A 55,548-nucleotide genomic window follows, 5' to 3' on the forward strand; every position below is an offset into this window, starting at 1 on the left:
CGTTCGCCTGACGAAGCTCCCGGTTCTCCCGCTCCAGTGCCTTCATCTTCTCGGCCACGTCGCTCGGCAGGCCAGCCCGCTTGCCGCTGTCGACCTCGGCCTTCTTCACCCATTCATGGAGGGTATGCGCCGAGCAGCCGATCTTGGCCGCTATCGATGATACCGCTGCCCAGCGGGAGCGATGTTCGGCTTCATGCTCCGTCACCATACGCACGGCACGGGCGCGGACTTCAGGGGAGAATTTGTTCGTCGTCTTGCTTGTCATAGACCCTACTTCTCACGAGTTGGGGTCTCCGGTAAATCCGGTGCGGTTCACCCTCTGTTGTCGCGACATGGGCAATGGCTTCGCGATCACAGCAATCGAGCGCGAACGCAACGCGGACCTTCTCCTTGTTGTCGCAGCCGATCTCGAAGCCGTCTGAACACCAGCGCAGATTAGATTGCTCGACGGCAACGCGTCCATCGTGGCGACGGGTATCGAGAGCACCCGTGTGGCGCTGAAGAAGTATGCCGTGAACCTTCATCACCCGGTAGACGCGTTTGGCATTTGGCCATGGACGGTTTTCGCTGCGGGCTTTACGGCGCAGGATCGCGTGGACCCGGCGATATCCGTAGGTGGGCATATCGTCGATGATGGTCTTGATCTCATCCACCAGCTCCCGATCAGCAAGCGGCGGACGCGCTCTGGCTTTGGAGGGACGTCGCTTCACAGATTCCGCGATGTTGGATCGGGCGACACCCAAAGTCTCACACACCGTCGTCATCGCGAACCCTCCTTCGGCAACGAGAGCGAGCGCAACAGGTGTTTTTTTGACCCTGATGCGATCTCAAGCGCTTCCTTGAGGATTTCGCCTTCCATCGTCTTCTTGCCGAGGAGGCGCTGAAGTTCTTTCACTTGGTTCTGAAGCGCTCTGTACTCGGATGCAGGGACGACCTCTTCCTGCGATGCCGTCGCCGTCAGCGCACCTTGCGCCGCCAATTTACGCCAGGCGAACAACTGGTTCGGCTGAATGCCATGCCGTCGAGCAACGATGCTGACCGTGACGTCAGGCTCGTAGGTCTCCTGGACTATCGAGAGCTTATCCGCTGTCGACCAGCGACGGCGGCGCTCAGGGCCGGACAGCACTTCTATCTTAGGTATGTGACTGGTCATAATGGGCACATTACTCCTAACACTTAACAAGTGGGAGATCGTGTCCGGGGATTTAGGGGGCCACTACAGCCGGAGCTTGTTGATCAACAAGTAACATAACCGCGATTAAAAACCGTAATGTTACAGGGGGATAGTGCTCACTGACGGATCAACGCTTGAAAAGCGTGCTCTCATACAGCTAGAGGCACCATGAGTAATGCGATATCCGCATTGTAACATCAGTCGCAACGATCTCAGTTCCATTGCAGATGTTATTCGCGGCGGCAGTTTTTTAAAACTTAGCCATCGTTCACGGCCTTTTCCCAGCCGCCGCGTCTGCACTGCAGTGAATGTTTAGAAAGGCGTAGCGATAGTCCTGTTCGGCGGGATATCGGTGAACTTTTTGACGTCCTCGAGAACTGCCGCTGTCGCGCTTGAATTGAATGCATTGTCGAGTGACTGTCTGTCTTTAAACTTGCACACGGCAACGGCAACCACTCCGACCCGGTCGTCACTGGGGAAAAACGCGCTGCAGGCTTTCAACCCATAAGCACCCCACGATTTTTGCACCAAAGGCGAATGTTTTTTCACGTAGTAGTCCCTGTCAAAATGCGACGAGGCGCCGCCTGGGTAACTGACCTTAAGTATTACGTCCGCGAACGCCCCGCCGGCCAAACTCAGCCAGACGGCGCCTGCAATAAAAACAAATTTTCGAGGAGCATAGGTCAAGTTCGGCGCTGCCGCTCGCTGCAATGTACTGATCTGATGTTGGAGCAGTCCAAGCGCAGTTATCTGCTCAAGAGCCTCATCATCAATTGACAATTGCCAAACTCTGCCCATTCACTTTTGTTAGGGGTCCCGCAATTCATGCCTTAACTGATATTGGGATGGACTCGACGGGATTATCGACGTTCTGTATCCGATAACCGGGCATTCCAGCGAGCGGATCACAATTGCAGCGCAGTTATTGCATGGCAAGCAGCACGAGCAATATTCTGCCCGTGCTACAAGGAATTCGGCGGCGCATGGCCCTACTGGTGTGAGTAGTGACCCGATAGTCGACGACGTGTCGTCCGAATGCGCCCTAAACTCTTAGGTTTTTTGAGGAAAAGACCTAGATTCCAAAGGACGTTAGAAAACCGATGCTCGCCATAGCGCGAGATCCGGCCACTCACTGATAAGCCTGGCTACTAGTTGTGATCCAGAGTCTGCGGGGGAAGAGACCGGCGATAACGCCCTAGCCCTCTCTCGAGTTCATCAGGCTCCAAATCCGCCGTCGATTGTATGCATCGCGCCCGTCACAAAGCTAGCCTCAGGCCCAGCTAACCACGCTACCATTCCAGCGACATCCTCGGAGCGACCGTGCCGTTTGATCGCCATGGCAGCGTGCTGCAGATCCGTCGTTGGACCGTCAGCAGGGTTAAGATCCGTATCGGTCGGCCCAGGTTGGACAACATTGACCGTAATCTCACGCGCGCCAAAATCGCGCGCCAAACCACGGGCCATCCCCTGCAAGGCTGATTTACTCATCGAGTAAGCTGCCAGCCCAGGGAACGGCATCCTGTCACCGTTGACTGAGCCAATTAATATGATCCTCCCGCCATCCGGCATTTGGCGTGCAGCCTCGACTGAAGCGTGATACGGGGCAGCGACGTTAATGCGGATCAGGCGGTCGACCTCATCGGGGTCTAGTTCCAACGGATCGCCCCACGCGCCGACACCCGCGTTGACCACAAGAATTTCCACCGGCCCCTGTTCCCGAACAGCCGCGATAACCGCGTCCCGATCTGCACTGTCAGCCATCACTGCTGTGCTGCCGGTTTCGCGCGCCACTCTCTCCGCGGCTTCCCTTGATGCGGCATAAGTGAAAGCAACTTTTGCCCCGTCAGCAGCGAGCCGCCGAACGATTGCAGCACCAATACCTCTACTCCCGCCAAGAACGAGAGCCGATTTTCCTGTGAAAATTGCCATGTCTTCCTCTTTGATTTATTGTATCCGTGACTACATAAATGAAAGCAACACAACGTCAAGAGATTTTATAGCCGTGACTACAAAAATCATGCGTGGAAGAGGAAGGCCTCGCCGCTTTGATCCCGAAGAGGGAGTCGCGATAGCTCAGCGCATGTTTTTGGCGCGAGGATACGATGCTGTGGGAGTAGCAGATCTTACGGAGGCCTTGGGCATAAACCCTCCGAGTTTCTACGCTGCTTATGGAAGCAAATCGGAGCTATTTAAGCGAGCTCTCAACCGCTATTCTGAAACTGACGGCGTGCCTCTGATGGCGATTCTAAAGCCTGGCCGACCTGTGGCAGAGGCTCTTTCGGAAGTTCTGAAAGATGCCGCCAAAAAATATACGGCGAATAGTGGTAGTGGCGGGTGCCTCGCGATTGAGGGGACAAAATGCAACGATATCGACGCGCGGTCAGCGGCTTTAACTTTGACCTCTGCCGCGAGAGATACAATCTGCCGATTTATTGCTGCGACGCATCCAGACGTCGCGGAGTTGACGGCGGACTACATGGTCGCTGTCATGAGCGGTCTCTCAGCTTTGGCTCGTGAAGGATACGGATCTAATCGCGTGATCCAAATCGCAGAGCTTGCATCGACAGCGTTGATAGGAAAATTGAAAGATCAGCATGGAGAAAATTTCTGAGCGACTTGTCGAGATTGAGGTCTCGGTTGCCCTGCCCTAACGCACGCGGCATTCTGAGACGCGGAGCGTCCGGATGCGGGACACCTGCGTCTCATTCCATGAAGGCCGCGAACATGATGCGACCACCACACCTTGATGGTAATCGAACTCTCGACACCATGTTTGTCTTCGTCACTTCGAATCAAATCAACTCCTTGGCTTTCGAAGCGGACGACAGCCTATTCTCCAAACGGAAGTTCAATTTCTTCGCGGTTCTTCTTTGCTCCCTCGATCAGGACCGTCTTGAACCGCTCGGCATCTTGTGCCGGCAGCATTCCCGCCCCGGCTCGTATACCTTCCTGCCACGCAGGTCCGCGCTCCCAAGCTTCGTTGTAGACTAGCGCCAGGTCGGCGGATCGCCTCGTCTGCTGCAGGGCTTCAAAGAGCAGCGCAGCTTGACGAATGTCCTTGTCTCGCTTCGCCGGCCCCTGCCCGTCCGTGTGTCGGCGGCTGGCGACGATGAGCTTGTGGACCGCATACCGGGACGGATCAGGGACGACGACTGGGACACCGCTTCGGTGGAGCAGCATCGTTCTGACTGGATCCCTGATGAGGAAGTCGAGAAAGCGCAGCGGATCCGCGCTGGCACCGCCGAGGGCCGGCATCTTCGCCGGCTGGTCGATGTAGTCGTCCGAACCACGGTTCGACGTCAGGAATTCAACCCGGTAGCCGTCGGCATTCTGGAACGCCGACGAGGCCGCGGATCCTGATCGATGGGGAACTGGCCGGAAGCTGGCGTCGACGCCCTGCAGCAGTTCACTGATCGGAGGCAGGCTGTCTTCAACCTCCCGGCTGATGGCATAGTCCTGGGCGATGTCCGCATCGCCGGTCAGGATCGCAGCCATGGGAAGGCGGACGCCCAGCAGTCCTGAATAGCACTGGAAGGCCACCGTGCCGATGAGAACACCCCGGAGTCGAAAGAGACCGCCGTCGGCGAGAGCCTCGACGATGTCACCCGACATGGCGTCAGGGGCGATCATCCCGCCTTCGCGGGTCAGGGTATTTACCAAGCGCCTGCGAGCGCGTAAATCGTCCTTGTCCCGCTTATGATCAGCGACGCGCTGCGATATATCCGGATCGTCGGCAGGACCGACGTAACGACGTTTCGTACCACCGTGTCCATCCGGGATGTCGAAGTACCAGTACTTGCGCCCCTTGATGTTTGCGGGGGTGAACCTACCCTCCGGAGGGAAATCGGCCGTCCAAGCGGCGTCGAGCGAGCGTTGACCTAGCTCGGCAAGCATCGTCTGGTACATGAGGTCAATAGACTTCATAAGCTCGATTCCATCGTTATACTGTTTTTCAAAAACAGTATAACCGGCAATAGGATAGCGGGCAAGGTGGGATGGTAGCTCGATCGCCTTAAACGGATGTGAACTGCCGGCCACCTCCAAATGCCAATGGAACTCGGCGATGAAGACTATTTTTCCATGATTTAGGAAATCAAAGCACCGACCGCAGGAAATCTGCAGTTTCAGAACGCTGTGGACTATCAAATATCTGCTCGGGCGTTCCGAGCTCATGGATAAGCCCTTCGCGGAAAAATGCCACGCGATCAGAGACCTCGCGGGCAAACCGCATTTCATGTGTCACGACGATCATGGTCATGCCTTCCTGGGACAGCATGCGCAGCGGAGCGAGGCATTGTCGTATCTTACGAAACGATCCGGCGATGGGGCCGTAAATTCGGGGCGGCTTATGCCAAGCAGTTGCGCAGAAAGAAGCCGTCACAACAGGATATCTGGTATTTGGACGAGGTGGCGATTTCCATCGGCGGCCGGAAACATTGGTTTTGGCGTGCCGTTGACCAGGACGGCTACGTTCTCGACGAGATCGTCCAGGCCCGCCGCGATACCAAGGCAGCCAAGCGATTGCTGGTCAGGCTGCTGAAGAAGCAGGGCCTTTCGCCAAAGCGCATCGTCAGCGACAAACTGCGCTCATACGGAGCAGCAAGGCGGGATGTAATGCCCGGCGTCGAACATCGATCACACAAGGGCCTGAACAATCGCGCGGAAAATTCTCACGTGCCGCTTCGAAAACGAGAGCGGATGATGCAGGGCTTCCGTTCCGTCGGCGGCTTGCAACGTTTTATCCCGGTCTTCTCAGCAGTCAGAAATCTCTTCGTGCCGCCACATCAGAAACGCTCAGCCCTGGCCACCCACATTCATCGCATCCGCGCAACTGCGTAAGCTCATCGGCAAACGCCTTGTCGGGGATTAAGCGAACAACGTGACCTCGCCGTCGTGAGTCCTCACCATCAGGTTGTGGGACATCATGAAACTGCTGCGGACGTGGAGACCGGAGAAACCGAAGTCCGTCCGATATCCATCTCGCCTTTGACGTGCGCCACCCAGGCCGCAATCTTTATCGGCAGCGACCGTAATGATCCCGGTATCTGCATCCGTAGTCGCGGCGGTCCCGTTGTTCCCAGCGGTCGCGGCGGTTCCTGTCATTACGTTCGCTGATGTTGCCTACCACTGCCCCTCCCACGCCACCTGCGGCGGCTCCCACTGCAGCGCCTTCCCAGGTACCGCTTGCCAACCCACTGATGATAGCGCCGCTCGCCGCACCAATGCCCGCGCCCTTTTCCGTCTGGCTGCACGCTGTCAGCGTCAAGCAAACGAGTACGCCTGAAATGATCTTTTTCATGTCTGTCCTTTCGAGCCATCGCCGCTACGGTCGCCCGTCGGCCGTTGAGACGCACCAAGGCGGAGACGTATGGACACCGAAAATTACGTGGAAGTTACGCAGAACCGTCGGTATCGATACCGGTAGAGCAGACCCTTGCCGACGTTCAACCGGCGCGACGAAGGACAGCTTCGAGTCCAATCTGGACATCGACGAGCAACTATGCGCACCGTGAATCATGTCCCTGACACAAGACCTCGAGAAAATTCTGGAAACTGTCCTGCCAACCGACCCCAGCTTTCGGCGGATCGAACAGGCGACGATAGACAGCTGCATTTGTGACACTCGACGATACGCTTTGGAGGGCTCCAGGGAGGCCTTTCTGTTTTCCGCGATGCGCCTGCTCGCACTTCCAGACAACGGACACACACGGCTGATCCCGAACGATTCCATCTCGGTGCTCCCGCTGAGGTTTGTGAGCGTTGGTACGGTGGTGCAGTTGACTGACACGGCACTGGAAACAACTGCTCCAAGAGGAGAGCTGATAGCAGTCAACGGCACACTTTTGGGCCAAATTGAAGCCGCCGCAGAGAAATTTCTGGCGGGAACGCGCCAGAGGAAACGGGTCATCGGACCGATTCTTCTCGCATGGCCGTATGCATTGGCCCACCTCGGTTTTTCTTCAAAAGAGAATACGACCGAATATCGCTTGAAAGACGAGAATGGGCAGATAACCGATTTGAAAGTAGAGAACGGGCATACGGTTCCTGCATCGATGCTCTACCCGAGAAACGAGCATGGCAAGGCTGATCCGGCCTGGAAGCCCGAGAGATTTTTGGAGATCAAGGACTGGCAGGGGCTTGGGCTTTCAATATCATTGCCAAGTTTCTTCGATCCAGGCGAAACTGCGTTACCGAAAGCCATCTCTGATGCAGCGGAGCATGTAAGCACCTGCTCAAACCAAAAACTCTTGATTGACGTTCGCGGAAACGCCGGTGGCGACTTCCTTCAAACGATGCCATTGATCGACGCCATCTCTGAAAACGCTAGCAGGCAGGTTGCTGTGCTTGTCGACAAATTCACGTTTTCCGCAGCGATAGTGTTTGTAGCCATCCTCAAACATCGTTTGGGACGCAGGCTCAAACTCATCGGGGAAGAAATGGGCGACGGGTTGAGTTTTTTTGCCGAGGGAGGGTTGCTCGATTTGCCGATCAGCGGAGCGGTCGTTCGATACTCATCAGCCTTTCACGACTGGGAGAACGGAACCAGCGATGAAACCACACCGACTGAAATCGCGCAGCAACTGGTCCCGGCAGGAAAACTGAATTTGGATTGGGAATGGGTCGTAAGGTCCACTGCTGAGAATGCACAAGGCCCGTTCTATCAACAAGTTCTAAAGAGCCTGAACGATTAGACGAATGGCGGCTTAGTCCGCTTGGCGAACCAGCAAGCAACGTCGGAACGTCTAAAGCGGCTCGAAGAGCGCGAGGTCATTAACGGTTACCGGGCTGTTATCGATCCTGCTGCGGCAGGACTTGGAAAGATGGCAATTGTTCGCCTGCGCACCACGCACGAATACATCAAAACTTGCCTCAAGCAGTTTTCAGAGATGCCGCAGGTTATCGAGGTCCTCAGGCTGACAGGAGAAGACTGCTTCCATCTGAAAGTGATTGTGCCGTCGCCGGCCGAGCTGGAAAGCATCGTCGATGCTGTTGCGCGCTACGGCTCGGTCACCACGGCAATTGTGTTGCGCAGCGAGCCCGCCAAACGTATCGGGCGTGAGCTGATGATGAAGGGATAGTCTGGCAATAGCCCGAATTTCTGCTTCGGTTTTGCTCCTGCTTTCCGAAGTTGCAAGGGGTGAAACTGCCGAAGGTGCCACGGCTGCTATTGGCGCATTACAGTCACGGGATTCGTCGCTTTATGACCAAGACACTCAGTTTCCGGACTTGGCTGGAGGTCCTGCTCGATAAGCGGGGGGCGATGAACCTGCGTAGAATGGTTCGGACGCACGGGAACCGAAAAGCTCGCCTCGTTGAACCATAAACAGATCAGCACTATTTAGGAGGGATGCGGAAGATCGAGAAGAGTGACATCGAATTGATCAGGACGTGGACGTTATCGCCCGCAATGACGCTCGGATCGTCCGTGCGAGCGAAAGGCATCATGCAGGAAATGCAGGCCCGACTTCCTGCAACTTCGTAAAAATCGATCAGCCTGGAAGGCAACGAGATCACCCTCGCGATGCCCGCTACCGCGAGGAACTCGTTTGATAAAGCATGTTCACCCACGTCATGATCGGCAGCAACGACCTGGAGCGCGCGAGAGATTTCTATGATGCCACCTTCGTCGCTCTGGGCGGCAAGCCCGGCGAGATGGACGCCAGAGGCCGACTGATCTACGCCCATGAAGGAGGGCGGCTGATGATCACGACACCCATTGACGGCAAACCGGCGACCGCTGCCAACGGTGGAACAATCGGTATCGCGGCGACGACCCCCGACCACGTCCTGGCGTGGCACGCCGCCGGTGTCGCACACGGCGGAACGGCAATCGAGAGCCCGCCCACGGCACGTCCGAACGGGGCGTTCGTTGCATATCTTCGTGACCCCGACGGAAATAAGCTGACTGCAAGGACGCCTCAGACGCAATGAGGCAGACAGCCCCATACACGGTTGGTTTCATGAAATAGAGTTAATCGGTGGTGGGTCCTGATCGGAATTTAATGGGCCAGTTGATCGCGCAAGCGGGGCGTAATCCAATCCAGGAAGCATCTAACCTTCGTTGGCAATGGATCGGCTGGTCCGTAGACGACATTCACGGGTAGCGGTTCCGGCGCAAACTCCACAAGTACTTCCTGCAGGGCGCCAGAACGTAACTGGTCTGCAATCTGGTAGGAGAGTACGCGGATGATGCCGATACCCGATACGGCCGCCTGAATTGCGGCCTCTGTCGTGTTGACCGCAAGCCTTGGGCGGGGTTCGACATTGAAGGTCGCTCCGTCGCCGCGGTAACGCACTTCAGGCGCGGTCGCGAAGCCCTGAAAGCTTATACCGTCGTGCCGGACGAGGTCCTCGGGGTCAAGCGGAACGCCCCGCCGGGTGAGATAGTCAGGGCTGGCGCACACGACCCGGCGGACTGCACCAACACGTGTTGCGATCAGCGCGCTATCGGTCAGATGTCCGATGCGAAGGGCGACATCAACATGGTCGTCCGACAGACTTATCTGGCGGTCCGTCAGCGTCAGCCGCATATCGATTTCGGGTTGCTCCTTGAGGAATTCCAGTGCAATTGGCAAAACGTGATGCTCGCCGAAAATAATTGGCGCGGTTACATGCAGCCCTCCGCGCAGCGCGCCGTAGTCGCCGCTGGCCTGCCGCTCTGCCGCCTCCAGTTCCTCCAAAATACGCCGTGACGCGGCGACGAAATTTCGTCCTTCATCCGTCAACGTCAGGCCGCGGCGCGTACGCAGCACCAGACGGGCGCCAAGGTGCTTTTCTAGGTCGGCGACCTTGCGGCTGACCGTGGCGAGCGGCGCCTGCAAACGCCGTGCCCCCGCCGAGAGGCTGCCGGCGTCGACCACCGCGAGCAGGACTGACATCGCTTCGAACCGATCCATTCTATCCTTCCATAAAATGAGAGGGAATCTCCCAGAATCGCAGGATACCGTATCAGTTTTGGATATCCTAGTTTTCATGATGTCGAGGGACCTTCCCTCATCGCCAGAACAAGGAGAAAGACGTCATGCCCAATCTTTCGCGCCGTGCCTTTGCCAGCGCTCTTCCTTTTGGCCTCCTCGGGGGAGGACTGATCCATGGCGCGCAGGCCCTTGCCGCAACACCGGAACCGGTCACGACGCTGGCCAGCGTAACGCCGCTGGCGCAGATCCGGATCGGCCGCTTCACGGTGACCGCGCTGGCGGACGGCTATGCAGATATGCCCTACACCTTTTTCCCCGGGCGTGATCCGGCCGAGGTGGAACGGCAGGCAGTCGCCCAGTTCACCGCCAGGCCAAGTGGCGTGCGGTTTCTGTTCAACCAGTATCTTGTCGACGATGGCCAACGTCGCATCCTGATTGATGCAGGCGCGGCGGGCTCCATCGGGCAAACCGGCAACCTGCCGCAAGCCCTCGCCAGGCTTGGTCTGCAGCTTGATCAGATCGATGTGGTCATCGTGACGCACATGCATCAGGACCACATGGGCGGCCTGATCGCCGGCGGCAAGAACAATTACCCGAATGCGGAGGTTTATATCGATCGGCGCGACGTCAGGCATTGGACCGACCCCGCCAAGCGCAGCGGCGCACCCGAATTCCTCCAGACGAGCTTTCAGATGGCGGAAGAGGTCGTGCGCCTCTACCCCAGACTTCAAGCGATCGATGGAGAGCGTGAAATTATGCCCGGCGTAACGACTGTCGACCTGACCGGCCACACGCCCGGCCATATCGGCGTTCGGGTGGAAGATGAGGGAAAGAGCCTTATCATGGTCTCAGACATGATCTTCCCTGTCGTACATCCAGCAGCGACCGACGTGTTCTTTCTGTTCGAGCAGGACCAGGCAGCCGCCAAGGCAATGCGTGACCGCTTTTTCCCTCGCGCCGCGTCGGAAGGCGCACTGATTGCCGCCACGCACATGCCGTTTCCGGGGTTGGGCCATGTCGTTGCCGACCGTGGACAAATCCGTTGGCAGGTTGCGGATTGGGCTTTGCAAGACTGAGGCCGGTTTCGGCCGCCTGGAGAGGCAGATGGAAAATGAGCAAATATCTTGATATTGCAACAACGTCCTCCGTGGCGGCCGCACAGGATCACTACGGAAGCGCCGAGCAATGGGCGCGCATTGCCGCGCGCGGTAGCGCCGATGAGACGCCCGCAAGCCAGCGCCTCGGCCCCGCAGAAGCAGCCTTCATTCGGGAACGCGACGGTTTTTATCTCGCCAGTATTTCAGAAACGGGCTGGCCTTACGTCCAGTACCGGGGCGGGCCGGCCGGTTTCCTCACCACACTCGACCCGACACTGCTGGGCTTTGCCGACTTTCGCGGTAACCGGCAATATATCACGACAGGCAATGTGCAGGTGAACGATCGCGTTTCGCTGTTTCTGATGGACTACGCGCATCAGCGCCGCCTGAAGATTTTCGCCCGTATGCGGATCATCGATGCAGCAGATGATCCATTGCTGGCAAAGAGGTTGACCATGCCAGACTATCCCGCTCGTGTGGAACGTCTTGTGCTCATCGCCGTGGAGGCATTCGACTGGAACTGCCCCCAGCATATAACGCCGCGCTTTACACCTGCCGAGCTGAAGCGTTGGCAAATGGAGTGAACAGGGTGCTGCCCCGTTTCAGGGCGTCGGGACTTTGTCGAGCCGAAGGGGCACTGGACAAACCGGCATCGTCCATCCCGCCGTGCGAAGGGGGGATCTGGTCAGGATCGGACTCATTGGGTATCCCGAGTTCGTCCGGTATCTGGCGCGCTCGAATCCCTTGGATGTCTTGAGCAGGATGACAGGATGTTTGATCAAATGAAACCTATCCATAAAACGGCAAAATGAAATCCGGCCGCAGAGGATAGTGCTGCCGGCCGCCATAACCTACCTCTTCTGGCATCAGCACGATGAGAGGGGAGCAGCGATCTACTCTCGCCTTGATGACATCGCGCAGGCCGAGAGACAGGGTTGGAGATAGCCGTGATGAATGATGACAAACCGATAATCGTAATTGTCGGAGCGACGAGCAAGCAGGGCCGGAGCGTTGCGGCGACCCTGCTTCGAAGCAAGCGCTTCCGGGTTCGTGCATTGACCCGGAATGATGGATCTCCTGCAGCCGTTGCGCTCAGGGATATGGGGGCGGAGGTCATCGGGGTTCCTGCCGGCCGGACGAAAGAGCTTGTCGTCGCTTTCGAAGGCGCGGCCGGCGCTTTCCTGATGACGCCTCCCATCACACCACCCGACACAAGCGAAGCACCGCTCGGCCGGCAGCTCGCAGACGCTGCGGTGGCGGCAGGCGTGCAGCATATCGTGTTCAGCACGCTCGAGAACGTCGACAGGATTTCAGGCGGTGCGAAATATGCGCCGCATTTCACGGACAAGGCCGAGGTTGCCGATTACATTCGCGGGCTACCCATTTCCCGTTCCTTCGTCATGCTCGCCTTCTTCTATACGAACCTCCTGGAATATTACGTTCCTCGTTATGAGGGCGATACGCTTCTCCTGCCCATCTACCTTCCGGAAGATTTCCGCGCACCTTTCGTCGACCCGTTGACGGCGACGGGTCCTGTTGTGCTGGAGATTTTCTCCAACCCCGCGCTCTATGACAGCAAGACACTCCCGATCGTCGGTGACCTGATCTCCCCGCGGGAGATCGTGGACACCTTCCAGCGGGTGACGGGGATCAGGGCCGAGTATCGCAATGCCTTCACACGCGATGGCCTGTTGCAAAATTTTCCGGATTTTGGCGACAATGAACTCCTGGTGGACGAGCTCCTGGGTATGGTCGAATACGCTGTCGAATACGGATATTATGCAAAGGAACGCGATCTCGATTGGAGCCGCAAGTTGAATCCGGAGACATTGAACTGGGAACAATTCCTGCGGACGACGGGATGGCGGGGAGACCGGCAATCTTTCGGTATCTAGGTTTGATTGTACCGTGGCCGGTATGGCCTAATTCCCGGAAGCTTCCGGATCTCTTCAACGAGAAAGTCCGTCAGCAGTCGCACGCGGGCAATGCCGGCCCATTCGGGAACAACGAGAAGACTGACAGGGACAGGGTCGAGACCGTAGGCGTCGAGCACGGTTTCGAGCTTGCCGGCATCCAATAGATCCTGGACGAGCCAGAGGTGCGCCGGACCAAGGCCTCGGCCGGCAGCGAGAGCAGCTCGGGCGGCGAGCCCATGGTCGACAACCAGGGTGCCACTCGCCGGCACCATCAGGCGTACTCCATCCGAAGCAGTCAGAAAAAGCTGGTTGCTTCCCGCGACGTTGGACATCATCACGCAGTTGTGCTGTGAGAATTCGGCGGGACGTGCAGGGCGTCCGTGGCGAGTGAAGTAATCAGGTGAGCCCACAAGTCTTCGGTGACTTGCGCCGATCGGGAAAAGCTTCATTGCCCCATCAATGATCGGCCCCAGCTGAAGTGCGATGTCGACACCCTTGCGGGCAAGATCAATTCGTTCATCCGTGAGATTGAGTTCTATGCGGATGTCAGGATGCTTGTCCTGGAACTCGAAGACCATCTGCGTGACATGCATGACGCCTAGTGCTGCGGTGCAGGAGAGGCGAACAGCGCCGGCGGGGACCCGACGAGCGTCTCTCGCTTCGTCCGTCGCCTGCTCTACCAGCCGTAAAATCTGGACGCAGTTCGTATAATAGCGGCTGCCCTCCTCGGTCAGAGTGACCCGACGCGTGGTTCGTCCAAGAAGAGGAACGCCAACAGCCTCTTCGAGCTCGTTGATATGCCGGGTTACCGTCGACTGCCCGATATCAAGATCCCTGGCCGTTGCCGACAGGCTGCCGCGCTCGGCCACACGGACAAAGGTCCGCATTCGCTCCAGGGAAAGGCCTCTGTCATCCATTTTTCGGCAAAATCCAGTTCTTGGCCTTTGTATTCCGCCAATCACTTTTTGGCTATAGGCCGCGTTTGACAAGCGCCGCCAGTCTGCGCCTTGCAAACCACGAAGACGGATGAGCTTCCAACTGTGCTGATCAACAGCAAGGCCCCACGTTCAGTCGTCTGGCCATGAGGATCTCGTCAAATGCGCCGCCGGCGTCCTCGTGGCCTTGAGGGATATTCCCGATTTCGGCGAAACCGGCATTTTTGTAAAACCGAATCGCTTGCTTACGGTCGGCACGCACCCCGAGCTCGATTTGTGCAATTCTTTTGCTCTGCGCATGGTGTACGACCGCATCCAGTAATTCGCCGGCAAGACCGGAACCGCGAAAGCTCTTGTTCACGTAGGCCATCATGAGCGTCGCCCGATGCATCATTTTCGGCAGCTCAAGTCGTTTCAGGGCCATCAGCGCGACTGGCTGGTCCTGCACAAAGGCGACGAAAATAGGAATGTTCATCCGGGCCTCCCATTCCGCGTCCGGGAGTTTCAGCCAGTCTCCGTAAATACTAGCAAAAGCCTGCGGCTCGCATCGCAGCGCCTCAAGACGAATCTGGCGAAACGCGTCCATTTCCGCCACTGAAACCTCTCGGATTTGCCATTTCGCTTGTGTCATGGTGGTGCCTCGGTTTGTGCCTCTGCTAGGCCCATTGCCATTCCGTCGAGGCGGCGGTGATTTTTCCGCTTGTGATATGTCCGCACATCGCCGGCCAGATCGGATCGGTTGTGAAGAAAGAAAGATCGCCTGCCGATGTTTCGAGCGATTGCTCACCGTATGCCGCCGCAACGGCGAGGCCATGTCCTGTCTTTTCTGTTTCCAGCAATGGAAAGGCACTTGCAGGACGCAAAACGCGATGACCCCACATGCCGGCACGCCTGTCATTGCGTATAGCGGCCAGAAGGGCGCGATCATGCTCGACGTCAAGAGCGGTCGCGACGAGATAACGCATGAGCGGATGATACACGGTCTGCCGGCTGCCTCCGAGCAGCCGCACACCCGGAAGGATCGATGTCACGAGCGCCATCATGAGCAGGTTCGGGATCAGCCGGTGTTGGCGCAGCGAAAGAGCAAGATTCTGAGGAGTGAACGGGATACTGATGCCGGAAGTGATTGAACCTGTAAGCACACCCTTGTCCAGCCGAAGGGGAACGATCCGTCCGTCCGCAAGACCCCAGAAAAAGTCAGTCGTTCGCCTTACCCAAGCGGCCCAGAGACCACCGTTCAGATCATCTATTGCGCAAAGGATTTTCTCCGCGACCAGATTATCGCCCGTGAAGCGTCTGGAGAGCCACGAATCCGGATCTTCGAAATGATCGGCAACGAGTTCTCCAATGTCGGTGTCATTGAACTGGAGCAGTTGTAGCGAAAGCGGGAAGAACTGCTTCCAGAGTGTCTGGTTGGCAGCGACGATCGCATCGCTTGCCGTCGGAAACACCGTTTCAGGCAAGTGGGTTTTGAGCCATTGAGCGGTGGGACTTACAGCAGACGGAATGTCGGCGTCGAGCTTGAATTCGTAAGGCCCGTTGCGACCACAAAGACTGGTCGAGCCCATGCGCCTTCTCGACAGACCGAAGACGTTGACGAGATGACCGCCGTCGTCAAACAAGCCGGGCCCCTTGCCAGGCCTTTCGATAAACTTCACGGTCGAACAGCCGAAGTACATGTGCCACCGGCGTCTATGGGAACTTAACCCAAGCGCGCTGAACAGGTGTGTGTAAAAAGCCTCCGGGTCAACCATCAGAAAACAGTGTGGTCCACTTTGCATGACCGGCAACTCGGATATCTGTCTGGCAGCATCAAGCGCCTGGTCCTCGCTTGCTCCCGATCGCAGGGCCACGTTGCTGACGAGCGTCTGCAACCGGCCCATCGCGTCGTTGCGGACGGAGCAGTTTCCTCGATCAACACGATCGTAGACCGCATGGGCGTAGTCGGAGAGTGGACGCGGCCAGAACGTTCCGAGTTCCGGAAACAAATGCGTCAGGGCTTGTCTGATCTGCCCGGGAGAAACACGAGATTTTCCGGGTTCTTCATGGTTATCAGCCATAAGTTCATCCCCCGCAGGACCGTGGCGGCCTCGTCTCGATAGGTGGTGTCGCTTGAGAGGGGCGCCACTGCCAATTGTCGGAAAGTGGTTCTCTGTCATCGTCAACTATGATCTGTGGCAAAGTCTCATGACAGAAGTCGTTAGGTATGGCTGGTTTCACCAGAGATGAGACGAAATCGATCATTGAGTGCCGGCAATTCGATGAAATGATCGTATAGAAATTGCCGCTGTTCCAGGTCACCACGCTATAGCGAAAACACTGCTGAAGGGCTGCCCTGGTCGTTGCCATATCTACCTGGAAATCGACCATGGTATTGAGGACCTCACGTCTTTTCCCCGCGATCTGGGCAGGTGAAAAAAACGCGATTTGAACATCTCGTCCTTCTGGCGCTCACGCTCTGCGTAGACCAACGGATCTGGATGAAGAAGTTTCTGGACCTGTACCAGCACGCCGGTCGACCTTACCGAGCGAGCGACAAATCCCGTCTGCCTGTCACGGTCGGTACCATACATCTGGAACGTGGTATCTTCCAGGAGCACGTCGAACCCGTGTCGAAAGGGCTCAAGATCCTGATCGGTTGAGTAACGCTCCTTGTTAAGCTCGAAGAATGCGCCGTCGAAGAAGTTCGCGTGCTCGCTGCCGCGCTTCTCGTAGAAGCATACGCGGTTTGCGACCGTTGGACTGCAACTGAGAGTCTTGATGCGTCCGTCGCCGAGTTTCGCCAGGGAACGCGAAAGACTGCCCGCGCCAGCGCCCAGGGTGTACAAGGTGGCCGCCCGGTTTTCTCGTGCCCAGGCCCTCAGGCAAAACCGGAACGCCGCAGCCGCGAGACGGCACTCCTCCTCCAGCCGGAAAGGAATGCTCGCAAAGTAATGTTGCTCGAACTTTCCCCAAAGTCGCCGGTGGGTGTCTGCATAGATGAGGCAATCGAGATCAAATTGCAGGAGATCGTATTCAGCGGCGGGCGCACCATAATCAGGCGCACCCTCCAGACCGCTCGCTGTCCTTTCGAAAAAGTCGGCAAATTCGTTCAGTCGAGGGGCACGTCGCCACGCGTCGATTACCTTGTCATCCATCGCTGCCTGTCCTCGCTGTTGCCAAATGACATGCGCTACCGCTTGGCCGGACGCGGCAACTGGTGTCGCCGCGGTCAAGACCCACAGTCGTTGTTCAGCGAAAATGCCGTGGAGAATGACGAACGAACAATCTGCCAGTTTCACCAGATTGACGAACTGCCGGAGCACACGATGGGTCGTCCCGACGCGTCGTTGAAGACCGCATCACGCGTCTGCCTCCTTGGCGAAGTCACAGGCAGTGTGAAAAAACGGACAGCTATGTTCAAACCTCGATCAGCTCAAGGATGCTTGCTCGAGCAATCGCCTGATAAATTGTGGTTGCGTCCAGCTTTCGTTTCGCCGAAGCAAGGTAGAGCCGAACCGCGCTCTCGGACAGGTGCAGACGGTGGGCGATTCTCTTTGGTACGACACCTCCCGCAAGGAGCTGGAGACATTCCCGTTCCCGTCTGGAGAGAGCCCGGAAGTAATGGCTACGCGTCCCGGTGACCGCCATAAATCTCTCGTGCATGTAGTGTGAGAGAAGCATCAGATCATGTTTGGTCGACCTCCGAAGTTCTGTCCAGTTCTCCACAGAGAGGTTTGATGTCACTGAGAAAAGGCTACGCTCTCCTGAGGGACCTCGTATCGGCATTGTGACACCGTTACGGCCGATCCCCACCTCGAGAGCCTCGTGGAACAGCTCATGTGCTCCGTCGGAAAATTCTGCGAGCGACGCCCAGTCGACCGGCTGAAATCCGGTTCTGTAAATCGCGACAACGGGGTCGATCCTGAAGTAGTTTCTCTCGAGATAACGCGACGTCCACTCACCCGGATATGTCGTGCAGAATGCCCATTGAGCTCGTTCCCCGGCTGAAATTCCAACGGACAAGAATGTCATATGAGCAAATCCGTACAGGTCCCGGATTGTGCTGATTGCGCTTTCAATATCGCGCCTGCTATCGGCCCCAAGCAGCGTGGCAATGGATAACGAGAGCTTGGACATCTGAGTTTCAGCCATTGCCGATGATTTCCGGGTGGCACGAGTTGCCGTTGGATCGCGGCGCGCCCTCCGCTTCGATGAAAAAGGCAGTAAATGCCGAAACGTGCCGGTCGTGCAATTTGCGGAATTCGACAACGTGCGTAACGGAGAGCCTTGCTGCCGTCAGGGGCAATGTTATCGATCGGGCTTTTGATCGAACGGAGTCACTCCGAACTTGCCGGACTTCGAAAGGATTGCAGACATCATTCTGTCTGCGAAAGACCTGTCAGGTCAAATCCTGGCAGAAGCCGGAGTCGTTTCGTCAATGCTCTGAACGGAGGTCGGGAAGCGAAGGGTACCTGTCCTGGACGGAGTTACGAGTGAAAGCGATCATCCCTTGCGTGTCGCGCGCAACAAGTCACCCGGCTCGATACCGAGCGCATCCGAAATCTTGCCCAGAACCGTAACACTTGCGGATTTGTCAGCCCGTTCTATCGCACCGACATAACGGGCGCTTATCCCGGAAAGGTCCGCGAGTTCTTCCTGCGTCATTTGCCGATCATGGCGAATCCTACGCAGATTGATCGCCATGGTCTCCTTGAGATCCATGACATTAGCGGAACCTTAATCGGAACTATGGTTCTAGGAACGATAGTTCCGATTCGACATCCTGCATGGTATCTGTTGCATTACCGGTTTTGGAATCTGTGTTCAGGCGGCGCTTCGACGGGGTGAATACGCGCCGAATAGATGAATTTACCAGTCTGATTTGTCACATGTCTCTGTTATATACGCTGCGGGAGAACGGGAGGGACGGTGAAATGTGTGAAAAAAGCGCGCTGAGCTACCAGTCGATGGACCGGTCCCAACTGGAACAACTGGCGATATCCGCAATCAGGGAGCATCGGGCGTTGCTCGCAGCTGATCAGATTATGTACGAAGAATGGACACGCGCGAGCGAGGATCCGTCAGTGCCAGCCTGCGTTACGCAGTCCTTGCAAGACGAATATCTGTCCCGGCAGCGAAAATCCGAGGCACAACAGGAGAAACTCTCGGATATAATCGACACGTTGGGTTTCGTCCCGACAGTGGCTGAGGAAGATTGATCGGCAGGTTTCAGATCAGCCCGCGATCTTTGGCATTTCCGATTAGTTGAGTCACCGTTCTGGCGTTGAGCTTTTCGCGTGCTGTGTCCAGATAGTGCTGAACTGTCCGGGCATTTATCCCCGTCAACATAGCCGTTTCGGGCGTGTTTCTTCCCTTCATGGCCCACACCACGCACATGTGCTCCCGCGGTGACAGCATTCGCCGTGGCGCGACAATAGTTTTGCCCGCTACGATCTTCAGACTGTAGTGAACAGCCAGAACAGCCCGAATTGCGCTTTGGGAGTCGAACAACTCCGTCGAATCCGCTCTTCTTCTTGACGATGCCAGGGTCAGCATCATCATCGAGCCGAAACTTCCCTCGACAGGAATGGTTACGCCGCAACGGATTTTATGATCGATCGCCTCATCACGAAACCGTCGCAGCGGGGATGAGCCACTCGCTGGCCAGTCTTCGGCACTCCATTTAAAGGGTTCCCGGCGTCGTTTCGCCTCAGTGACGACGGGGTCTATACGGGCGTAGCCGCCGGCGAGATAAGTGTCCTGCCAGACCTCCGGATAGGAGTTGAACGTTCTGACCTCCAGACCTTCCGTCTGCAGATAAGCGAAGCGGTCGAAGCCGAGGGATTTCGCAAACATTTTGACCGCGTTTTTGACCATGTGTTCGTCAGGCGCGGCTTCCAGCATGTCAATAAGTGGGCGGAGACTTTCGTTCACGAGCTACTCCTGTCTTCTTACCCCACAGGCGGCGAAACTGTGGCGCGGGATGATAATTGAATTGGCCTGCTATGCGCGCAGTGTTCAGACCACTTGGGGCGGGGACGTACGAACACGATCGTGCGCAGTGTATTGGTCGACTATCACCGCTCTTCGCCGAGATGGATCTGCGTATGCGCCGACTTGGTGCTCGAAATAGTACTTCAGGCCTGATTGAATGTTACACGTCTGCTCAACCTCGAGAAAGCGGCTATTGTTCATGGCCCGTTTATCTTTGCCGATATGCCGACGGAAACACGATATCTTGATCAACCAGCACATTGAACGTGTAGCCTGGCCGAATCCGGATCGTCGGTTGGACGTCGAGGTTTCTGGAGATGCTCTGCTCGGCAACGCGCCCAAAGCTCTCGGCGAAGTTTCGCCGCGCTGCATCGGACGCAGTGTCTTGCGTGGCAAGCGTCGAGCTCTGAGGGAGAGACAAGTCGATGCCCGCGCCGATGAGCGCGACAAGGGCGGCCGAGCCGAATGTCCGCAACAGGTGACGGTCGACCTTGTCGTTGAAGCCGCCGTATCCTTCCGCATCAGTTCCAGCCATACCGCCGATCTGCAAGGTCGATCCGTCAGGAAAGACAAGATCTGTCCATATAACCAAAAGTCGATCCTGACCGAACGATAGCTTTGAATCGTAGCGACCAAACAGTTTGGCGCCCTGGGGGATCAGGAGGCGATATCCAGTGGCGCTGTCATAGACATTTCGACTAACCTGCGCCGATATTCGCCCGGGAAGATCGGAATTTAGGCCGGTTATGAGTGTGGCAGGAATGACGGAGCCGCGCTTCAATTCGTAGGGCGACATTTGCGGTATGACCCGGTTTGGCAAATATCCCGGATCCTTGATGTCCTGATTGAAAAACCCCTCTTTCTTCGTTTGGCCATTCGGGTCGCCATTCTGCCCAAGCAGCCCCGACCCCATCGCCGCGGCGTAGAGGTCGGACCCGCTGGTTGCCGTTGTGCTGGCCGGGCCTTCCGTGTCGGAAGTTCTGGTGTTTGGCGATGTTGTGGCGACATCCACTTTCAGAGGGGAATCCAGGGCCGTCGCCCGTGCCTGCACGCGTGCCATCCGCTGCCGTTGTGCTTCGCGGATATATTGCTCTTCCTGTTCTCTTTTCAGGCGTGCCCTCCATTCTTCCTCCGGCTCGAGCCGGGAGCGTGCTTCCTCACGCACTTCTCTGCGTTCGATGACGGGATTTCGCCTTTCCTCCTTTTGGGCGGCGGCGGGCGTCGGTTGAAAAACTTCCTGATTTTCCGGCTCTCCGATAATGCCGTCGGTTACGCCACGTTTAAGCTGATCACCGAAATTCGTCGCCGGCGGGCTTGATGCGCTGCCTGGATCATTGTCCCGGCTGAACGAAAGTCCGCGCCAGGAGAGGCCGACGACGACGACACCCAGGAACAGGATGACGATCATGATGGAGACTACAATCGGCATGCGATTGAGCCGACGCATCCCCTGTTGGCCATCCGAACCCGCGGAAGTTCCAAGTTGCAGTGACTGAACCATTGCTACACCTTTTCAGTTTCGCTGCATGACGGACAATGGGCTGGAAGCCGTAGCGCCTGCGCCGGTGACATTATAGGCGCGGCCGATTGCGATAGAGGGTGTTGCGAGATAGGCAAGGAGCTGGCCGTCGAAGCTATGCAGCGAATAGGAAATCTCGACAGGCTTCTGATTTTTTGCCTCCTTCTCATCCGTGATGACGGTATAGCCCCAGCCTTTAAACGCCGCCTCGAGCGCGCTCGCATACTCTGTCGCATCCTTCTGCATCTTGATCGACCTTGTTCCGGCCGGACCGATCTGCTCCGCAAGGCGGCTTGTCATGTCACCGGCAATCGTGGATGCGGCGGGCCCTGCCACACTGGTGGCCAGGGAGGTCGTAGACAGTGCGCCATCCGTGCTTTGGCAACCGGAAAGCATGGCGATCGGGATGAAGGTGAAAAGCATCCGCATGGTTCACGCTTTCCGCCGGATGGTAATCTTTTGCTGGCGCCAGCCAACGCCCGACACAAGGGTCGCTTTGTCGACCGCATAGTCGACGATCATCATGTCATTCTTCATCCGATAGTTGACGATACGGTTCTGGCCTCCGCTCACGACGAAGAGAACTGGCGCATCCTGTCCGGATATCGCCTTCGGGAACTGAATGTAGGTCTTCATTCCATCGGAATAGATACGCTTCGGCTTCCAGGACGCGCTTCCGCTCACAGAGTAGGAGAAGTTCAGCCTGTCGGCTGCCGTTCCCGCGACACCTCCCGCCTCAAGCCTCGCATTGATATCGGCAAGCTTCGTCGATGTCTCTTCCGGATACTCGAAACCGATACGGGCCATATACTGGCTTGGGTGAGACTTCAGCTGGATATGGTAGGTTCGCCGCGAAGTCGTCACGATCATCGAGGTGACGAGGCCGGGTTCTGATGGTTTGACAATAAGGTGGATAGCCTGTCCGCCGGCGGCGCCAGATGTCGCCGGCTCCACCTTCCACCGGACTGTGTCGCCTACAAGCACATCTCTGACGACCTCGCCACCCTGCAATTCGATATCGCAGACCTGAAGGGGTGAGCACACCACGGAAGGCTGCGTCTCACCGAACAGAAAGATGACTTTGCCGTCCGGCCCTGTCGTAACCAGCCCAGCGGCGCCTCGCCATTTTTGCGAGATGCCGGTCCCCTTGAGTTCCTTCGAGGTCATGCTCTGTGCAATCGCGCTGTGCGTCAGGACGATTCCAGCCACGCAGCCGGCGGCCGCGATCAACCCGGTTCTGTGCATCTTGTTTTCCCCTGCTCTCAAAGCTGTGCGGTCCAGTCGAAATCCTGGATATAGAGACCGATCGGATTGAAGCGAATGATCGCCTCGTCCTGTGGAGCCGTCAGCGCGACCGTTGCGATGCCGCGGAACCGGCGTGTGCCGGTTTCCTTGCCCTTGCGATCGCGCTCATATTCTGTCCAGTCGATCTGATAGGTCTGGTTGGAGAGCGCCACGATGTTGTTGACCTCGATGGCGACCGTCGACATCTTCGCCCGCTCGAAGGGTGAGTTTCCCCTGAACCAGGCATTGATCTTCTGCGTTGATGGATCCGGAGCGCGCAGCAGTGCGTAGGTCCGATCGATATACTGCTTTTGAACGACCGCATCGGGCGTGATCGATCGGAAGCTTGCCACGAAGCTGCCAAGCGTTGCCCGGACCACCCTCGCGTCCGCATACTCGATCTGTTGCGGAAAACCTGCGGTAACCGAGGCTCCCAGCTTGTCCACCTCGACAATGTAGGGAACGAGTTTCACCTGCGTACTCAGATACATGGCATAACTGAAACTGATCATCGCAATGGTCAGGCTGATGATGCCGACAATCCGCCATGCCCGTGCGGCCTGGACATAGGATCCATATCTCTCCGTCCATTCCTGTCGCGCGGCAAGATATGGATTTTCACCGGCACGATTTACGGCCATTCGGATTTCCTTCTCGATTTATGATTGGCCTTTGCGTTCCGAAGGTATCGGCTTGCCGCCTTGGCCGCCGTCGAGCTTTGCGTTGGCGAGACCAAGAAGAGACCCTGCATAGGCGCCTGGGGATCCGATCGCCTTTTCCTTCGCGGCAGATCCCGCCGCCCTTGCGCCTGATCCGATTGCCGTTCCAATACCGCGCAGCGCGGCGCCCCCTGTCGATGATCCTGCCGAGCGTGCTGACTGTGCCGCAGCACCCCCTGCCCTGGCGGCGCCGGCAGCAAGCATGGCTGCCCCGGCTGTAAACGATGCAGCCTGCCCGCCATGGCGAATGGTCTCCATTCCACCGGTGACCGATGCCCCCTGAACAACGCCCTGGATGATGCCTGGAACATACATAGCGATGATGAAGACGACGACGGCTATCCCTGCGACTGCAAGGGTAGTCTGGAATTGATCGCCGACATCGGGGCGGTTCGACAGACCGATAAGTACTTCCGAGCCTATGCGGGAAATCATCACCAGGGCCATGAGCTTCATGCCAACCGAAAAGGCATAGACCAGGTATCGAACCGCAAAGTCCTTGGTGAAGGACGATCCGCCAAGTCCCAGCATAATCATTCCAGCAAGCAGGCCTAGGTACATCTCGACCATGACGGAGACAAAAATTGCCGCGACCAGTGAGAATGCGATAACTGTGACGACCATCGCAAAAGCTGCTGATATTGCCAGCGCGTTGTCTTCGAACAGGCCAAACTGGACCTTCTCCGACATTTTCGTTGCGACGGTGAGACCAGCATTGAAGATGTCTGCGGGTGAAGCGGTTCCGCTGCCAGCGCCGATCTGGAACAAACTGTCTACGACCGCCTTCGCGAAGGTCGGCCCCTCAGCCAGGACGAAGGCAAAGAAACCCACGAAGATGATACGCCGGACGAGTTCGGCGAACCAACTGTCGAGAGATGCCGCCTGCAGGGCAAGCCACACTGCGGCGATTGCGATTTCAATGGTCGCGAGAATCCAGAATAGGGATCTCGCTGCATTCATCACGGTGCTTTCCCACCCTTTTGCGGCCGCGGTCATTTCTGCCTGCAATGCAGAGAGGACGGAGCCGTCCTGCGCGAGGGTGGGTCCAATCGACATCACGAAAATTCCCGCGGCAGTTGCCAGAAGCCTTGTTCTATTAAGATCCGGTGTCATCGGCTCACCACTCGATCTTCATTTTTTCGCCACCGGATGTTGGGGGCGCGGTTGATCTGAAAAACTCCTCCCGCCGCTTCTGCGCCAGGTCCTTGTCGGTTTGTTCCGACTGAAGCCAGGTGCCCATCATCGTCATTTGTTGCGAAACCAGGCCGCGGAGCTTTTGTATCTGGGCAATTTGCTGGGCAGCTATCTGGTGGCCGACCTGAAGCGCCTTCATCTGCCCGTCTGCCGTTTCCGACATCCCGCGCAGTGAGTTCATCGTGCCTTCTTCGCTGTCAAACTGATCCGCCGTCAGGCTCGCGGCTTTCAGCGTGCTGGCGATCGTGTCGCGGTTCGTATCCGACCAACTCTGATAGCTTGAGGAGAAGCTTTTCGCATTTGGCAAGTTCGCCTCAAGGTCAGCATAGCTTTTGAACCGTTGCTGGAGAACGTCGTCAGCATTACCCATCGAGAAAGAAATGCTTTGGCCCTGATCGACGACATCCCGGAGGCGGTTGAGGTCATTTTTGACCTGCCCCCATATGTGATCGGGAAGCCGGGCCGTGTTCTGGATCATGTTTTCGTAGATCCTCAGCTGGTTCTGGATCTGCTCCGCCAACTGACTTATCTGGGTGATCTGATTGTCGACCTGAATACCGGAACTCTTCAGGAGGTCGATAAGCTGCGCATTGTTTGCGAGCTGGGTCCATTCCGTGGCGGCTCCCGTCGCCGAGCCAGCCCGGGCAGTGGGTGTTGCTCCGAAAACCAGGGCGCCGGTCACCAGGCTGGCGAACAGTCTACATGAAGCCGGATAGCGATACGGCATCGTGGACTCCTCTCATTTCAAGCCATCTGATCGGCCAGCTTTCACTATGCGCTGCTTTCAGTGTGCGAATGCGCTTCAGGTCCTCTTTTCCGGAGACGCCGACGAAGCTGAGCGCGACGGGTCCGAGCGACATGTCGAATAACCGTCGGCCATCGGGCGTCGCGACGTAATAGTCGCGTTTCGGGATGGCGCTCGACACGATCTCGATCTGGCGTTCGTTGAAGCCGATCCGCTCGTAGAACTCCCGAGCGCCCGGCTCGCGAGCAGCGCCATTCGGCAAGCAGATTTTTGTCGGGCAGGATTCCTTAAGCACGTCGATGATGCCGGAACGCTCCGCGTCGGATATTGACTGGGTCGCCAGCACGACGGCGCAATTGGCCTTGCGCAGGACCTTGAGCCATTCACGAATCTTGGCTCGGAAAACCGGATGACCCAGCATCAGCCAGGCCTCATCCAGAAGGATAAGGCTGGGTGAACCATCCAGCCGCTTCTCGATCCGGCGAAACAGATAGGTCAGGACCGGCACGAGATTTCGTTCTCCAAGATTCATCAGATGCTCGATCTCGAAGCACTGGAATGTTCCGAGGGTCAGGCCGTCCGCTTCAGCGTCGAGCAGATGACCCATAGGCCCATCGACGGTGTAGTGGTGGAGCGCCTCCTTGATCTCACGCATCTGGACGCCGCTGACGAAGTCCGAGAGTGATCGGCCAGGTGCTGTCGCCATCAAGCCAACTTGCCGTGAGATTGCGTTGCGGTGGTCGGGCGTGATCGTCACACCCTGCAGCGCGACAAGCATTTCAATCCACTCGCTTGCCCATGCGCGATCTCCTTCGGTTGAAAGATCAAACAGCGGACAAAACGATAACGCCCTCCCCTCCTCCCCTTGATCGCCACCGATCTCGTAGTGGTCGCCGCCAGCGGCCAGTGTCAGGGGCAGAAGAGAGTTGCCTTTGTCGAATGCAAAGATCTGGGCGAACTCGTAGCGCCTGAACTGTGCCGCGATCAGCGCCAGAAGCGTGGATTTACCTGAACCGGTCGGTCCGAAAATCAGCGTATGCCCAACGTCTTCGACATGAAGGTTCAAACGGAAGGGACTGGAGCCGCTGGCGACCTGCATCAGGGGCGGAGAATTTGCGGGATAGAACGGGCAAGGGGCGACCGGATTGCCCGACCAGACCGAGTTGAGCGGGATGAGATCGGCCAGATTGTTCGTGTTGATCAACGGTTCGCGGATATTGGCGTACCAATTGCCTGGAAGAGTTCCGAGAAACGCGTCCGTGGCGTTCAATGTCTCGATCCTGGCGCCAAAACCCTCCGCCTGAATGAGCCTGCGGATTGTCTCGGCCTTTTCCCGTAATGCCTCGCGATCCTCATCAAAGAGGATAATGGCCGGTGTGTAGTAGCCATAGGCAACCATTTGCGACGACGCCTGTGCGATTGCATCTTCAGTTTCCGCGACCATGGTCATGGCGTCTTGGTCGATGGATCGGCTCTGCGTCTGGAACAACTGGTCAAAGAACGGCCGCACCTTCTGCTGCCACTTCTTGCGGGTTCGCTCCAGCTTCTGTCGTGCCTCCTCGGCATCCATGAAGATGAAGCGGGAAGACCATCGGTAGGTCAATGGCATCAGGTCGAGGTTGTTCAAAATACCCGGCCAGCTCTCGGCAGGCAGGCCATCGATCGCCACGACACCGAGGAACCGGCTTTCGATTTTCGGTGTCAGCCCGTGTTCGAGTTCAGCCGTGGCGATCCAGTCCAGATACATCGGCACGGCGGGAAGCCGGATCGGATGGTTTTCGCCAGTGATGCAGAAACGAACAAATTGCAGAAGCTCGTCATAACGAGCCGTGCGTTCCCCGCCCCGTTCGGCGACTTCACGTGTTTCCATCCGCAAGATCGAGATAGTGTTTGCGAGATATTGCTCGATCTCCCGGACTGAATTCTTGAACAGCAAAAGCACGGTTTCCGCATAAGACTTCTTCCGGCTTTCCTCGTCGGAATAAATATACCTGCTGAGCGCCGTCTTCCTGGCTTCGGGAGGCCGGTACGTCATGACAAGTGCATGCTTGCTCTCAAAATGCCCGTGTTCGCGTTCGAAGTGCGCGCGTCTCTCGGCATCTATCGCTCGTGTGACCGGATCAGGGAAAGAGCAACGATCCTCGGACGGATATTCGATCACCGGAATCCTGATTGCCTCGACCTGGATCATCCAGCCGCTGCCAAGCCGCGACAGGATCGCGTTGATCTGTCGCGAGAGCTCGTTGCGCTCGACATCGGTCGCGCTTTCGGAGTCCGGGCCGGCAAAATACCACCCCGCCATCAGGCTTCCGTCCTTGAGCAGAAGGACGCCGTTGTCCACCAGGCCAGCATAGGGAACGAGGTCCGCGAAGGATGGACCGGTGTTTCGGAAGCGTTTGAGTGCTGCCATCGCCGCCGCCTCAATACTTTCGCCACGGTGACGTGGTCGGCCTGTAATAGGGCCTGTAGGAAAGGTGGCGCACATAGACTTGGCGCATAAGCGGATCGGCCTTTGCCATCATGCGCAGGACGCCGATCACAACAATCCAGATGGCAGCACCAAAGAGGGCCGAATAGATCGTCAGAACGACGAATATCAGTATAGTTGCCGCGAGCCCGGTGATGAGAACCAGTTCCCGGTCAGCCCCCATGAGAAGGTTCGGGCGTGATAGCGCCCGGTGGATCCGGTTGCGGTGCAGCCCTGACATATTGTCAACCATCTCCTCTCTCCCCCGGCTTCAGGTACTTAAGAGTGGAAATCAGTTCTTGCGGCTCTCCGATCGATGCACCCGTTGCACCGAAGAGACCGACGATCGTCGTGGCGCCAAGTAGAATGCCGGCGACCAGCACGACATACACAAGGCGACGCGCAAAATCGTTGAGTTCGCCGCCGAAGATCAGCATGCCGCCGGCGATTGCGACCGCAGCAAGGGCAATGTAGCCGGCAACGGGGCCAGTGATCGATTCCTGTATCTGCTCGAGCGGTCCTTCCCATGGCAGGCTGCCACCGGAACTGGCAAATGCTGGTGTGACCAGGGTAAGGAGGATCGGGGCGGTGATGAGGGTGTTTTTACGCCACATTGCGTGCCTCCTGTTCTTCGGTGGGTTGATCAGACTGGATTTCGTAGTCGCCGTTGGCAAAACGCTCGACATTGATCACGTCTCGAACCCGGCGACCACGTGACGTTCGCTCCATCGACACGATGAGATCGACAGCGTCACCAATCACGTCATGCATCGGCTGCTGGCTGACTTCTGCGGTTAATTGCTCAAAACGTCTCAGGGCAGAGGTTGCGGTATTGGCGTGAACTGTCGCTACACCGCCAGGATGGCCCGTGTTCCATGCCTTAAGCAGAGTTAAAGCGGCTCCGTCACGGACCTCCCCGACGATGATACGATCCGGCCGCAGCCGCATCGTGCTTTTTAACAAGCGGCCCATATCGACCGTGTCACTTGTGTGGAGGAAAACAACGTTGTTGCCGAGACACTGGATTTCGGCGGTATCTTCAAGGATAACCAGTCGATCATACGGTGCGCTGTTGACGATTTCACCGATGACCGCGTTGGCAAGCGTCGTCTTTCCCGAGCCCGTTCCGCCGGATATGACGATGTTCAGGCGTGAGCTGATCGCGCTCCGGATCTTGCCGACCTGAGCCGCGTTCATGACGCCAGTACGCACGTATTCTTCGAGTGGTATGAGGCGTGATGCCCGGCGGCGGATCGAAAAGGCCGGTCTTGATACGACAGGAGGAAGCAGGCCCTCAAATCGATGGCCGCCAATCGGTAACTCTCCGGAAATGATTGGTTGGTCTGTATCGACTTCCGACCGAAGCGCGTGAGCGATAGTGCCGATCACCATTTCAGCCGCAGCCGCTGACATTTCCCCGACCGCCGTGATGCCTTGACCGACATTTTCAATGAAGAGCCTGCCGTCTGGATTGAGCATAATTTCGGTGACTGCGCTGTCATCAAGTGCGGAGCAAAGCCGATCGCCGAGCGCCTCCTGGAGTTTTCTGACGAGCCTTGAGTGGGAAGGGAGCTGGGTCACAGTCTGCTCCTTAGGCAGGTTGGCAATGGGTGCAGGCAATCATCGACTGATAGTTTTTGGGCCGAAGCCTCGCGAAGATGGCAGGGTCTGCTGAAAGGGTGCCCGCTACTGCGGTCGTGCTCCCGATTTTCCTGGGAGGCCCAATGCGTTGCAGCGGCCAGTCAACGCGAGACAATATCCTTTCGAACCGGAGATCAGTGACTGTTACGATCTCCGTGTAGCCATTGGCGATCGACCATTCGATGATCCCCCCAAACATCGTGAGCGTCGCTTCGTGAATTGCATTCGATCCCCGGCCCGCCTCCACGGAGGTATCGACGCAGAAACGCGAACTCTCGATCATTGCGTCGTGGGAGCGGAGCTCTCCCTCTGGAAGAAGCGATGAGAAGACGTTGGCAATCATTGTAGGGCCGGCTGCCGGAAGCAGGCGCGCGCAACCGATCACACGGTCGTTGTCTGTGACGGCGAGAATGTATGTCGGCCGGAGGTCGTCGAAATGATCTCTTTCATGCCCGCCACGGACGTCGACTTCCCATCCCAGACGCCCTGAAAAGACTTCCGCTCTGAGCTTGTGCTGCTTCGATAGCAGCTTTCTTTCGGCCTTATTCCGAGGTGTCGCAACCGCCGTAATATACATGAAATTCCCCGTTCTTGATGTTAGCGGGAAATCAGCACATCTCAGAACCGGGCGGCAGTTGATGAATCCTACAAATTCGCATTTTGATGAGTCGCGCGTTTTCAAACTCTCTATGTCGCGCTGAGCGTGCTTCCTAAAAGCTTTGCCCTGTGCGATTGACCCTAGAACAAAGTGGGGTCACGGCGCTGGGGAAATATCATTAGGTATTTGAAAAATAAAACTAAATATCAAGTTCCGTTCAATCGCGCCGTTCCGTGGAGATTGGTCTGTTAAGACTTTGTTAACCCTAAACGGCTGGACGTAAGGCGAGAATCGTGTTGTATCTTTGGCGGGCAATGGTCGGCAAACCGAAGGCTGCCCGCCAAGGGGGCGATATGGCGATAGCGAAAACCGTAGAAGCAACGATCGGTCAGAAGGAGGACGCGGGTGGAAAGATCATGCGTCACGCAGGCCTTCTGTCACAGCAATTGCAGCAGCTTCGCACCCGCATGTATCCTCCGAAGTCGGAGAAGAGCTTGAGGCCCTTCCTTACGAACGAAGTCTCCAAGCTGACATCCATACCCGATTCCACCCTGAAGCTCATGTCGAGCGAAGGACGCGGTCCGATTCCAGGTCGGCTGGAGAATAATCATCGCGTCTATACGCTTGCCCAGATAAACGAGTTGCGCGAATTCTTTGCCAGCCAGAAGCCTTCAGAGGCGCTGAGATTTTTGCCGCGCAGACGCGAGGGTGAACATCTTCAGGTCGTCGCGATCGCCAACTTCAAGGGCGGCAGCGCGAAGACCACGACCTGCGTTCATCTTGCACATTATCTCGCATTACAGGGGTATCGCGTTCTTGCACTTGACCTTGACCCGCAGGCATCGCTTTCTGCTCTCTTCGGTGCGCAGCCCGAATTCGATGTCGGCGCCAACGAGACTATCTACGCGGCTCTTCGTTATGACGACGCCGAGCGTCGCCCGATCCGCGATATCATTCGCAAGACGTACTTCGATGGTATCGACCTGATTCCCGGCAATCTCGAAGTCATGGAGTACGAGCACGAGACACCGCGTGTGCTGGCCCAAAAATCAGGCTCCGGGGCAATCTTCTTTGAGCGACTGAAGCTCGCACTTGCGGAGGTCGATCAGGATTACGATGTCGTTATCCTCGATACACCTCCGTCACTGGGGTTTCTGACGCTCAGTGCAATTTATGCTGCGACCAGCATGATTATCACGGTACATCCGGCGATGCTTGACGTGGCTTCCATGAGCCAGTTCCTGTTGATGATGGGCGATTTGATCAGCGTGCTGAACGAGAATGGAGCACAGCTCGATCAGGATTTCATCCGGTATCTTGTCACCCGCCACGATCCGAACGATGCGCCGCAGTCGCAGGTGGTGGCTATGATGCGCCATCTGTTCGGAACTGATGTGCTTTTACCCACGCTGATTGAAAGCACGGCGGTTGAGGCAGCGGGACTTGCCAAACGGTCCATTTACGAACTTGAGATGGGCCAGATCGGCCGTGATACGCACAAACGCGCACGCGAGGCGGTGGACGCCGTCAACGAGGCGATATTGAAACTTATCAACATCAGTTGGGGACGCACATGACCAGCAAGTCGTCGCGTAAATCCATCGTTGCAAATTTCGGACTGCTGTCGGCGGAGCTCGAAAACCGGCTGTCGACGGACAGTTCTGCCGCCCCGCAACAATCGTCATCACCCGCACGTGTTGGCGCTGGCGTCATCGGTGCGGCACATCGGGCAATCGACGACATAAAATCGGAACGCGACCGGCTGAAGGCGCTCGTTGAATCGGGTGGTGGTGCGATCCGGGAACTCGATCCGTTAATGGTCGATCCCTCTCCCTTTCCTGATCGTCTTCCGGACGACGATGCATCGGACTTCGAGACTTTCAGGAACTCCATTCGGTCCGAAGGTCAGAAAGTTCCCATTCAGGTCCGTAAGTCACCATCCTCACCGGATCGCTATCAGGTGATCTACGGCCATCGCCGACTGCAGGCAGCCAAAGATCTCGGAATTCCGGTCAGGGCGATCGAAGTCGAGATTTCCGATGTCGAGCTTGTCATCGCGCAGGGTATCGAAAATGCCGATCGTCAGGATCTGAGCTGGGTCGAGCGTGCCCTGTTCGCCCGTCGTATGGATGACGCCGACGTGAAGCCTCGCGATATCAAGGCGGCATTGTCGATCGATGATCCGGAGCTTGCGCGAATGCGGGCGGTTTATCGCTCCGTTCCCCTGGATATCATCGAGGCGATCGGGCGGGCTGCCAAGGTCGGCCGTCCGAGATGGGTAGAATTCGCGAAGGTGTTTCCTGAACGGGCTGATCTGCATGAAGAACTGCGTAGAGTGCTGTCAGCCGCCGCAGAGAAGCGGCTGGGGTCAGACCAGAAGTTTCTGGCTGCCTTCAATGCCCTGAAACCTGCAGCAGAGCCCCGGAAGGACGGCAAGAAAATTGCCGGTGCCGCGGGCGAGCCGCTTGGCAGTTTCATGCGGACGCCCAAGGACATTCGCATTTCGGCGGAGACGCCGGCCGGAGCAGAATTCCTCGATTTTATCGAGGCCGAACTGCCCATGCTGGTGGAGCGGTTCGCACGCGAGGGATCCAGGACTTAAATCGAAGCTGACTAGCAGGCTTCGAAATGATTTTTACGGAAGGAAAGTGCGCAAAAGAAAAAGGCCCCCGAAACGTTGCCGTCATGGAAGCCCTTCTCGTTGTGTGAGAACTTGAGAATCGCATTTCCATGAATCCTAGTCAAGAGTCTTTGGCATCGTTTTGGTGAGCGTGGATCTTTTGCCTTTTTGAAAGGTGAGGATATGGAAGGTGGACAAGTGACGACGCCCTTTGGGCGGCGGCCGGTGACCCTTGCGCTTGTGAAGCGGCAGATTGCCACGACCAAGATCGAGGAAGGCAAGTCGGCAGACAAATGGAAAGTCTTTCGCGATGCATCGGAGGCAAGAGAAATGCTCGGTCTGCAGGATCGTAGCCTTGCGGTGCTCGACGCTCTCCTCAGCTTCTATCCCGAGAATGAACTGCGCCAGGACGCGCAACTCATCGTCTTTCCGTCGAACATTCAGCTGTCAATTCGCGCGCATGGCATCGCAGGTGCCACTTTGCGTCGGCATCTTGCTCTTCTCGTTGAGGCCGGCTTAATCATCCGCAAGGATAGTGCGAACGGCAAGCGCTACGCTCGAAAGGATGACGAAGGATCAATCGAACACGCCTTCGGATTCGACATATCGCCGCTTCTTATGCGTGCCGAGGAACTCGCATGTCTGGCCCAGCAGGTTGCCGCTGATCGAATTGCCTTCAGAAGAGCAAAGGAAAGCTTGACGATCTGCCGGCGCGATATCCGAAAGCTGATCACCGCTGGCGTTGAAGAGGGAGCCTCAGGCGATTGGGGCGTGCTTGAAGAGCGCTATCTTATGCTCGTCGGGCAAATTCCGCGCAATCCAACACTGAATGAACTTGGCGATCTGGGTGCCGAGATGGGCAGTTTGCGAGAGGATATCCTCAAACTCCTGAATTCTGACGATTTTTCTTCAAAAATGATCAGCAATGATGCTCAAATCGAGCGTCACATACAGAATTCAAATACCAACCTCCCTAATGAACTTGAACCTAGCTCTCGAAAAGAGCAGGGAGCAAAGTCGAGCGAGAACAAGCAGACGGGGCATGTGCCGATCAAGGCTTTTCCTATTGGCCTTGTGTTGCGAGCCTGCCCGGAGATTTCGAACTATGGGCCTGAGGGCCAAATCGGGAGTTGGCGCGAACTCATGACCGCCGCCGTGGTTGTCAGGTCAATGCTTGGGGTTAGTCCCTCGGCATATCAGGAGGCCTGTGAGATAATGGGTCCAGAGAATGCTGCGGTAACCATCGCCTGCATTCTGGAACGTGGTGGCCACATCAATTCACCGGGCGGATATCTCAGGGATTTGACGAACAAGGCAAAGCGCGGTGAATTTTCACTTGGTCCGGTACTTATGGCGCTGTTGCGAGCTGGCGGTCACCAGGTGAAAGCCACGGGATGATGGGTGGCTTGGAGAGGTGATATCGTTATGACGGCCGCAGCCTGGGACTTCGGAGTCCTTAGTCAAGGTGGTGAGGCGTTTAACTGCTCACGTCAGGAAGACGGCCATGCCTGTTATCACCACCCGCCCTGCCCTTCATCGACCCGTCCCGTTCACTCCACCGAACTGGTGAATGGGACAAGATCAATCCACGTCCGGTCGATAATTGGTGCGTGCCGCAAAATAAGCCTGCCATTAGTTCGGCAGGCTCGTCCTCCGGAAATCTTCCTAAAATGGTTTTACCCCGCGAAACGCTCAGGACGGAAGGTCGCCAACATCGGATGTTCCGCTCCCGTTGCGATCTCATACGCCAGCAACTCGCCGGTGATAAGACCAAGCGTTGCGCCGCTGTGGCTGAAGGCCACGTAATAGCCGGGAATGTCCTTGATGGCTCCAATCACCGGCTCGCCGTCGCCCGGGATCGGTTTCCCGCCAACACCTATCGAAGCGACTTCGAGTTGCGGATTGCCTTCCAACACCTTGGCAGCCTCCACCAGAAGCTCGGCAACAATGCTGTCATCAATCTCGTAGGTGCCGTCTGCGCGTACTGTCACCCCCTCCTCTGCCGCCCAGTCCGCATCCAGCGAGAAGGTGCCGCCAGGCGCGGGGCGAACAGCGACACGCGGTGTATTGAGGACAGCGCGCAGGGGATGGGCGAGCGGCTTGGTCTGCACGAGAAGGGCGATCGGGGTCCCGTCCCCGATGGTCTGCCCGCTTTCCGCAGCCATCTTTGGCACGGCCGGCCCGGTGGCGAGCACGACAGCATCCGCCTGATGGAGGGAACCTTTTGCGGTTTCGGCGCCAACGGCACGACCACCCTCGATCACGACCCGTGCAGCCCCCTGGTCCGTCACCAGAACACCCCCGAGCCCGGAAAACTCCTTGAGAAGCACACCGATCAGTGTCGGCAGGTCGACCCAGCCCTCCCCGGCATTGAAAATAGCACCCTGCGGGGTGATTGCGCCCGCATCGAGACCGGGCGCGACACGGGCGACTTCGGCTGAGGAAAGCCGCTGCGCGTCATAGGCGAGCGAAACCTCGTGGCGATAGGCCGCGTCGATCTCGTTGCGCTCGTCATCCGCATCCCAGGTCAGTCCGCCATCGAAGCGCAGCCATTCCGCATCAGGGTTCTGCGCCGCGAGTGTGCGATAACGGTCGATGCCGGCCATACGCAGCCGATGATAGGGTTCAGAGCGCATGCGCGCCGAGTTCAGCCAGGAGAGCGAGCGGCCGGAGGCACCGTTGGCCGGCGGGCCGTCATTGAGGATCGTGACCTGGATGCCGCGCCGCGCAAGCTGCACGCCAGTGGAAACGCCGAAGATACCGGCACCGATGATGACGGCCGAAGAGATGGTGTTGTCGGTCATGGGGTTGGCTTTCAATCAATTGTCATACGGATGGGGTGAAGCGATCAGGGCTCTTCCCAGTGGCCGCTGGTGGTGGAGCGGAAAAGTGCGTCGATCGCCTTCATGTTCGCGATCGCATCGCCAAGCCCCGTCTCGAGTGGCTTGCCGGAGAGAACGGCCTCGGCAAATGCATCGACCTGTTCGCGATACTGATCGACCGGCCCGATCGTAATTTCCTCGCGCCCGCCGCTGGCCAGATCGCGGCCATCGTCGAAGATAAGGACAGTCGGCTCATCGGCCGGCGCATTGAAGGGAATGGGGATTTCCAGACGCCCGCGCGTTCCAAGCACTGTGACCTTCTGCGTGAGAGACAGTTGCGTGGAACAGGTAAAGGCAAGCTGCCTTCCCTCTGGAAACGCCAGCAGCCCGCTCGTCAGCCGGTCCGTGCCGAAGACGGGATCGCGCTCCATGAGCGCGATCGCCCGCACCGGTTCCGCGTCGAACAGGAAGCGCGCCGTGTTGATGGCATAACAACCAACGTCGAACAGACCGCCGCCGCCAATATCCACCTGATTGCGCACATTTCCGGGGTCGTCGAGATAATAGGAAAAGATCGTCTGGATGGCTCTGACCTCGCCGAGGCGCCCCTCGGCGATCATCGCGCGCGTCTTCTTCCATTGCGGATGGTGGCGCACCATGAAGGCTTCTGCGACCGGCAGGCCCGCTGCCTTTTGTGCGACCGCTAGTTCCATCGCCTGCGCGGCATCAAGCGCGATTGGCTTCTCGCAGAGCACGGGTTTGCCCTGCGCCAGCGCCTTGATCGTCAGGGGAACATGCAGGTGATTGGGCAACGGGTTGTAGATTGCGTCTATTTCCGGATCGGCGAGCAGATCCTCGTAGCTGCCACAGGATTTGGCGATGCCGAAGCGGGCCGCCATTTCCTTCGCCTTGGCGGCATCGCGCGAGGCGATCGCTGCAACGTGTCCCAGGCGGCTGGACTGGATGGCGGGAATGACCGCCTTGGCGGCGATGCCCGCGCAACCGAGCACGCCCCATCGTATCGTTCGTGTCATCTTTTTCTCCTCTCGACGCTCAGAGCACTTCCGCAAGGAAGCGCTGAAGACGCGGGCTCTGCGGATTGTCGAATATCGCCTCTGGCGTGCCGGCTTCCACCACGCGCCCCTCGTCCATGAAGACAACCTGGTCGGCGACCCGGCGGGCGAAGCCCATTTCATGCGTGACGACGACCATGGTCATGCCGCGCGTGCCGAGTTCTGCCATCAAGTTGAGCACGCCCTTGACCAGCTCCGGATCAAGCGCACTCGTCACCTCATCGAAGAGGATGACTTCCGGTTCCATCGCGAGCGCACGGGCAATGGCGACGCGCTGCTGCTGCCCGCCAGAAAGACCGCCGGGACGGTGATGCTGGCGGCTCGCGAGACCAACATCGGCAAGCCTTGCCTTGGCAATGCGCTCGGCCTCGGCTGCCGGCAGGCCCTTGATCTTCGTCAGTGACAGCATGACGTTTTCCAGCGCCGTGTGATCCGGAAAGAGGTTGAAATGCTGGAAGACCATGCCGACGCGGCGGCGCAGCGTTTCCGGCTTCATGGCGAGAATGCTTTCACCATCGATGAGAATATCGCCGCTCTTCGGCTCGACCAGACGGTTGAGCCCACGCAACAGGGTCGATTTGCCGGAACCTGACGGGCCGATGATGCAGGTGACGCTGCCCGGTTTTACCGAAAGGTCGACACCCTTCAGCACGTCGAGATCGCCATAGGCCATGCCGAGACGGCGCACATCGAGGCTGCCGCCCTTGAAGGAGACACCGGTTGCGCGGGCTGCACTGTCGAGTTCACTAACCTCCTCCAACCCACTGGTGATGGTCGAGGGGCGCTGCTTGCCAATCCGCAGGCGATTGTCGATCGCATTGACGACATGGGTGAGCGGTACGGTGACGATGAGATAAAATACGCCTGCCAGCAGCAGCGGTGAAAGATTTCCCGTCACCACCGCCTGGTCCTGCCCTACGCGAAAGATCTCACGCTCGGAGGCCAGAAGCCCAAGGAAATAGACGAGGCTCGAATCCTTGACGTTGCCGATGAACTGGTTGACGAGGGCCGGCAGCACGCGGCGCACGCCCTGCGGCACGACGATAAGGCGCATGCCCTGGCCGTAGCTCATCGACAGCGCCCGGCAGGCCTCCATCTGGCCACGGTCGACGCTCTGGATACCAGAGCGGAAAATTTCGCCGATATAGGCGCCGGCAATCAGGCTGAGCGCCAGAATGCCGAGCGGATAAGGCGACGGGCCGAAGAGTTCGCGGCCGATGCGGGCAAAGCCCTGACCGATCAGGAGGATTGTAACGATGGCCGGCAGGCCACGGAAAATATCGGTATAAAGGCGGGCGGGGATGCGCAGCCAGGGCGAGCGGGAAATGCCCATGATGGCGAGCATCATGCCAATGGCGACGCCAAGCACCGTCGAGGTCGCAGCCAGGATCAGCGTATTCTTCAGGCCAACCGTGATCATGGTCGGCAGCACTTCGGCCATGGCGTTCCAGTCGAGGAAGCTGCGGCGCAGGTTTTCAAGCCAGTTCATCAGGATATCCCTTGAAAGAAAGGCCGGTCCGACCGGTCAAGGCCGGACCGGAAGGCGGCATCACTGCTTGGGAAGATATGCCTGCGGCATCGGCGTGCCGGGGAACCATTTTTCGTGCAGCTTTTTCCAGGTGCCGTCCTGCATGGCCTCTTTCAGGCCCTTGTTGAGCGCCTCGCGCAATGCATCGTTACCCTTGCGGATGACGAAGCCGGCCGGTGCATCGAAGCTCGGAATATTGACCGCGACTTTCAGCGCCGGGTAACGGGCGGAGTAGTCCTTTGCCGCCTCGAAATCGAGGAAATGGGCATCGACCGTGCCGTTGTTGAGGGCGGAAACGGCAGAGTTGTTGTCCGGGAACTTCACGAGATCGGTGCCGGCAAAGTTCCTTTCGGCATAGATTTCCTGCAGCGTGCCCTGCACGACACCGAGACGCTTGCCCCTGAGGCCCGCTGCATCGGTGATGCCGGCCTCCGAAGTAAGGACGCTCAGGAAACCTGCGAGATAACCATCGGAGAAATCAACGGTCTCCTTGCGCTTGGCTGTCGTGCCGATTGCGGCGGCTGCAACATCGAAGCGGCCGTTGGCGACCGAGGGCATCAGGGCCGAGAATTCCTGGCCGGTGAAGACCACCTGCTCCTTCTTGAAGCCAAGGCGTCCGGCGACATTGAGGAAAAGCTCGATGTCGAAGCCGGTAAAGTTACCGTCGGCGGTGGTGAAGGCATAGGGCTTGGCATCGCCCATCGTGCCGACACTGATGGTGGCTGGATCGATGAGGCCAAGCGGATTGTCGGCAAGCGCCGGCGTCGCCGCGCCTGCAAGGATACCGAGCGTGACCGCGATGGCGGTGGCACGGATTTTGGCAAAGGGGGAAGTGAAGGCTTCGGTAAATCGCATTGGTTTCGTCTCCTCTGGTGTCGTTGTCTGCGATGTATTCAAGGCGCACGGGTCCCATCCGGACGGCGGCATGACCTCACCCGCCCGGCCCATGCAGTTCGCATGTCGGAAGTCTTTTATATGCTTGAGACCGGTCTCAATTAAAAAGAGACCGGTCTCTTTGGTTATTGGCAATTGTTATCTTCGCATTTGCCAGTCGTCAAGTTCTCTTGTAAGGCTACCGTTTATGGACAAGAGCCTATCTAAAACTCCTTCCGTCACCGTGGCTGACGTCGCGCGCAGGGCCGGCGTCTCGAAGGCAACGGCTGCGCGCGTACTTGGCGGCTACGGAACTGTCAGCGACCGGGTGCGCGAGGCTGTCACAGCTGCTGCAAATTCCCTTGATTATCGCCCCAATGAGCTTGCCCGCAGCATGACGACGGGCCGTTCCGGCACGATCGGCGTTGTAGTGGGGGATATCGAGAACCCCTTCTTCAGCCTCGCCGTACGCGGCATCACGGATATCGCGCGGCAGGCAGGCTTTACCGTCATTCTCATCAATTCGGGTGAGGACGCGACAGCGGAGAAGGCCGCGATCCGTACATTGCTTGCCAAACGCGTCGATGGCCTGATTGTCTCCCCCGCCAAGGAGAATGATGTCGATCACCTCAGGGAAGCCATCCGGTCCGGCTTGCCACTCGCGTTACTCGACCGTTGCGGCGAGGCGTTGGACGTAGACACTGTCATCGCCGACGACCAGAATGCGGCGGAGAGTATTACCCGCCAGTTGATCACACTTGGCCACCGCCGCATCGCCTATCTTACCGCCTGCGACACACCGGATCATCGCTTCCATACGCCGCGGGACATCAGCACCGGTTCGGTGCGGCGCCGCATCGAAGGGTATCTTGGTATCTGCCGTGAGGCTGGCCTTATCGGTATGGAGGACTGGGTGAAGGTTGGAGCCGTTACACCGGAACGCACGCACCGAATCGTTATCGAAATGCTCCAGTCGAGAGACCGCCCGACGGCGATCATTGCATCGGACAGTATAATCGGTCTTGAAGTGTTCAGGGCACATCGTGAATTGGGATTAAATATTCCGGGTGATCTATCTCTGGTGTCGTTCCACGACGCGGACTGGACGTCTGTAACCACCCCCCCGGTTACTGTCGTGCGGCAACCCGTCTACGAACTGGGAGCGACGGCGGCCAAGCTCTTGGTTGAGCGATTAAATGGCGAAGATCGGGCCGCCCGCAAGGTGGTTCTAAAAACCGAGGTCGTTGAACGCGCTTCCACGCAAGCCATTTGACATTAACCGTCGCCCCTGTCCCGTGGATTTCCACGTTGCTTCCGTTTCTGGCATGGCCGCGCCGTCCTCAATCATCGCAGGACCAACGTGCGGCCTTTGGGTCGATACTGTCGAAGACGCACCAGCCCTCAGGGGCAACCGGTTTGGAAACGGATTCGATCTCCTCGTCACCGCAGACGAAATATTAATCTTTTGATGCACCGTGCAGACAAATGTATCCTGCCGGCGTGTTGAAAGCTTCTGTAGGCCTCACGAGAGAGGCATACCGTTGCAGGCCCCTCCCCTTCTCCGGTATTGACCACGCGGTGGTATCACTGATGGGTAAGTCACTTCCGCCTATCTTGCAGTTGCGCGTTGTTAAAGAACTGGCGCTTCGGACGTTCCCGGCGCATTTCCCGTTTACGGCGAATAAAATGACACCGGGCGAGTTTGAAGAGTTCCACGGTCGCGGCGAACCTCGTCATCCCGCAACGGTTTTTATGACAATACCGGGGGGCTGGCGCTTATGCCGTAATGGGGTTGCGTATAGGTGGGTCATTGCAGCGGATACGTTTCGCGAGCAGCTCACGCCTTCTCGCAAGTGGATGTGCCGCCTTGGTTTACCGCGGCTGATACCGCCGTTCTGGCTCGCGCTCGACCGGAGAGATTCGCCTTGGTGGAGCGCCAAAATTGAGCCCGTTGTTCGTCCACATTGTAGACATGCCGGCACTTGGGAAGTGGCTCCTTTGGCAGCGTACTATCATGCCGGTCAGTGGCCCTCCCTGCCCGCCTTCCCTCCCCTGTCCCTGCGAAAGTATGTCGGCTCTCTTTTGTGGCCGAGCTATGCCAAGCGGTGTTTCTCGCAAGGCGAGATTGATCTCTTCGGCATCCCTGCTCCCCCTGAGCTGCGTTCCAAGCGAATGTTTCACTTTTGCAAACCTTGTCAGCTGACAAGGTTTTTGGTGCGGTGTGCCAATTGATTCCTAATTCGCCCGGGTTCTCTCGGCGCAACTCCGTTGACTTCGGGGGCTAACAAGGGCGGGCTCAGTGCTTTGAAAACCTTGTCAGCTGACAAGGTTTTCCAGAGGTGTCTTCCAATCCAAGCAGTGACGACTGCACCCACTGGTATCAAGAAACGAACATGCCGTCGACTGATGGGACTTATTCAAGGTAACGATGACATACATGTAGCCGCGCTTGTAGAATCCGACCTGCCGTGGTCGAGGCGCTTGCACTTTCCCGGCACGTCGCCCCACTTGGCAATGTCGGACAGTCCAGATGGCGGGGCATTTGTCCCGTCTGCCTGGAGGGCGATCGACAAAGCGGCCGCGATCTATACGTTCGCAGACGCTGGTCGCGCTCCGAGACCGCGGCTTGCCTCATCCACCGAGTTTGCCTGCGCTTCTCCCGCATGAAATGCTTCACGCGATACGACTTCCGGTTCGAATATCGGGATGGATTGGCCGAGCTGATTTGCTCCGGCTGCCGGGTACCTTTTTGAGGCCCGTCACGCCGACCTGCCCATCGCGACGATGGAGGCGACCGATGATGCCGAGAAGGGAAGGAGCGGGCTACGCCTTGGAGCGACTCTGCGAACAGGTCGCACAAGACGACGACCTCTGCATATTCGTGCTCAGTGGCGGATAAGGCCGAGCCGTTGCGCTTCATCCAGCGGGTGGCGGACGGACGACGGTCGCCATCTGCGTCCACCGCGCGGGGGCCGCTCCCCCAATTTGATCCACCTGGCCGGCAATATCGCGCAACGAAAGGCTGGGATCAGCGATAGCAATCGCCGCGACGAGCTTCATCAGGTTATCTTCGGGTGCTCACCGAGGCGGGCGAGCCAAGAGGTCCGGTTCGGCCAGGTTCTCGCGGACCATACGATGCACGGCGCGGCGAAGCCTCTCCGCTGTCCAGTCATGGACGCGGCGATTAAGGACCCGCACGACATTGTCCCAGCTGTGTTTCGGACGAAGTTGCCGCAAGGTTGGCAGCCAGGTCTGGGCAGACGAGATCAGCTCGTCGAGATAGAGTTTCTCCCGAGCCTTTGAGACCGCCTTGATTGCTTCCGGACATCGTTCGCGAAGACCAGGATTGCCTGGTAACTTCCCACGAGCCTTTGCTACTTTGATGGCGGCTCAGGTTCGCTCCGCGATCGGCGCGCGTTCGAGCTGTGCGACGGCTCCGAGGACTTGAAGCGAAAACATTCCATGTGGCGTCGACGTGTCGATGGGATCGCGGATGGACCTGAAATGGACGCCGCGTTCTTCCAGGTCCTCGATCACCTGCAACAGATGGTTGACCGAACGGGCGAGACGATCAAGGCAGACAACGACAAGCACGTCGCCGGTGGCCAGTTCGCCGAGCAGTCTCGTCAGAACCGGCCGGGCACGTGACGCGCCGGATCCGTGCTCCTGAGAAATCCGCTCACAGCCAGCGGCGCGCAATTTGTCCATCTGCGCATCCTGGACCTGATCTTCGGTCGAGACGCGTGCATAGCCGATAAGCCGTTTGGGTGCTGACGATGGGTTTTCGCTGGCCGTTTTACCATGGTTTTCTCACGCGTTTTCAGGTGCTTTGTACAGATAAGGAATGCGCGGGAAAATGAACAGTTGCAAGTGTGTTTTCTGACCTGAATGCGGCCCTGTCAGACGCGAAACGTGGCGTCGAACGACCACCGGCCACGAACAGATTGAAATGCGCTCTGATGGCCGTCTATGGCGGAAATTGCTTAAAGTATGATGTTCGGGGAGGGGATGTGTTGGCCTCCACGCGAAACGAACATGCATGATGACCAAACCACAGGGCGCCAAATCAGAAATACTGCATAGCCTCAAGATGGCATCTGCCATCTTGAGGCTACTTCAATTTAAGTTACTGTGGATCCAGAGAAAGGAGCACTCAATGGTAACACCGCAACTATCCGTCCGCAGTTCCAAAGCGCGCGACCTTGCCCATAAGCTTGCTCGCCGAGAAAATCGCACGATTGCCGATATCGTCGAGCGCGTGCTCGAAACCTATGAGGCTCGTGAGGCAGGACGTGAACCCGCTGCGAAATTCTATAGTCGTCTTTCATCGCAGTCGGGTACGGATATCGATTTCGACAGTATCATCGATGAAAACAGGCGCACTCACAAAGGCGTCGAGCTTTGATTTTCTCGACACGAATGTGATGTCGGAGACTTTGAAGAGAGCTCCCGATTCTTCGGTCATAGCATGGCTGGTTCGACACGACGCCGAATTGGCATTGCCCACGGTCGCCGTTGCTGAGATCGCTTTTGGTATTCAAAAGATCAGGCCGGATCAGCGCGCCGATCGCTTGGAAGAAGGACTTGTGTGCTGGCGTCGCCGGTTCTCCGACAGGATGTTTGCCTTCACGGAAGAAGCAGCATTGGCCTATGGCGATATCATGGGAGACGCTGCGCGGCAGGGGAGGGGGATGTCGGCTCCGGACGGCATGATCGCGGCGATAGCGTGGATCAATGGCGGCCGGTTGGCGGCCCGAAACCTCAAAGATTTCGAGACAACAGGGCTCGAATTGATCTCGCCCTGGCAATTCTGACAGTGAGACCCGATCTACAACAGTCGGGCCGCTCGCCCGCTTCTGCGGGTGGCACTGTTATAATAGCTGGATGCTTGCTGGACGGATCGGTGGCGTAAGCTTTGCGTGTATTGGCGGAACTGGCCGCTGCGACGTAGCCCCTGGCACGATCGGCAAGGGTGGCGAGTCGTCCTCGCCGAGAAGAGAGGTGGCCGTCGCGCGACACCTCCGGCGCGGAAACATCGTGCCCAAGCCCCGGGCTGAGAGAGGGCGCTGAGGTCTCCTCGACATGAATTTCGGTGTTTTGCTCGATGATTTGGGCCATTCCTCTATAATGACAAAGACGTCCGATAAGGCAAGATTATCGGACGTTTAGGGAAAATGGTGTCGAGGAGTTACGCTGGCCCGCAGGTTATCCCCATCAATGAGAATTTGGCTACAGGTCAAGCAATAGGCGACCGGCGGCAGACAGGGACATTACCGCCACACCGTTTGGAAGAGGGAAGGCCTCTTGACCGGGGTAGATAACGACCCGCCTTTGCGGCTGCAAATCCTCGCAGGCAAGATAAAACCCTTTTTCGAGTTTAGGCGTAAGGCTTCGCTTGATCTCTATCGCCCAAGGCTTTTCGCCTGGAGGAGTCAGCTTAATCGTCCTTGCATTTATGGAGTACTGTTCCGGAATTACAAGGAAAAATTTTATCTATGTGAGGAGCCGCGTTGCCCGACCGCTACGCCGTGTCGCGTTATTGTAGTAACTCGATGCCTGCTGAACAGACCGATGCTTTGACTGCTCCATAGCTTCGGGCAGTGGGATACCACGATTGGCAGCCTCTGTTAGATAGCCGGACCGCAACCCGTGCGCGGAAAACTCCGCCGGATCCAACCCCGCCATCTCCGCCCGCTGCTTGACGATCACATTGACCGACTGCGGATCGAGAGCCCGCTTCGACACCGTTCCCCATCTTCCGATCCCCCTGAAGACGCTGCCGTTGTCGATCTTCGCGGCCGCCAACCAGGTATTTAACGCTTCGACAGGTCGGCCGGTGAGATAGACGACGTCGTCCTCTTCCCCTGATGTCGTTTTGGTACGGCCAAGATGGATGGCAAGAGAGGGGAGGGGAGGGCCATCGGCCACCTCAATCGGAACTTCCACAGTCAATTGTTCCAGGCGAAGGCCTGCGACTTCGCTCCGCCTCCGGCCGCCGGAGGCAAAGGCGACCATGAGGATCGCGCGGTCACTGACATCGCGCAGGCTGTCGCCGCTGCAACTGGCAAGCAGCTTTGCCAGCACGTCGCCTGTGACCGCCTTGGCGCTCTTGCGGCGACGCGTCCGGGGCACGGCACGCACGGCGAGCCGAATGGCCGATTTGAGGGAAGGGGAGGAGAAGGCGCCAGAAAGTCCACGCCATTTCGTCAGGGTCGACCAGCTGGCCAGCCGCCGGCGGACCGTATCCGGCGCGTGCGGGCCGACGGCTTTGAGAAACCCCTGTTGTCGAAGGTTGTTATCTACCTCGGCTGGCATGCCGTGGTTGGGATCTGTTGCGCGCTTTTCCGGATCCCAGAGATGATGGGCGACAAATTTGAGGAGCAGCGCCTCGGGCGCCGGCCAGGGCAGGGATTTTCCGGTTGTCGCCAGGCCCCAGGCTTCGAGGTAGGTGAGATCGGAGGTCAGCGCCCTGAGCGTATTGTCGCCCATGCCCTGGTTGACGAGATGGCGCAGCGTCTCGACGTCCTGATCGGTCAAAAGCTCGGCGAGTTCGTCGCGGCGTTCCAGTGGCAAGACGGAGGCGATGGTATCGAGCTCTTCGGCGCGTCGCTCGACCGAAGTCTGTGATGTCTTCGCTTTGGTCACGGGAGGCTCCAGAATCACAGGTTTCGACGGTCGCTGGGGCCGTGATCTGCCCCGATTTTCCTCTGTCGGCCGTCCGAATTAAGCGGATTCTATCTCGTTGATTCCACGGAACAAGACATTTTCCTAATCTACCGGACTTGCCTTTAATCGCCGGATTTTCAAATGCTGTCGTGGCTCTGTAACGATCAGCCATCATTCTCTCCGTCGAGGCAATCAATACCAAGCCAAGTTCCACTCGCACCTTGAAGGGACGAGGAGGCCTTTGATGAGGAAGAAGCCTGATAAGATAACCGCGTCCGAAGCCGCCTGGACGAGGGCGGTTGCGCGCGAGGTGCTCATCCGTCCTTTGACTGCGGCGAAACGAATTCCAGCAATTCATTTTGTGAGAGTTTGCCGACAGCTCGGTGTAAAGAGGTCGCGCCTATACGAACTGATTGCCCTATATCGCGCAGCGCCGGTGGCAAGCTCGCTTCTCGATGTGGTGCCGGGGCAGGTAAAAGGCGGCCGCCGTCTGTCTGACGAGGTGGAGAGCATCATTGAGGCGGCGATCCGCGATACCTATCGAAGCCGCGAGCGACCGACCGTGAAAGCACTTCATGACCGGGTGCGCCAGCTATGCCATGAGGATGGCATTCGAGCACCCTCCTGGAAAGCCGTTAACGTGCGAGTGCAGCAAGCGGACCAGAAGGCGGTCTATCGAGACAGGGAAGGGGCGAACGCCGCGCGCCAAAAATTCACATCCATAGTCCGGGAATACAATGCAGGCTATGCATTTCAGGTCGTGCAGATCGACCATACGCTTGTAGACCTCTTTATTGTCGATACTGTCCATCGCCGTCCTTTGCAAAGACCGTGGCTGACCTTGGCCATCGATATCGCGAGCCGGATGGTGGCCGGTTTCCATATCAGTCTGGAGAGCCCGTCATCGACGTCTGTTGCCCTGGCGGTCCAACAGTTGGTCTTGCCGAAAGGTTCATGGCTCGAAAGTCGGGGCATTGAGGCTGAATGGCCGGCTCATGGGCTGCCAGAGATCATTCATCTCGACAACGCTCGGGAGTTTCATGGCAAGGCGCTGGTTCGCGGCGCGGCTGAGCACGGAATTTCTCTCGTTCATCGGCCTGTCCAGCGCCCACACTACGGTGCCCATATCGAGCGGCTGATCGGCACCATGATGGGAGCGGTACACATGCTCCCGGGTTCGACATCGAGCAATGTTGCAGATCGCGGCGCCTACGATCCCGAAAAGCATGCGGCGATGACCCTTGATGAGCTGGAGAAGTGGGTCGCACTCGAAATCACGGGCCGGTATCATGCCGAAATTCATCGCGGCCTGGGTGTGCCTCCACGGCTCGCCTGGGACGACAGCGTCGCCGATCGACCATATCCATTACGGCTTCCCCACGACGTTGGCCAGTTCCTCAAGGATTTTCTACCGTTTGAAGAACGGTTCGTCCGCAGAGACGGCATCCATCTATTTGGGCTTCGCTATTGGGACGATGTGCTGAGCCCATGGGCCGGCAGAGGCCAGCGAGTGCGCGTCAGGTATGATCCCCGTGACCTGTCGCGTGTTCAGGTCGAAGGGGCAGACAATTTCGTCTGGACCGTGCATTTCGCGGATTTGCGGCGCCCGCGTATCACGCTGGGCGAGCACCGCCTGGCTTTGGCTGCACTGCGAGCAAGGGGCGCCCAGGCCGTCAATGAAGATCTCATCTTCTCAACGATCGCCGAGCAGCGCCTCCTCCTGGCAGACGCTGTGGAGAAAACCCGAACCGTTCGCCGCACTGCCGAGCGAAATGAGCGGGCATTGACGGCAAGTCGGGATCGCATCCCTCTTCCCAGTGACGAGCCGGCCGAAGAAGTCTTCGAGGATCTGCCGCCATTGTCCGTGGAGGAATGGTCATGACCGAATACGCGCACCTGCAATCCGCCTACCGCCAGTATGCGACGCTCGACGCGGACGAGCGGATTGCCTGGCTGCGTGCCGATCGATGGCTTGAGACCCCACAGTCAACCTCGGTGATCAGGCGGCTGGAGGATCTTCTGTCCTATCCACCGCGCGATCGAATGCCATGCCTTCTCCTATATGGCGATACGGGAATCGGCAAAACCAAGATCATCCGGAAGTTTTTGCGCGATCATGCGCCTCGGTTCGACCGAGGTACTGGTGTGATGACCATGCCTGTCGTTGCGATGCAGATGCCGGCCGAACCGATCGAGCGCGATGTCTATGGGGAGTTATTGAGTGCGCTTGGAGCGCCGGGACCGCAATACGAAGCGGCCTGGCGCTTGAAGGCTGTCTGCCGTAGCCTGATGCGGGATATGAGTGTTCGGATGCTGATCATCGATGAGATCCATGCGGTCCTGACCGGCACTTTTCGACAGCAACGGATATTCCTCAATGTCATCCGGTTTCTGGCCAATGATTTGAGGGTGCCGCTGATCTGTGCCGGGACCGATCTCGCCCGGCAAGCCCTGCTCACGGACCAGCAACTTGCCGAACGGTTCGAAGCTCTACACCTCAAACGTTGGTCCAATGACAAATATCTGGCGCAGCTGCTATCGAGCCTGGCCGGCATTCTGCCGCTTCGGGAGCCATCCGACATAGGGAGCGCTGCGGTCCGTCAGCGCGTGCTCGAGCTGACCGATGGCGTGACCGTCCGGATTTTCCGGCTGATCGAGACCGCCGCGGTTGAGGCGATCCGCAGCGGAAGCGAGCGCCTTACGCTTGAGAGCTTCACTGCCGGCGAGCTGGTTCTGCCGCTGATCTCGATGACGCGGTATTCCGAGCGGCAACTGCAAAGACGGATCGCCCGGTGAAGCCCATTCCGCTTCTCCCCCTGGCGCCGCGGCCCTTTGAGGATGAGCTGATCTCGTCCTGGCAAGGCCGGGTCGCAGTTCGCTATGCTCTGAGCCTTGCTGACATTGACGCTTGGCTGGATCTCGACAGCTCCGCGTCAATGGACCGCGACCTCCAACCCGACCCGGTAAGCCTTCGGAAGTGGGCTCTCTCCTGCAGAATCCGCACCGAGGCTGTCGAAGCGCTGGCACTTTCCCGCTATACGACACCACTCGGCTATGTCTTCAGGTCCCAATGGCGCGGCATATGCTGCATTTGCCTGGAATACGATAGGGGAGTGGGGCGCGATCAGTATTTTCGCCGAAGCTGGGCGCGTGCCGAGGCTGTGGCCTGTCCTTTCCACCGAGTCCGATTGCGCTACTCCTGCACGCAATGCATCACACGATGTGAATTCCGATTTGAATATCGGAATGGTCTTGTCGAGTTAGTTTGCGCCAACTGCTTAGGGGCTGTTTCGCGCGCCCCGCCGACACCTTCAGAGCTCCGCCACGCCGACCTTCTGATCGCGACCATGGAGGTAATCAATATTACTGAGAGGGGAGCGCTAAAGCTATCTCAGATCGACGAAGCCATCCGTTTCCTCTGGAGCCCGTCGCAGGGTTGCAGGAGGTCGGAGATCACCTTCTTCGATGCCGAACATACCTACGGCTCGGCATTGATGCCGGCGAACCCAGATGCACCCATGACCTGCTTGTCTACGACCTGGCGCGCCGCCACTCTTCTGGCGATTGCGCAGATTCTGGATATCGGCAGTGCGCGAGCTTATTTCGGACCTCCTGGCGAATGGATGACTTTCGCATTCCAGCAGTTTGGGAGCAGGCCTGCTTCGGGCCGGAACTCGCCCGAGCTGCCCGCGGCAAAACCGAGAAAAATTGAAATACCGCTTCGATCCGACGCTGAGTATCTTCGACTGGCTACCGCGACGATAAAGGATCCGCGTTGGCATGGTCTCTTGAGATTGAAGGCGCGAGACCGCTCAAAAGCACTCTCGCGGTTGGCACGCGATATGCTGGGCACGGTTTAGGCGGGTCGCGGCACTCTCAACCTTGAGACTGGAACGAAAGGCCGGGACGACGATCGTCCGGTCTTTCGTGGGTCAATGAATTTTGCAGGTCAATGCGATGAGACCTGCGGTCAGCAATGCACTTGCAGCACCAAGCCAGAGCGCGCTCGGCACGCCGAAATTGTCGACCGCGAGGCCGCCGACCAGTGCGCCAAGCCCGATCGCCAGTTGCGCGATTGACACGAAGAGCGCGGCGATGCTTTCCAGCCGGTCGGGCGCGGAGGTGAACAGGAAGGTTTGCATGGCGATCGGCAGCATGCCGAACCCGAAACCCCAGGCGGCGACCCAAGCGACTGCGGCAAGCGTGTTGCTCCCGGTCAGCAGCAATCCCGCAACCGACAATGCAATCAGAAAAGCGGTGCCGGCAAGGGCGAGAACAAAGCTGCGGCCAGCAGCCCAACCGCCGAAGAGGTTTCCGGCAAAACCCGCCGCGCCATAGCCGAGTAGCACCATGCTGAGTGTGCCCGTATCAATCCCGGTTACGCCGATGAGGAAGGGAGTAATGTAGGTATAGGCCGCGAACTGCCCGACGAAGATGAGCACGGCTGCCGTCAGACCGATCTGGACTCGTTGCAATCGCAACACGTCTGGAACTTGTTTCAATCCCGAACCCTTCTGCGCCCGGATGGCCGGCAGTAGAAACTGGAGTGCCGCCACGACAAGCAGTGTGACACCCGACACGAGCAGGAAGGCAGCGCGCCAGCCGAACAGGTCACCGATCAGGGCGCCTGCGGGAACCCCGGCGACAGTACCTAGCGAGACACCGGAGAAGATCAATGCCGTTGCACGTGGTCCTTCCGCGCCGAAGCGCAGGCGGGGGCCGAGTGAACCACCGATTGTCCAGAAGCCGCCGACAGCGATCCCGAGCAGCACCCGGCCGAACATCAACGCCGCAAAGCCATGAGCGGTTGCCACGATGGCGTTGGAGATGACGAGCAGCATCAGCAGCGCGACGAGCACACGCTTGCGATCGAAGCGCGCAGCAAATCCAAGCGTCATCGGCGCTGCGATTGCCGCGAGAAAGCCGGGTACGGTTACCATCAGTCCGGCCGTCCCCTCGCTGATGCCAAGGTCAGCCGCGATCAGCGGCAGAAGCCCGACTGGCAGGAATTCGGTGGTAACAAGAGCGAAGGCGCCGACGCCGATGCTGGTGACTGCGGCCCATGAGGCGAGCGGTTTGCTGTCGGCGTGGCTTGCCGAAATACTGCGGGAGACTGGCATGTCCATAGGAGGATTCCTTGGTAAAAAGCAGGGCAGACCGGAGAAGAAGGTTGCTCTCCGGCTCGCCTGCGATGTTTCAACCGAACTTGACGAGGTTGAGGGCGGGTAGCGGACCGCCGGGGAACTGCACCAGTTTGCCGCCGACCGAGACCGGGCCGAGATCGATGCCCGTGAAGCCGAGTCTGGAGATCAGCGCACCGACTTCCGCCTTCGCGCGTGCGTCGTCACCGGAATAGAATAGGACGCGTGAGCCACCCTCGGCTTTGGGATCGCCGGATAGCAGGTGCGGTTGCAGATGATTGAAGGCTTTGACGACGCGGGCGCCAGGAACGAGATCGGCGAAGATCTCGGTGGAAAGACGACCGTTTAGTTCGGCCGGTTTGAACAGCGGCGCTTCGATGGGATTATTGGCGTCGATGACGATGCGGCCGCCGAAGTCCGGCAAACTGGCGAGCGCCTTGGGCAGCTTCGACCAGTTGACGGCGACGAGGACGATGTCGGCGCTGGCCGCCTCTTCGATCGTGCCCGCCTTGATGAAAGGCTTCAGTTCCGTTTCGAGTATGGCAAGCGAGGCCGGGCCGCGGCTGTTGGCGATGGTTGCGGAAATGTTGTTGCGAGCAAGAGCACGCGCGAAGGCCGAGCCGATATTGCCGGCTCCAATGATACCGATAGACATGCTGGTTCTCCTTTGAATGAGGGGTTAACCGGCGCTCCGACATCGGAGCGCCGAGGATCGGTCAGGCGGTGAAGCCGCCGTCAGCGAGAATATCCGCGCCGGTGACGAACGCCGCTTCGGGGCTTGCGAGATAGGCGACGACGCTGGCGATCTCGTAATCCTTGCCGTAGCGGCCGATTGCCATGCCGGGGCCGACGATCTTCGAGACAGGGCCGCCATCGGGGTTCATATCGGTGTCGGTCGGGCCGGGATGCACGGTGTTGACGGTGATGCCCTTGGGTCCGAGGTCGCGTACCAGGCTGCGGTTGAAGCCTGCAACCGCGCCTTTGGTCAGCGTATAGAGCGAGGCCGTCGGGAAGGCGGCATAGCGGGTCATGGACGAGCCGATATGGACGATGCGCCCACCCGGCTTCATGCGACGTGCTGCTTCCTGCGTGGCAACGAAGACGCCGGTGACGTTGACGGCGATCATCCGCTCGTAGTCGTCGAACTTGATCTCGTCGATCGGCCCGCCAAGCGCGATGCCAGCATTGTTGACGAGGATGTCAATCGAGCCGAAGGTTTCTTCGGTTTTTGCGACTGCGGCGCGGACGGCGGCCGGATCGCCGGCATCGGCCTGAATGGCAATGGCGCGGCCACCGGCTGCTTCGATTTCGGCGACCACAGCGGCAGCCTTATCCGGCGAGGCGCTATAGGTGATGGCGACAGCCGCGCCATCCGCGGCGAGACGCTTTGCAATTGCCGCGCCGATGGAGCGCGAACCGCCGGTGACGAGGGCAGTCTTGCCGGTCAGGGAGAGAGTGTTCGACATGGGTTTATCCTTTCAATTGTCGTTGGGGGTTGGATGACCGCCGGAAATCCCCGCGGTCGGTTGGAAAAGTTCAGTCCTGTTGCTTGATTTGCGCCATCAGCCCGGCGCCATCGGCGACGGTCCAGTGGTCGGTGATCTGGCCGTTTCGGACCCGCATCACGTCCATGACGTTGAAGCGGGTGGCACGTCCGGTCGCGGCAATGCCCATGAAAATGCCCAGATGGGTGCCGTGATAGGTCTTGTAGGTGCTGACGAGATCGCCTTCGGCAATCTGGAAATGCACCTGCGCATTCCAGTCGGGGAAAGCAGCGCGGAATGTCCGGTAGATTTGCCGCGTGCCGTTGCGGTCCGGCGAGAAGCCGCCAAAGGGCGTGTGATCCACATAGGCCGTTGCGAACAGCCGTTCGAACAGATCGAAGTCGCCATCCCGCTGCACGCCTTCGAGTAACTGGCGGATGACGGCCTTGTTGGCGGCAGCATCGTCCTGCATGGCAGCCACTGCGTGAACGGGAAGCGTTACGCCGATCAGGCAGGCGATCACGGTGCGGCGGCCGATATCCATATTGTCGATGACTTCTGCCTTGTCAGTCGAGAGCGTCATGGCCATTCACTCCGGTTCGGTTTCGATGGAGTGAATATCGCTTGCAATTTCCCTTTCGATTAGTGGTAATCTTCTGTCATCGGTTTCAACGAATGCTTGAAGGTTGTTATGGAAACACTGGCCAATCTCGAATCCTTCGTGCGCAGCGCCGAGCTTGGTGGTTTCTCAGCAGCGGCGCGGCGGCTGGGACTGACGCCCGCCGCGGTCAGCCGCAATGTCGCGGCGCTGGAAGGAAATCTCGGCGTGCGCCTGTTTCAGCGCTCGACGCGTAGCCTCACGCTGACCGAACCCGGCGAGCGGTTCCTGATCGCGATCCGCGACAGTCTGGAACACCTGCAGGGCGCGATTGCCGAAGCCTCGGCCGATCAGGAGGAACCGGCAGGCACGCTGAAGGTCAGCATGAGCCCGACCTTCGGCATCAGTTATATTCTTCCACTCCTGCCGGAATTTTCCGCGCGTTATCCGAAAGTGCGTCCCGAATGGATGTTCGAGAACCGGCAGATCGACCTGATCGCCGAGGGCTATGACGTGGCAATCGGAGGCGGTTTCGAACTGACCGCGGGCGTGATTTCGCGCACGCTCGCACCGGCTCATATCATCGCGGTGGCCTCGCCTTCCTATATGGCGGACAAGGTGCCGCCGCATGATCCATCGGCACTGTTTGAACTCGACGGCATCGTCATGCGCTCGCTGCGGACGGGCCGCATCCGGCAGTGGCAGATGCGTGATGCGGCAGGGAGGGAAGAACCTGCGCGGCTCAGGGAAACGGTGGTGGTCAATGACCCTGCCGCAATGCGCATGACGGCGCTGGTCGGCATGGGGGTGACCATGATCGCCAAGCCCGACGCGTTGCCTTATCTTGAGAGTGGGGAACTGATCCGGGTTCTGCCCCACTGGTATGCCGATGCCGGGCCGATCTCGATCTACTACGCCAACAGGACGCTTCTGCCGCTCAAGACCCGCGTGTTCGTCGATTTCGTCGTGGAAGCCTTCCAGCGGGAAAAATGGCCGGAACGCTTTGCCGGAAGCCTGGGATAGCCAAGGACGTTTGGGTTTTAGGGAAGCCTCAGTGTGACGTTTAGCGGAATAGCGACGCTACTCTACTTTCGGCGGAAATGCCCCTGCGCCGTAGTTGCTACGTAACCAACCGAGGCGTCACCGAGGGCTCAGCACCATCATCTAAGCCGCCCTCTGGGGCCCGTGACACCACCAGTCATTAAGGACGGATCAGGCCGAACCGATGCGCTTCGTTCAGCAGGTCCCGGACAGAAGAGGGCTGCCATTTCTTGCCACCTCTCGGAGGGCGTTCTCCCATCTGATCCAGTTGGGCGGCAATGTCTCGCAGTGACGGGCCGGGATCGGCAATAGCGATGGCCGCCACGAGCTTCATATGGTGATCGTCTACTGGTCTGCGGGGCGAGCGGGCCAACAATCCAGGGTCTGCGAGCTTCTCCCTCACCATGCGATGGACGGCGCGGCGCAGGCGCTCGACAGTCCAGTCGTGGCCCTTCCGATTGAGGATTCGCACAACGTTGTCCCAGCTATGCTGCGGTCGAAGCTGCTTTACCATCGGAAGCCAGGTTTGGGCGGACGTGATTAATTCGTCGAGGTAGACTTGGTTTTTGGCGGCCGCGGCCGCGCGGATCGCTTCTGGCCGTCGCTCGCGAAGGCCTGGATTGCCTGCAAGGCGGCCACGAGCCTTGGCCGCGCTCATCCCCGACTTTGTCCGTTCGGCGATGAGCGCGCGCTCGAGCTGGGCGACTGCGCCAAGGACCTGCAGCGAGAACATGCCCTGTGGCGTCGATGTGTCGATCGGATCGCGAAGCGATCGGAAATGTATGCCGCGTTCCTCTAGGTTCTCGATGACATCGAGCAGGTGGCTGACGGATCGTGCCAGGCGATCCAGTCGCACGACGACGAGGACGTCGCCGGCAGACAGCTCCTTCAGCACTCTGGTGAGAACCGGTCGAGCACGGGAGGCGCCAGAACCATGCTCTTGATGAATGCGGTCGCAGCCGGCCATCCGTAGTTCGTCGATCTGCGCGTCATGGATCTGGTCGTCGGTGGAAACACGTGCATAGCCGATAAGCCGACGGGACAGGGGAGGGGCAATGTTCTTCGCTGGTTTTGCCATGGATTTTTGCCCTGATTCCGCTATCCTTGTTCAAATAAGGAATGCGCTGATAAAGGGTCCTTTGCAAGCGTGTTTTACGTGCTAAATGAGAGTCCGTACAGCGCGTTTTCCGATCCGGCGCGCATCTCCGGCCCTCCAATGCGGCGATCGCGCGCCATGGGCGCTCTGAGGCGGAAATGCCGGAAAATAAGGCTCCAGGCGGCATCAGCTTCGATGATCATCTAAGGAATAGAGAAGGACGCCCGAAATCCGTCGTGGAAGTGTGGCGGCGCTTACTTCTGTCGGACGGAAGGGGACGCTGCGTCGCAGCGCGCCGTCCGCCGAACTGGGGCGAAAAACGCCCGAAATCGCCGGAAATGTGGGGAATCCGCTCAATTAGGACGACCGACATCGGTGATTTGCGCCGCGAAATCAACTACCATCGATAAGAGGTACTTATCG

51 protein-coding genes and 6 pseudogenes are annotated in these 55,548 nt (G+C 58.2%); 19 read left to right on the forward strand and 38 right to left on the reverse strand.

Going from position 1 to position 55,548, the window contains the following annotated elements; all coding sequences use genetic code 11:
- From F3H58_RS25320 to bdcA, 4 genes and pseudogenes are all read right to left on the reverse strand, one after another.
- Positions 1-265 (reverse strand): transposase (locus tag F3H58_RS25320; protein ID WP_149744199.1); only part of this gene is annotated, 265 nt, incomplete at its 3' end.
- Between the two features lie 49 nt (positions 266-314).
- Positions 315-1,153 (reverse strand): annotated as a pseudogene (locus tag F3H58_RS25325) (IS3 family transposase); the annotation flags it as partial.
- Between the two features lie 333 nt (positions 1,154-1,486).
- Positions 1,487-1,954, reverse strand: a complete 468-nt coding sequence (locus F3H58_RS25330; protein ID WP_188129068.1) for an EthD family reductase — start codon at positions 1,952-1,954, stop codon at positions 1,487-1,489.
- A 435-nt stretch (positions 1,955-2,389) separates the two neighbouring features.
- Positions 2,390-3,103, reverse strand: a complete 714-nt coding sequence (gene bdcA / locus F3H58_RS25335) for an SDR family oxidoreductase (RefSeq protein ID WP_149744201.1) — start codon at positions 3,101-3,103, stop codon at positions 2,390-2,392.
- Between bdcA and F3H58_RS25340 the strand changes: the two genes are divergently transcribed.
- On the forward strand, positions 3,102-3,785 hold the full coding sequence (locus tag F3H58_RS25340) for a TetR/AcrR family transcriptional regulator (protein ID WP_149744202.1): 684 nt from the start codon (positions 3,102-3,104) through the stop codon (positions 3,783-3,785). The genes bdcA and F3H58_RS25340 overlap by 2 nt on opposite strands.
- 218 nt (positions 3,786-4,003) lie before the next feature.
- Here F3H58_RS25340 and F3H58_RS25345 read toward each other — a convergent pair whose 3' ends face one another.
- On the reverse strand, positions 4,004-5,098 hold the full coding sequence (locus F3H58_RS25345) for a nucleotidyltransferase family protein (protein WP_149744203.1): 1,095 nt from the start codon (positions 5,096-5,098) through the stop codon (positions 4,004-4,006).
- A 169-nt stretch (positions 5,099-5,267) separates the two neighbouring features.
- Positions 5,268-5,459 (reverse strand): annotated as a pseudogene (gene glnQ, locus F3H58_RS27635) (glutamine ABC transporter ATP-binding protein GlnQ); the annotation flags it as partial.
- Here glnQ and F3H58_RS25355 point away from each other — a divergent pair.
- Positions 5,459-6,013: pseudogene (locus F3H58_RS25355) on the forward strand (IS6 family transposase); the annotation flags it as partial. The pseudogenes glnQ and F3H58_RS25355 sit on opposite strands and share 1 nt — an antisense overlap.
- A 175-nt stretch (positions 6,014-6,188) precedes the next feature.
- On the opposite strand, the gene F3H58_RS25360 reads toward F3H58_RS25355, so the two are convergent.
- A complete protein-coding gene (locus F3H58_RS25360; RefSeq protein ID WP_149744204.1) occupies positions 6,189-6,473 on the reverse strand; it encodes a YMGG-like glycine zipper-containing protein in 285 nt (94 codons plus the stop codon).
- Positions 6,474-6,690: 217 nt separating this feature from the next.
- On the opposite strand from F3H58_RS25360, the gene F3H58_RS25365 reads away from it, so the two are divergent.
- The 3 genes and pseudogenes from F3H58_RS25365 to F3H58_RS25380 all read left to right on the forward strand — a co-directional run bounded on the left by F3H58_RS25365 (position 6,691) and on the right by F3H58_RS25380 (position 9,106).
- The gene (locus F3H58_RS25365; protein ID WP_149744205.1) at positions 6,691-7,866 is read left to right on the forward strand and encodes a S41 family peptidase; all 1,176 of its coding nucleotides are present in this window, start codon (positions 6,691-6,693) and stop codon (positions 7,864-7,866) included.
- Between the two features lie 27 nt (positions 7,867-7,893).
- Positions 7,894-8,253, forward strand: a pseudogene (locus F3H58_RS25370) (Lrp/AsnC family transcriptional regulator); the annotation flags it as partial.
- Between the two features lie 478 nt (positions 8,254-8,731).
- Positions 8,732-9,106 carry a VOC family protein gene (locus F3H58_RS25380; RefSeq protein WP_026363618.1) on the forward strand — a complete coding sequence of 125 codons (375 nt, stop codon included), beginning with the start codon at positions 8,732-8,734 and terminating at the stop codon, positions 9,104-9,106.
- Between the two features lie 68 nt (positions 9,107-9,174).
- On the opposite strand, the gene F3H58_RS25385 is transcribed toward F3H58_RS25380, so the two are convergent.
- Positions 9,175-10,071 carry a LysR family transcriptional regulator gene (locus F3H58_RS25385; RefSeq protein WP_188129069.1) on the reverse strand — a complete coding sequence of 299 codons (897 nt, stop codon included), beginning with the start codon at positions 10,069-10,071 and terminating at the stop codon, positions 9,175-9,177.
- Positions 10,072-10,196: 125 nt separating this feature from the next.
- Between F3H58_RS25385 and F3H58_RS25390 the strand changes: the two genes are divergently transcribed.
- The 3 genes from F3H58_RS25390 to F3H58_RS25400 all read left to right on the forward strand — a co-directional run bounded on the left by F3H58_RS25390 (position 10,197) and on the right by F3H58_RS25400 (position 13,084).
- Positions 10,197-11,168 (forward strand): MBL fold metallo-hydrolase, encoded by a 972-nt coding sequence (locus F3H58_RS25390; RefSeq protein ID WP_149744207.1) that lies wholly within the window; start codon positions 10,197-10,199, stop codon positions 11,166-11,168.
- A gap of 35 nt (positions 11,169-11,203) precedes the next feature.
- Complete coding sequence (locus tag F3H58_RS25395) at positions 11,204-11,773, forward strand: pyridoxamine 5'-phosphate oxidase family protein (protein WP_149744208.1); 570 nt, start codon at positions 11,204-11,206, stop codon at positions 11,771-11,773.
- A 366-nt stretch (positions 11,774-12,139) separates the two neighbouring features.
- Positions 12,140-13,084, forward strand: a complete 945-nt coding sequence (locus tag F3H58_RS25400) for an NmrA/HSCARG family protein (protein WP_502706430.1) — start codon at positions 12,140-12,142, stop codon at positions 13,082-13,084.
- Here F3H58_RS25400 and F3H58_RS25405 read toward each other — a convergent pair.
- The 6 genes and pseudogenes from F3H58_RS25405 to F3H58_RS25430 all read right to left on the reverse strand — a co-directional run bounded on the left by F3H58_RS25405 (position 13,081) and on the right by F3H58_RS25430 (position 18,744).
- A complete protein-coding gene (locus F3H58_RS25405) occupies positions 13,081-14,022 on the reverse strand; it encodes a LysR family transcriptional regulator (protein WP_149744210.1) in 942 nt (313 codons plus the stop codon). The two genes, F3H58_RS25400 and F3H58_RS25405, sit on opposite strands and share 4 nt — an antisense overlap.
- Positions 14,023-14,152: 130 nt before the next feature.
- Positions 14,153-14,671 carry a GNAT family N-acetyltransferase gene (locus tag F3H58_RS25410; protein WP_149744211.1) on the reverse strand — a complete coding sequence of 173 codons (519 nt, stop codon included), beginning with the start codon at positions 14,669-14,671 and terminating at the stop codon, positions 14,153-14,155.
- 25 nt (positions 14,672-14,696) lie between these two features.
- Positions 14,697-16,100: a hypothetical protein gene (locus F3H58_RS25415; protein ID WP_286170104.1), complete on the reverse strand. Its 1,404-nt coding sequence runs from the start codon at positions 16,098-16,100 to the stop codon at positions 14,697-14,699.
- A gap of 4 nt (positions 16,101-16,104) precedes the next feature.
- Positions 16,105-17,177: pseudogene (locus F3H58_RS25420) on the reverse strand (class I SAM-dependent methyltransferase).
- Between the two features lie 262 nt (positions 17,178-17,439).
- A complete protein-coding gene (locus F3H58_RS25425; RefSeq protein ID WP_149744212.1) occupies positions 17,440-18,174 on the reverse strand; it encodes a helix-turn-helix transcriptional regulator in 735 nt (244 codons plus the stop codon).
- A gap of 351 nt (positions 18,175-18,525) precedes the next feature.
- Positions 18,526-18,744, reverse strand: coding sequence for a helix-turn-helix domain-containing protein (locus F3H58_RS25430; RefSeq protein WP_060723562.1), 219 nt, complete (start codon positions 18,742-18,744; stop codon positions 18,526-18,528).
- 212 nt (positions 18,745-18,956) lie between these two features.
- Between F3H58_RS25430 and F3H58_RS25435 the strand changes: the two genes are divergently transcribed.
- Positions 18,957-19,241: a transcriptional repressor TraM gene (locus F3H58_RS25435; RefSeq protein ID WP_060723563.1), complete on the forward strand. Its 285-nt coding sequence runs from the start codon at positions 18,957-18,959 to the stop codon at positions 19,239-19,241.
- 10 nt (positions 19,242-19,251) lie between these two features.
- Here the strand turns inward: F3H58_RS25435 and F3H58_RS25440 are convergent, their stop codons facing one another.
- From F3H58_RS25440 to traI, 12 genes are all read right to left on the reverse strand, one after another.
- Positions 19,252-19,956, reverse strand: a complete 705-nt coding sequence (locus F3H58_RS25440; protein WP_188129070.1) for an autoinducer binding domain-containing protein — start codon at positions 19,954-19,956, stop codon at positions 19,252-19,254.
- 268 nt (positions 19,957-20,224) lie between these two features.
- Entirely contained in the window at positions 20,225-21,517 is a 1,293-nt protein-coding gene (gene trbI, locus F3H58_RS25445; protein ID WP_149744213.1) for an IncP-type conjugal transfer protein TrbI, read from the reverse strand.
- A 12-nt stretch (positions 21,518-21,529) separates the two neighbouring features.
- Positions 21,530-21,964 (reverse strand): conjugal transfer protein TrbH, encoded by a 435-nt coding sequence (trbH, locus tag F3H58_RS25450; RefSeq protein WP_149744214.1) that lies wholly within the window; start codon positions 21,962-21,964, stop codon positions 21,530-21,532.
- 3 nt (positions 21,965-21,967) lie between these two features.
- Complete coding sequence (gene trbG / locus F3H58_RS25455) at positions 21,968-22,780, reverse strand: P-type conjugative transfer protein TrbG (RefSeq protein ID WP_149744215.1); 813 nt, start codon at positions 22,778-22,780, stop codon at positions 21,968-21,970.
- 17 nt (positions 22,781-22,797) lie between these two features.
- Entirely contained in the window at positions 22,798-23,460 is a 663-nt protein-coding gene (locus tag F3H58_RS25460; protein ID WP_149744216.1) for a conjugal transfer protein TrbF, read from the reverse strand.
- Positions 23,461-23,478: 18 nt separating this feature from the next.
- Positions 23,479-24,651, reverse strand: a complete 1,173-nt coding sequence (gene trbL, locus F3H58_RS25465) for a P-type conjugative transfer protein TrbL (protein WP_149744217.1) — start codon at positions 24,649-24,651, stop codon at positions 23,479-23,481.
- 4 nt (positions 24,652-24,655) lie between these two features.
- Positions 24,656-25,459, reverse strand: a complete 804-nt coding sequence (trbJ, locus tag F3H58_RS25470) for a P-type conjugative transfer protein TrbJ (RefSeq protein WP_060723570.1) — start codon at positions 25,457-25,459, stop codon at positions 24,656-24,658.
- Complete coding sequence (locus tag F3H58_RS25475; RefSeq protein ID WP_149744230.1) at positions 25,431-27,887, reverse strand: conjugal transfer protein TrbE; 2,457 nt, start codon at positions 27,885-27,887, stop codon at positions 25,431-25,433. Before F3H58_RS25475 ends, trbJ begins: the two co-directional genes overlap by 29 nt.
- 10 nt (positions 27,888-27,897) lie before the next feature.
- Positions 27,898-28,197, reverse strand: a complete 300-nt coding sequence (locus F3H58_RS25480; RefSeq protein WP_060723572.1) for a conjugal transfer protein TrbD — start codon at positions 28,195-28,197, stop codon at positions 27,898-27,900.
- A complete protein-coding gene (locus F3H58_RS25485; protein ID WP_286170107.1) occupies positions 28,190-28,558 on the reverse strand; it encodes a TrbC/VirB2 family protein in 369 nt (122 codons plus the stop codon). Before F3H58_RS25485 ends, F3H58_RS25480 begins: the two co-directional genes overlap by 8 nt.
- On the reverse strand, positions 28,548-29,525 hold the full coding sequence (gene trbB, locus F3H58_RS25490) for a P-type conjugative transfer ATPase TrbB (protein ID WP_149744218.1): 978 nt from the start codon (positions 29,523-29,525) through the stop codon (positions 28,548-28,550). The genes F3H58_RS25485 and trbB overlap by 11 nt, the downstream gene beginning before the upstream one ends.
- Positions 29,526-29,535: 10 nt before the next feature.
- Complete coding sequence (gene traI, locus F3H58_RS25495) at positions 29,536-30,162, reverse strand: acyl-homoserine-lactone synthase (protein WP_149744219.1); 627 nt, start codon at positions 30,160-30,162, stop codon at positions 29,536-29,538.
- A 335-nt stretch (positions 30,163-30,497) separates the two neighbouring features.
- Between traI and repA the strand changes: the two genes are divergently transcribed.
- The 3 genes from repA to repC all read left to right on the forward strand — a co-directional run bounded on the left by repA (position 30,498) and on the right by repC (position 34,201).
- Positions 30,498-31,760, forward strand: a complete 1,263-nt coding sequence (gene repA / locus F3H58_RS25500) for a plasmid partitioning protein RepA (protein ID WP_080868772.1) — start codon at positions 30,498-30,500, stop codon at positions 31,758-31,760.
- The gene (gene repB / locus F3H58_RS25505; protein ID WP_149744220.1) at positions 31,757-32,785 is read left to right on the forward strand and encodes a plasmid partitioning protein RepB; all 1,029 of its coding nucleotides are present in this window, start codon (positions 31,757-31,759) and stop codon (positions 32,783-32,785) included. The genes repA and repB overlap by 4 nt, the downstream gene beginning before the upstream one ends.
- 201 nt (positions 32,786-32,986) lie before the next feature.
- Positions 32,987-34,201, forward strand: a complete 1,215-nt coding sequence (repC, locus tag F3H58_RS25510) for a plasmid replication protein RepC (protein ID WP_149744231.1) — start codon at positions 32,987-32,989, stop codon at positions 34,199-34,201.
- A 278-nt stretch (positions 34,202-34,479) separates the two neighbouring features.
- On the opposite strand, the gene F3H58_RS25515 is transcribed toward repC, so the two are convergent.
- The 4 genes from F3H58_RS25515 to F3H58_RS25530 are packed head-to-tail and all read right to left on the reverse strand — an operon-like array spanning position 34,480 to position 39,081.
- Positions 34,480-35,607 (reverse strand): NAD(P)/FAD-dependent oxidoreductase, encoded by a 1,128-nt coding sequence (locus F3H58_RS25515; protein ID WP_149744221.1) that lies wholly within the window; start codon positions 35,605-35,607, stop codon positions 34,480-34,482.
- Between the two features lie 44 nt (positions 35,608-35,651).
- Positions 35,652-36,659 (reverse strand): Gfo/Idh/MocA family protein, encoded by a 1,008-nt coding sequence (locus F3H58_RS25520; RefSeq protein WP_149744222.1) that lies wholly within the window; start codon positions 36,657-36,659, stop codon positions 35,652-35,654.
- A gap of 19 nt (positions 36,660-36,678) precedes the next feature.
- Complete coding sequence (locus tag F3H58_RS25525) at positions 36,679-38,187, reverse strand: amino acid ABC transporter permease/ATP-binding protein (RefSeq protein ID WP_099086661.1); 1,509 nt, start codon at positions 38,185-38,187, stop codon at positions 36,679-36,681.
- Positions 38,188-38,247: 60 nt separating this feature from the next.
- Positions 38,248-39,081, reverse strand: a complete 834-nt coding sequence (locus tag F3H58_RS25530; protein ID WP_149744223.1) for an ABC transporter substrate-binding protein — start codon at positions 39,079-39,081, stop codon at positions 38,248-38,250.
- A 226-nt stretch (positions 39,082-39,307) separates the two neighbouring features.
- On the opposite strand from F3H58_RS25530, the gene F3H58_RS25535 reads away from it, so the two are divergent.
- Positions 39,308-40,372, forward strand: coding sequence for a LacI family DNA-binding transcriptional regulator (locus F3H58_RS25535; RefSeq protein ID WP_149744224.1), 1,065 nt, complete (start codon positions 39,308-39,310; stop codon positions 40,370-40,372).
- A 1,612-nt stretch (positions 40,373-41,984) separates the two neighbouring features.
- Here F3H58_RS25535 and F3H58_RS25540 read toward each other — a convergent pair.
- Positions 41,985-42,855 (reverse strand): annotated as a pseudogene (locus tag F3H58_RS25540) (recombinase family protein).
- A gap of 400 nt (positions 42,856-43,255) precedes the next feature.
- On the opposite strand from F3H58_RS25540, the gene F3H58_RS25545 reads away from it, so the two are divergent.
- Both F3H58_RS25545 and F3H58_RS25550 read left to right on the forward strand, forming a co-directional pair.
- A complete protein-coding gene (locus F3H58_RS25545) occupies positions 43,256-43,504 on the forward strand; it encodes a plasmid stabilization protein (protein ID WP_149744225.1) in 249 nt (82 codons plus the stop codon).
- The gene (locus F3H58_RS25550; protein ID WP_149744226.1) at positions 43,467-43,913 is read left to right on the forward strand and encodes a type II toxin-antitoxin system VapC family toxin; all 447 of its coding nucleotides are present in this window, start codon (positions 43,467-43,469) and stop codon (positions 43,911-43,913) included. Before F3H58_RS25545 ends, F3H58_RS25550 begins: the two co-directional genes overlap by 38 nt.
- A 415-nt stretch (positions 43,914-44,328) precedes the next feature.
- On the opposite strand, the gene F3H58_RS27845 is transcribed toward F3H58_RS25550, so the two are convergent.
- Both F3H58_RS27845 and F3H58_RS25565 read right to left on the reverse strand, forming a co-directional pair.
- Complete coding sequence (locus tag F3H58_RS27845; protein ID WP_502706431.1) at positions 44,329-44,592, reverse strand: DUF4143 domain-containing protein; 264 nt, start codon at positions 44,590-44,592, stop codon at positions 44,329-44,331.
- Entirely contained in the window at positions 44,593-45,744 is a 1,152-nt protein-coding gene (locus F3H58_RS25565) for a site-specific integrase (RefSeq protein WP_149744227.1), read from the reverse strand.
- Between the two features lie 265 nt (positions 45,745-46,009).
- Between F3H58_RS25565 and F3H58_RS25570 the strand changes: the two genes are divergently transcribed.
- The 3 genes from F3H58_RS25570 to F3H58_RS25580 are packed head-to-tail and all read left to right on the forward strand — an operon-like array spanning position 46,010 to position 49,625.
- Complete coding sequence (locus tag F3H58_RS25570; RefSeq protein WP_149744006.1) at positions 46,010-47,647, forward strand: TnsB C-terminal domain-containing protein; 1,638 nt, start codon at positions 46,010-46,012, stop codon at positions 47,645-47,647.
- A complete protein-coding gene (locus F3H58_RS25575) occupies positions 47,644-48,561 on the forward strand; it encodes a TniB family NTP-binding protein (protein WP_210246931.1) in 918 nt (305 codons plus the stop codon). Before F3H58_RS25570 ends, F3H58_RS25575 begins: the two co-directional genes overlap by 4 nt.
- Positions 48,558-49,625: a TniQ family protein gene (locus F3H58_RS25580; RefSeq protein WP_149744008.1), complete on the forward strand. Its 1,068-nt coding sequence runs from the start codon at positions 48,558-48,560 to the stop codon at positions 49,623-49,625. Before F3H58_RS25575 ends, F3H58_RS25580 begins: the two co-directional genes overlap by 4 nt.
- Before the next feature lie 72 nt (positions 49,626-49,697).
- Here F3H58_RS25580 and F3H58_RS25585 read toward each other — a convergent pair whose 3' ends face one another.
- The 4 genes from F3H58_RS25585 to F3H58_RS25600 all read right to left on the reverse strand — a co-directional run bounded on the left by F3H58_RS25585 (position 49,698) and on the right by F3H58_RS25600 (position 52,973).
- Positions 49,698-50,891, reverse strand: coding sequence for an MFS transporter (locus F3H58_RS25585; RefSeq protein WP_149744009.1), 1,194 nt, complete (start codon positions 50,889-50,891; stop codon positions 49,698-49,700).
- A 70-nt stretch (positions 50,892-50,961) separates the two neighbouring features.
- The gene (locus F3H58_RS25590) at positions 50,962-51,561 is read right to left on the reverse strand and encodes an NADPH-dependent F420 reductase (RefSeq protein WP_149744010.1); all 600 of its coding nucleotides are present in this window, start codon (positions 51,559-51,561) and stop codon (positions 50,962-50,964) included.
- 61 nt (positions 51,562-51,622) lie between these two features.
- Positions 51,623-52,372 (reverse strand): 3-oxoacyl-ACP reductase family protein, encoded by a 750-nt coding sequence (locus F3H58_RS25595; protein WP_149744011.1) that lies wholly within the window; start codon positions 52,370-52,372, stop codon positions 51,623-51,625.
- A 70-nt stretch (positions 52,373-52,442) separates the two neighbouring features.
- Positions 52,443-52,973 carry an ester cyclase gene (locus F3H58_RS25600; RefSeq protein ID WP_286170032.1) on the reverse strand — a complete coding sequence of 177 codons (531 nt, stop codon included), beginning with the start codon at positions 52,971-52,973 and terminating at the stop codon, positions 52,443-52,445.
- 108 nt (positions 52,974-53,081) lie between these two features.
- Here F3H58_RS25600 and F3H58_RS25605 point away from each other — a divergent pair, with 108 nt between their 5' ends.
- Positions 53,082-54,011, forward strand: a complete 930-nt coding sequence (locus tag F3H58_RS25605) for a LysR family transcriptional regulator (protein WP_149744012.1) — start codon at positions 53,082-53,084, stop codon at positions 54,009-54,011.
- A 178-nt stretch (positions 54,012-54,189) separates the two neighbouring features.
- Here the strand turns inward: F3H58_RS25605 and F3H58_RS25610 are convergent, their stop codons facing one another.
- Positions 54,190-55,107 carry a recombinase family protein gene (locus F3H58_RS25610; RefSeq protein WP_149744013.1) on the reverse strand — a complete coding sequence of 306 codons (918 nt, stop codon included), beginning with the start codon at positions 55,105-55,107 and terminating at the stop codon, positions 54,190-54,192.
- Positions 55,108-55,548 lie beyond the last annotated feature (441 nt).

It is taken from the genome of Rhizobium sp. NFACC06-2, assembly GCF_900101425.1.
In the GTDB taxonomy this organism is placed as follows: Bacteria; Pseudomonadota; Alphaproteobacteria; order Rhizobiales; family Rhizobiaceae; genus Agrobacterium; species Agrobacterium leguminum.

Excerpts from the sequence above, each read along its gene's own strand:
- F3H58_RS25340 (WP_149744202.1), top strand. The coding sequence starts at position 3,102 with ATGTCTTCCTCTTTGATTTATTGTATCCGTGACTACATAAATGAAAGC.
- bdcA (WP_149744201.1), bottom strand. The coding sequence starts at position 3,103 with ATGGCAATTTTCACAGGAAAATCGGCTCTCGTTCTTGGCGGGAGTAGA.
- F3H58_RS25345 (WP_149744203.1), bottom strand. The coding sequence starts at position 5,098 with ATGAAGTCTATTGACCTCATGTACCAGACGATGCTTGCCGAGCTAGGT.
- F3H58_RS25360 (WP_149744204.1), bottom strand. The coding sequence starts at position 6,473 with ATGAAAAAGATCATTTCAGGCGTACTCGTTTGCTTGACGCTGACAGCG.
- F3H58_RS25365 (WP_149744205.1), top strand. The coding sequence starts at position 6,691 with ATGTCCCTGACACAAGACCTCGAGAAAATTCTGGAAACTGTCCTGCCA.
- F3H58_RS25380 (WP_026363618.1), top strand. The coding sequence starts at position 8,732 with ATGTTCACCCACGTCATGATCGGCAGCAACGACCTGGAGCGCGCGAGA.
- F3H58_RS25385 (WP_188129069.1), bottom strand. The coding sequence starts at position 10,071 with ATGGATCGGTTCGAAGCGATGTCAGTCCTGCTCGCGGTGGTCGACGCC.
- F3H58_RS25390 (WP_149744207.1), top strand. The coding sequence starts at position 10,197 with ATGCCCAATCTTTCGCGCCGTGCCTTTGCCAGCGCTCTTCCTTTTGGC.
- F3H58_RS25395 (WP_149744208.1), top strand. The coding sequence starts at position 11,204 with ATGAGCAAATATCTTGATATTGCAACAACGTCCTCCGTGGCGGCCGCA.
- F3H58_RS25400 (WP_502706430.1), top strand. The coding sequence starts at position 12,140 with ATGAATGATGACAAACCGATAATCGTAATTGTCGGAGCGACGAGCAAG.
- F3H58_RS25405 (WP_149744210.1), bottom strand. The coding sequence starts at position 14,022 with ATGGATGACAGAGGCCTTTCCCTGGAGCGAATGCGGACCTTTGTCCGT.
- F3H58_RS25410 (WP_149744211.1), bottom strand. The coding sequence starts at position 14,671 with ATGACACAAGCGAAATGGCAAATCCGAGAGGTTTCAGTGGCGGAAATG.
- F3H58_RS25415 (WP_286170104.1), bottom strand. The coding sequence starts at position 16,100 with ATGGCTGATAACCATGAAGAACCCGGAAAATCTCGTGTTTCTCCCGGG.
- F3H58_RS25425 (WP_149744212.1), bottom strand. The coding sequence starts at position 18,174 with ATGGCTGAAACTCAGATGTCCAAGCTCTCGTTATCCATTGCCACGCTG.
- F3H58_RS25430 (WP_060723562.1), bottom strand. The coding sequence starts at position 18,744 with ATGGATCTCAAGGAGACCATGGCGATCAATCTGCGTAGGATTCGCCAT.
- F3H58_RS25435 (WP_060723563.1), top strand. The coding sequence starts at position 18,957 with ATGTGTGAAAAAAGCGCGCTGAGCTACCAGTCGATGGACCGGTCCCAA.
- trbI (WP_149744213.1), bottom strand. The coding sequence starts at position 21,517 with ATGGTTCAGTCACTGCAACTTGGAACTTCCGCGGGTTCGGATGGCCAA.
- trbH (WP_149744214.1), bottom strand. The coding sequence starts at position 21,964 with ATGCGGATGCTTTTCACCTTCATCCCGATCGCCATGCTTTCCGGTTGC.
- trbG (WP_149744215.1), bottom strand. The coding sequence starts at position 22,780 with ATGCACAGAACCGGGTTGATCGCGGCCGCCGGCTGCGTGGCTGGAATC.
- F3H58_RS25460 (WP_149744216.1), bottom strand. The coding sequence starts at position 23,460 with ATGGCCGTAAATCGTGCCGGTGAAAATCCATATCTTGCCGCGCGACAG.
- trbL (WP_149744217.1), bottom strand. The coding sequence starts at position 24,651 with ATGACACCGGATCTTAATAGAACAAGGCTTCTGGCAACTGCCGCGGGA.
- trbJ (WP_060723570.1), bottom strand. The coding sequence starts at position 25,459 with ATGCCGTATCGCTATCCGGCTTCATGTAGACTGTTCGCCAGCCTGGTG.
- F3H58_RS25475 (WP_149744230.1), bottom strand. The coding sequence starts at position 27,887 with ATGGCAGCACTCAAACGCTTCCGAAACACCGGTCCATCCTTCGCGGAC.
- F3H58_RS25480 (WP_060723572.1), bottom strand. The coding sequence starts at position 28,197 with ATGGTTGACAATATGTCAGGGCTGCACCGCAACCGGATCCACCGGGCG.
- F3H58_RS25485 (WP_286170107.1), bottom strand. The coding sequence starts at position 28,558 with ATGTGGCGTAAAAACACCCTCATCACCGCCCCGATCCTCCTTACCCTG.
- traI (WP_149744219.1), bottom strand. The coding sequence starts at position 30,162 with ATGTATATTACGGCGGTTGCGACACCTCGGAATAAGGCCGAAAGAAAG.
- repA (WP_080868772.1), top strand. The coding sequence starts at position 30,498 with ATGGTCGGCAAACCGAAGGCTGCCCGCCAAGGGGGCGATATGGCGATA.
- repB (WP_149744220.1), top strand. The coding sequence starts at position 31,757 with ATGACCAGCAAGTCGTCGCGTAAATCCATCGTTGCAAATTTCGGACTG.
- repC (WP_149744231.1), top strand. The coding sequence starts at position 32,987 with ATGGAAGGTGGACAAGTGACGACGCCCTTTGGGCGGCGGCCGGTGACC.
- F3H58_RS25515 (WP_149744221.1), bottom strand. The coding sequence starts at position 35,607 with ATGACCGACAACACCATCTCTTCGGCCGTCATCATCGGTGCCGGTATC.
- F3H58_RS25520 (WP_149744222.1), bottom strand. The coding sequence starts at position 36,659 with ATGACACGAACGATACGATGGGGCGTGCTCGGTTGCGCGGGCATCGCC.
- F3H58_RS25525 (WP_099086661.1), bottom strand. The coding sequence starts at position 38,187 with ATGAACTGGCTTGAAAACCTGCGCCGCAGCTTCCTCGACTGGAACGCC.
- F3H58_RS25530 (WP_149744223.1), bottom strand. The coding sequence starts at position 39,081 with ATGCGATTTACCGAAGCCTTCACTTCCCCCTTTGCCAAAATCCGTGCC.
- F3H58_RS25535 (WP_149744224.1), top strand. The coding sequence starts at position 39,308 with ATGGACAAGAGCCTATCTAAAACTCCTTCCGTCACCGTGGCTGACGTC.
- F3H58_RS25545 (WP_149744225.1), top strand. The coding sequence starts at position 43,256 with ATGGTAACACCGCAACTATCCGTCCGCAGTTCCAAAGCGCGCGACCTT.
- F3H58_RS25550 (WP_149744226.1), top strand. The coding sequence starts at position 43,467 with ATGAAAACAGGCGCACTCACAAAGGCGTCGAGCTTTGATTTTCTCGAC.
- F3H58_RS25570 (WP_149744006.1), top strand. The coding sequence starts at position 46,010 with ATGAGGAAGAAGCCTGATAAGATAACCGCGTCCGAAGCCGCCTGGACG.
- F3H58_RS25575 (WP_210246931.1), top strand. The coding sequence starts at position 47,644 with ATGACCGAATACGCGCACCTGCAATCCGCCTACCGCCAGTATGCGACG.
- F3H58_RS25585 (WP_149744009.1), bottom strand. The coding sequence starts at position 50,891 with ATGGACATGCCAGTCTCCCGCAGTATTTCGGCAAGCCACGCCGACAGC.
- F3H58_RS25590 (WP_149744010.1), bottom strand. The coding sequence starts at position 51,561 with ATGTCTATCGGTATCATTGGAGCCGGCAATATCGGCTCGGCCTTCGCG.
- F3H58_RS25595 (WP_149744011.1), bottom strand. The coding sequence starts at position 52,372 with ATGTCGAACACTCTCTCCCTGACCGGCAAGACTGCCCTCGTCACCGGC.
- F3H58_RS25600 (WP_286170032.1), bottom strand. The coding sequence starts at position 52,973 with ATGACGCTCTCGACTGACAAGGCAGAAGTCATCGACAATATGGATATC.
- F3H58_RS25605 (WP_149744012.1), top strand. The coding sequence starts at position 53,082 with ATGGAAACACTGGCCAATCTCGAATCCTTCGTGCGCAGCGCCGAGCTT.
- F3H58_RS25610 (WP_149744013.1), bottom strand. The coding sequence starts at position 55,107 with ATGGCAAAACCAGCGAAGAACATTGCCCCTCCCCTGTCCCGTCGGCTT.